Source organism: Citrobacter sp. wls615 (assembly GCF_005281355.1).
Classification (GTDB): domain Bacteria; phylum Pseudomonadota; class Gammaproteobacteria; order Enterobacterales; family Enterobacteriaceae; genus Citrobacter; species Citrobacter werkmanii.
Genome location: NZ_SZXM01000084.1, coordinates 57,672 through 115,342 on the forward strand (window position 1 = coordinate 57,672; position 57,671 = coordinate 115,342).

50 protein-coding genes and 1 tRNA gene (2 of these 51 cut by a window edge) are annotated in these 57,671 nt (G+C 52.4%); 29 read left to right on the plus strand and 22 right to left on the minus strand.

What is annotated here, in order from left to right:
- Together FDX04_RS20935 and FDX04_RS20940 are read right to left on the minus strand one after the other, a co-directional pair.
- Positions 1–1,067, minus strand: partial view of a LutB/LldF family L-lactate oxidation iron-sulfur protein gene (locus tag FDX04_RS20935; RefSeq protein WP_137371429.1) — the 5' portion only. It extends 361 nt beyond the left edge of the window; 1,067 of the gene's 1,428 nt are visible here — the first part of the coding sequence; the start codon lies at positions 1,065–1,067; its stop codon lies beyond the left edge, outside the window.
- A 10-nt stretch (positions 1,068–1,077) separates the two neighbouring features.
- Entirely contained in the window at positions 1,078–1,797 is a 720-nt protein-coding gene (locus FDX04_RS20940) for a (Fe-S)-binding protein (RefSeq protein ID WP_137350409.1), read from the minus strand.
- A gap of 580 nt (positions 1,798–2,377) precedes the next feature.
- Here FDX04_RS20940 and FDX04_RS20945 point away from each other — a divergent pair.
- The gene (locus FDX04_RS20945; protein ID WP_079225574.1) at positions 2,378–3,931 is read left to right on the plus strand and encodes an L-lactate permease; all 1,554 of its coding nucleotides are present in this window, start codon (positions 2,378–2,380) and stop codon (positions 3,929–3,931) included.
- Between the two features lie 442 nt (positions 3,932–4,373).
- Here the strand turns inward: FDX04_RS20945 and FDX04_RS20950 are convergent, their stop codons facing one another.
- Positions 4,374–5,639: an aromatic amino acid transporter gene (locus tag FDX04_RS20950; protein ID WP_137371430.1), complete on the minus strand. Its 1,266-nt coding sequence runs from the start codon at positions 5,637–5,639 to the stop codon at positions 4,374–4,376.
- A 189-nt stretch (positions 5,640–5,828) separates the two neighbouring features.
- Positions 5,829–7,199 (minus strand): tyrosine phenol-lyase, encoded by a 1,371-nt coding sequence (locus FDX04_RS20955; protein ID WP_038636869.1) that lies wholly within the window; start codon positions 7,197–7,199, stop codon positions 5,829–5,831.
- A gap of 670 nt (positions 7,200–7,869) precedes the next feature.
- Here FDX04_RS20955 and FDX04_RS20960 point away from each other — a divergent pair.
- On the plus strand, positions 7,870–8,742 hold the full coding sequence (locus FDX04_RS20960) for a phosphorothioated DNA-binding restriction endonuclease (protein WP_137371431.1): 873 nt from the start codon (positions 7,870–7,872) through the stop codon (positions 8,740–8,742).
- A 545-nt stretch (positions 8,743–9,287) separates the two neighbouring features.
- Here FDX04_RS20960 and FDX04_RS20965 read toward each other — a convergent pair.
- From FDX04_RS20965 to FDX04_RS20985, 5 genes are read right to left on the minus strand one after another with little or no spacing between them, the layout of a single operon-like run.
- The gene (locus FDX04_RS20965; RefSeq protein WP_137371432.1) at positions 9,288–11,621 is read right to left on the minus strand and encodes a primase-helicase zinc-binding domain-containing protein; all 2,334 of its coding nucleotides are present in this window, start codon (positions 11,619–11,621) and stop codon (positions 9,288–9,290) included.
- Positions 11,622–11,635: 14 nt separating this feature from the next.
- On the minus strand, positions 11,636–11,956 hold the full coding sequence (locus FDX04_RS20970) for a DUF5375 domain-containing protein (protein WP_000743146.1): 321 nt from the start codon (positions 11,954–11,956) through the stop codon (positions 11,636–11,638).
- Positions 11,953–12,180 (minus strand): hypothetical protein, encoded by a 228-nt coding sequence (locus FDX04_RS20975; protein ID WP_001216599.1) that lies wholly within the window; start codon positions 12,178–12,180, stop codon positions 11,953–11,955. Before FDX04_RS20975 ends, FDX04_RS20970 begins: the two co-directional genes overlap by 4 nt.
- On the minus strand, positions 12,177–12,728 hold the full coding sequence (locus FDX04_RS20980; RefSeq protein ID WP_088748011.1) for a host cell division inhibitor Icd-like protein: 552 nt from the start codon (positions 12,726–12,728) through the stop codon (positions 12,177–12,179). Before FDX04_RS20980 ends, FDX04_RS20975 begins: the two co-directional genes overlap by 4 nt.
- The gene (locus FDX04_RS20985; RefSeq protein WP_170975177.1) at positions 12,725–12,991 is read right to left on the minus strand and encodes an AlpA family transcriptional regulator; all 267 of its coding nucleotides are present in this window, start codon (positions 12,989–12,991) and stop codon (positions 12,725–12,727) included. The genes FDX04_RS20980 and FDX04_RS20985 overlap by 4 nt, the downstream gene beginning before the upstream one ends.
- A 540-nt stretch (positions 12,992–13,531) precedes the next feature.
- Between FDX04_RS20985 and FDX04_RS20995 the strand changes: the two genes are divergently transcribed.
- The 5 genes from FDX04_RS20995 to FDX04_RS21015 all read left to right on the plus strand — a co-directional run bounded on the left by FDX04_RS20995 (position 13,532) and on the right by FDX04_RS21015 (position 16,991).
- Positions 13,532–14,275 carry a capsid protein gene (locus FDX04_RS20995; RefSeq protein WP_170975178.1) on the plus strand — a complete coding sequence of 248 codons (744 nt, stop codon included), beginning with the start codon at positions 13,532–13,534 and terminating at the stop codon, positions 14,273–14,275.
- A gap of 3 nt (positions 14,276–14,278) precedes the next feature.
- On the plus strand, positions 14,279–14,518 hold the full coding sequence (locus FDX04_RS21000) for an ogr/Delta-like zinc finger family protein (RefSeq protein WP_137371435.1): 240 nt from the start codon (positions 14,279–14,281) through the stop codon (positions 14,516–14,518).
- Between the two features lie 15 nt (positions 14,519–14,533).
- A complete protein-coding gene (locus FDX04_RS21005; RefSeq protein ID WP_137371436.1) occupies positions 14,534–15,100 on the plus strand; it encodes a phage polarity suppression protein in 567 nt (188 codons plus the stop codon).
- Positions 15,101–15,519: 419 nt separating this feature from the next.
- Positions 15,520–15,921 (plus strand): protein gop, encoded by a 402-nt coding sequence (locus tag FDX04_RS21010; protein WP_115182046.1) that lies wholly within the window; start codon positions 15,520–15,522, stop codon positions 15,919–15,921.
- A 2-nt stretch (positions 15,922–15,923) separates the two neighbouring features.
- Complete coding sequence (locus FDX04_RS21015; protein ID WP_115182047.1) at positions 15,924–16,991, plus strand: beta family protein; 1,068 nt, start codon at positions 15,924–15,926, stop codon at positions 16,989–16,991.
- Positions 16,992–17,018: 27 nt separating this feature from the next.
- On the opposite strand, the gene FDX04_RS21020 is transcribed toward FDX04_RS21015, so the two are convergent.
- The 3 genes from FDX04_RS21020 to FDX04_RS21030 form a co-directional block, all read right to left on the minus strand.
- Positions 17,019–17,813, minus strand: coding sequence for a sce7726 family protein (locus FDX04_RS21020; protein WP_115182359.1), 795 nt, complete (start codon positions 17,811–17,813; stop codon positions 17,019–17,021).
- 106 nt (positions 17,814–17,919) lie between these two features.
- Positions 17,920–19,188 (minus strand): integrase arm-type DNA-binding domain-containing protein, encoded by a 1,269-nt coding sequence (locus FDX04_RS21025; protein WP_115182048.1) that lies wholly within the window; start codon positions 19,186–19,188, stop codon positions 17,920–17,922.
- Between the two features lie 163 nt (positions 19,189–19,351).
- A tRNA-Leu gene (locus FDX04_RS21030) sits at positions 19,352–19,436 on the minus strand.
- Positions 19,437–19,656: 220 nt separating this feature from the next.
- On the opposite strand from FDX04_RS21030, the gene FDX04_RS21035 reads away from it, so the two are divergent.
- Both FDX04_RS21035 and FDX04_RS21040 read left to right on the plus strand, forming a co-directional pair.
- Positions 19,657–20,676 (plus strand): NAD(P)-dependent alcohol dehydrogenase, encoded by a 1,020-nt coding sequence (locus FDX04_RS21035; protein WP_137371437.1) that lies wholly within the window; start codon positions 19,657–19,659, stop codon positions 20,674–20,676.
- Between the two features lie 136 nt (positions 20,677–20,812).
- Positions 20,813–22,315: a helicase HerA-like C-terminal domain-containing protein gene (locus FDX04_RS21040; protein WP_137371438.1), complete on the plus strand. Its 1,503-nt coding sequence runs from the start codon at positions 20,813–20,815 to the stop codon at positions 22,313–22,315.
- A gap of 39 nt (positions 22,316–22,354) precedes the next feature.
- Here the strand turns inward: FDX04_RS21040 and lptG are convergent, their stop codons facing one another.
- The 3 genes from lptG to FDX04_RS24345 all read right to left on the minus strand — a co-directional run bounded on the left by lptG (position 22,355) and on the right by FDX04_RS24345 (position 24,650).
- On the minus strand, positions 22,355–23,437 hold the full coding sequence (gene lptG, locus FDX04_RS21045; RefSeq protein ID WP_042312673.1) for an LPS export ABC transporter permease LptG: 1,083 nt from the start codon (positions 23,435–23,437) through the stop codon (positions 22,355–22,357).
- On the minus strand, positions 23,437–24,537 hold the full coding sequence (gene lptF, locus FDX04_RS21050; RefSeq protein ID WP_042312675.1) for an LPS export ABC transporter permease LptF: 1,101 nt from the start codon (positions 24,535–24,537) through the stop codon (positions 23,437–23,439). Before lptF ends, lptG begins: the two co-directional genes overlap by 1 nt.
- A 62-nt stretch (positions 24,538–24,599) precedes the next feature.
- Entirely contained in the window at positions 24,600–24,650 is a 51-nt protein-coding gene (locus FDX04_RS24345; RefSeq protein WP_212723231.1) for a hypothetical protein, read from the minus strand.
- Between the two features lie 153 nt (positions 24,651–24,803).
- On the opposite strand from FDX04_RS24345, the gene pepA reads away from it, so the two are divergent.
- The 4 genes from pepA to FDX04_RS21070 all read left to right on the plus strand — a co-directional run bounded on the left by pepA (position 24,804) and on the right by FDX04_RS21070 (position 30,423).
- On the plus strand, positions 24,804–26,315 hold the full coding sequence (pepA, locus tag FDX04_RS21055) for a leucyl aminopeptidase (protein WP_038636783.1): 1,512 nt from the start codon (positions 24,804–24,806) through the stop codon (positions 26,313–26,315).
- A gap of 136 nt (positions 26,316–26,451) precedes the next feature.
- The gene (gene holC / locus FDX04_RS21060) at positions 26,452–26,895 is read left to right on the plus strand and encodes a DNA polymerase III subunit chi (protein ID WP_170972899.1); all 444 of its coding nucleotides are present in this window, start codon (positions 26,452–26,454) and stop codon (positions 26,893–26,895) included.
- Positions 26,895–29,750 carry a valine--tRNA ligase gene (locus FDX04_RS21065; RefSeq protein WP_137360176.1) on the plus strand — a complete coding sequence of 952 codons (2,856 nt, stop codon included), beginning with the start codon at positions 26,895–26,897 and terminating at the stop codon, positions 29,748–29,750. Before holC ends, FDX04_RS21065 begins: the two co-directional genes overlap by 1 nt.
- Before the next feature lie 169 nt (positions 29,751–29,919).
- Positions 29,920–30,423 carry a GNAT family N-acetyltransferase gene (locus FDX04_RS21070; RefSeq protein ID WP_042312683.1) on the plus strand — a complete coding sequence of 168 codons (504 nt, stop codon included), beginning with the start codon at positions 29,920–29,922 and terminating at the stop codon, positions 30,421–30,423.
- Positions 30,424–30,449: 26 nt separating this feature from the next.
- Here FDX04_RS21070 and FDX04_RS21075 read toward each other — a convergent pair whose 3' ends face one another.
- The 3 genes from FDX04_RS21075 to rraB form a co-directional block, all read right to left on the minus strand.
- Complete coding sequence (locus FDX04_RS21075; RefSeq protein WP_042312685.1) at positions 30,450–31,280, minus strand: hypothetical protein; 831 nt, start codon at positions 31,278–31,280, stop codon at positions 30,450–30,452.
- A gap of 168 nt (positions 31,281–31,448) precedes the next feature.
- Positions 31,449–32,207, minus strand: a complete 759-nt coding sequence (gene miaE / locus FDX04_RS21080; RefSeq protein WP_042312687.1) for a tRNA isopentenyl-2-thiomethyl-A-37 hydroxylase MiaE — start codon at positions 32,205–32,207, stop codon at positions 31,449–31,451.
- Positions 32,208–32,258: 51 nt separating this feature from the next.
- The gene (gene rraB, locus FDX04_RS21085; protein ID WP_042312689.1) at positions 32,259–32,684 is read right to left on the minus strand and encodes a ribonuclease E inhibitor RraB; all 426 of its coding nucleotides are present in this window, start codon (positions 32,682–32,684) and stop codon (positions 32,259–32,261) included.
- A 98-nt stretch (positions 32,685–32,782) separates the two neighbouring features.
- On the opposite strand from rraB, the gene FDX04_RS24730 reads away from it, so the two are divergent.
- Together FDX04_RS24730 and argF (FDX04_RS21090) are read left to right on the plus strand one after the other, a co-directional pair.
- Entirely contained in the window at positions 32,783–32,878 is a 96-nt protein-coding gene (locus FDX04_RS24730; protein WP_371415456.1) for a hypothetical protein, read from the plus strand.
- Complete coding sequence (gene argF / locus FDX04_RS21090) at positions 32,848–33,855, plus strand: ornithine carbamoyltransferase (protein ID WP_137360177.1); 1,008 nt, start codon at positions 32,848–32,850, stop codon at positions 33,853–33,855. Before FDX04_RS24730 ends, argF (FDX04_RS21090) begins: the two co-directional genes overlap by 31 nt.
- Before the next feature lie 104 nt (positions 33,856–33,959).
- Here the strand turns inward: argF (FDX04_RS21090) and FDX04_RS21095 are convergent, their stop codons facing one another.
- Positions 33,960–34,412: a YhcH/YjgK/YiaL family protein gene (locus tag FDX04_RS21095; RefSeq protein WP_137360178.1), complete on the minus strand. Its 453-nt coding sequence runs from the start codon at positions 34,410–34,412 to the stop codon at positions 33,960–33,962.
- 672 nt (positions 34,413–35,084) lie between these two features.
- Between FDX04_RS21095 and arcA the strand changes: the two genes are divergently transcribed.
- The 5 genes from arcA (at position 35,085) to FDX04_RS21120 (ending at position 40,391) form a co-directional block, all read left to right on the plus strand.
- Complete coding sequence (arcA, locus tag FDX04_RS21100) at positions 35,085–36,305, plus strand: arginine deiminase (protein WP_038636756.1); 1,221 nt, start codon at positions 35,085–35,087, stop codon at positions 36,303–36,305.
- Between the two features lie 9 nt (positions 36,306–36,314).
- On the plus strand, positions 36,315–37,247 hold the full coding sequence (gene arcC / locus FDX04_RS21105; protein ID WP_038636753.1) for a carbamate kinase: 933 nt from the start codon (positions 36,315–36,317) through the stop codon (positions 37,245–37,247).
- Positions 37,248–37,303: 56 nt separating this feature from the next.
- Positions 37,304–38,308 carry an ornithine carbamoyltransferase gene (gene argF / locus FDX04_RS21110; RefSeq protein ID WP_137360179.1) on the plus strand — a complete coding sequence of 335 codons (1,005 nt, stop codon included), beginning with the start codon at positions 37,304–37,306 and terminating at the stop codon, positions 38,306–38,308.
- Between the two features lie 55 nt (positions 38,309–38,363).
- Positions 38,364–39,767, plus strand: a complete 1,404-nt coding sequence (locus FDX04_RS21115) for a YfcC family protein (RefSeq protein ID WP_137371439.1) — start codon at positions 38,364–38,366, stop codon at positions 39,765–39,767.
- A gap of 144 nt (positions 39,768–39,911) precedes the next feature.
- Entirely contained in the window at positions 39,912–40,391 is a 480-nt protein-coding gene (locus FDX04_RS21120; protein WP_042312701.1) for an arginine repressor, read from the plus strand.
- Here FDX04_RS21120 and FDX04_RS21125 read toward each other — a convergent pair.
- Entirely contained in the window at positions 40,388–40,510 is a 123-nt protein-coding gene (locus tag FDX04_RS21125) for a hypothetical protein (RefSeq protein ID WP_087857458.1), read from the minus strand. The genes FDX04_RS21120 and FDX04_RS21125 overlap by 4 nt on opposite strands.
- Here FDX04_RS21125 and pyrL point away from each other — a divergent pair.
- From pyrL to FDX04_RS21155, 5 genes are all read left to right on the plus strand, one after another.
- Positions 40,490–40,591, plus strand: a complete 102-nt coding sequence (pyrL, locus tag FDX04_RS21130; RefSeq protein WP_003025819.1) for a pyr operon leader peptide — start codon at positions 40,490–40,492, stop codon at positions 40,589–40,591. The genes FDX04_RS21125 and pyrL overlap by 21 nt on opposite strands.
- 36 nt (positions 40,592–40,627) lie before the next feature.
- Positions 40,628–41,563 (plus strand): aspartate carbamoyltransferase, encoded by a 936-nt coding sequence (gene pyrB, locus FDX04_RS21140; protein ID WP_038636743.1) that lies wholly within the window; start codon positions 40,628–40,630, stop codon positions 41,561–41,563.
- A 13-nt stretch (positions 41,564–41,576) separates the two neighbouring features.
- On the plus strand, positions 41,577–42,038 hold the full coding sequence (gene pyrI / locus FDX04_RS21145) for an aspartate carbamoyltransferase regulatory subunit (protein ID WP_003025816.1): 462 nt from the start codon (positions 41,577–41,579) through the stop codon (positions 42,036–42,038).
- 76 nt (positions 42,039–42,114) lie between these two features.
- Positions 42,115–42,501 (plus strand): 2-iminobutanoate/2-iminopropanoate deaminase, encoded by a 387-nt coding sequence (gene ridA / locus FDX04_RS21150; protein WP_000047544.1) that lies wholly within the window; start codon positions 42,115–42,117, stop codon positions 42,499–42,501.
- Positions 42,502–42,985: 484 nt separating this feature from the next.
- Positions 42,986–48,424, plus strand: a complete 5,439-nt coding sequence (locus FDX04_RS21155) for an Ig-like domain-containing protein (RefSeq protein ID WP_137371440.1) — start codon at positions 42,986–42,988, stop codon at positions 48,422–48,424.
- Positions 48,425–48,543: 119 nt separating this feature from the next.
- On the opposite strand, the gene mgtA is transcribed toward FDX04_RS21155, so the two are convergent.
- Positions 48,544–51,252: a magnesium-translocating P-type ATPase gene (mgtA, locus tag FDX04_RS21160; RefSeq protein ID WP_137350084.1), complete on the minus strand. Its 2,709-nt coding sequence runs from the start codon at positions 51,250–51,252 to the stop codon at positions 48,544–48,546.
- 144 nt (positions 51,253–51,396) lie between these two features.
- A complete protein-coding gene (gene mgtL, locus FDX04_RS24350; RefSeq protein ID WP_137350111.1) occupies positions 51,397–51,450 on the minus strand; it encodes a mgtA regulatory leader peptide MgtL in 54 nt (17 codons plus the stop codon).
- 190 nt (positions 51,451–51,640) lie between these two features.
- Here mgtL and treR point away from each other — a divergent pair, with 190 nt between their 5' ends.
- From treR to nrdD, 4 genes are all read left to right on the plus strand, one after another.
- On the plus strand, positions 51,641–52,588 hold the full coding sequence (gene treR / locus FDX04_RS21170; RefSeq protein ID WP_137371441.1) for a trehalose operon repressor TreR: 948 nt from the start codon (positions 51,641–51,643) through the stop codon (positions 52,586–52,588).
- Positions 52,589–52,698: 110 nt separating this feature from the next.
- The gene (gene treB / locus FDX04_RS21175; protein ID WP_137371442.1) at positions 52,699–54,117 is read left to right on the plus strand and encodes a PTS trehalose transporter subunit IIBC; all 1,419 of its coding nucleotides are present in this window, start codon (positions 52,699–52,701) and stop codon (positions 54,115–54,117) included.
- A 49-nt stretch (positions 54,118–54,166) separates the two neighbouring features.
- A complete protein-coding gene (treC, locus tag FDX04_RS21180; protein ID WP_137360183.1) occupies positions 54,167–55,819 on the plus strand; it encodes an alpha,alpha-phosphotrehalase in 1,653 nt (550 codons plus the stop codon).
- Positions 55,820–56,228: 409 nt separating this feature from the next.
- Positions 56,229–57,671 carry the 5' portion of an anaerobic ribonucleoside-triphosphate reductase gene (gene nrdD, locus FDX04_RS21185; RefSeq protein ID WP_038636715.1) on the plus strand. Its footprint extends 696 nt past the window's final position, so only the first 1,443 of its 2,139 coding nucleotides appear in the window; the start codon lies at positions 56,229–56,231; its stop codon lies off the right edge, out of view.

The window sequence follows — 57,671 nt, forward strand, 5'->3', positions numbered from 1 at the left end:
TTAAAATCTTTATAGCCGCCGAGCAGCGGAGAGATCACCGCGCCGATGGGGCCTGGATAGATAGAGCCATAGCCGTGCCCGCCGATATGACGATACGCCGGACAGGTGTTCATACAGGCCCCGCACCGGATACAGCGCAGCACATCACGAAACTCTGAACCCAGCACCTGCGAGCGCCCGTTATCGACAATCACCAGATGAAATTCTTCCGGTCCGTCAACGTTATCCGCCTCACGCGGGCCGGTCAGCCAGGTGTTGTAGCCCGTCAGGCGTGCGCCCACGGCGCTGCGCGCCAGCATCGTGATCAGCACATCCACATCGGCAAACGTCGGTGCGATACGCTCCATACCCATTACCGCAATGTGCGTTTTCGGCAGCGTGGTGCACATGCGCGCGTTACCTTCGTTGGTCACCAGACACACCGAGCCGGTTTCCGCCACGGCAAAGTTGCAACCGGTAATACCGATTTCGGCACTCAGGAAATCCTCGCGGATCTTCTGGCGAATGAATAAGGTCATCGCTTCCGGTGTTTCCGGGCCGTCGTAGCCCAGACGTTCGTTCAGCACACGGCGGATCTGATAGCGATCTTTATGAATAGCCGGGACCACGACGTGCGAAGGCGGATCCTGATCCAATTGCAGGATGTACTCGCCGAGATCGGTTTCGATCACCTGAATTCCGGCATCCTGCAGCACATGGTTAACGCCGATCTCTTCGGTCACCATCGACTTGGACTTCACCACTTTCTTCGCATTTTTATTCTGCGCGACCTGCAGAATGTAGCGGGTGGCCTCTTCTTTGGTTTTGGCGAAATAGACGTGCCCGCCGTTTTGCGTCACTTTCTCGGAGAGTTGATACAAGTAAGCATCGAGATTGCTCAGAACGTGATCGCGGATCTGACTGGCACGATCGCGCCAGTCTTCCCAGTGGCCTAACTCATCGACCATTTTCTGTCGATTCGCGCCGATACGCTCCTGCGCATTGGCTACGGCTTTGCGCATGATCGGGTCTTCAATTTGCTGACGAATGCGCAGTTTAAATTCTACATCGCTGGTTTTTATCGACATTTATTTTCCCTCAGCGGCTCATCAGCACTTCAGCAATATGCATCACTTTGACCGGCTGACCTTCCCGTTGCAGTCGACCGCCAATGTTCAGCAGGCAGCTGACGTCTGCGCCAATCAAATATTCCGGCTTCGCATCCATCAGGTGGAAAACTTTCTCTTTCACCATCTCGCCGGATATTTCAGCCATCTTGACCGAGAACGTCCCGCCAAAGCCGCAGCAGGTGTCCTGATCGGCAAACGTCAGCAGTTCCAGCCCGCGCACGTTTTTCAACAGTGTGAGCGGCTCTTCCTTCACCCCCAGCTTGCGGGTCAGGCTACAGGAGGGGTGATATACGGCGCGGCCCTGCAGACTGGCGCCGACATCCACCACGCCCAGTTTGTTGACGATAAAGGAGGTGAGATCCTGCATACGCGCGGCAACGTTCTCAGCACGGATCGCCCACTCAGGTTCATCGGCCAGATAGGTCGGGTAGCTTTTTACCGCATAGGTGCAGGAGCCTGCCGGAGAGATAATCGGATCGTCGTTATCTTCCAGCGCGGCGATCAGGTTTTTCATCCCGGGGATCGCTTCTTTGATGTAACCGCTGTTGATGGCTGGCTGACCGCAACACCCTTGCTTCTCGGGGAAATTCACGCGACAACCCAGTTTTTCCAGCAGCAATACGGAGTCTCGTGCCATCCGTGATTTCAGTGCGTCACCAATGCAGGTAACAAAGAAATTTACATTCACAATAACTACTCCATTGCTTCATTTCTGTTTATTGCGCTTGATATTGCTATATCAAGCAAAGGTTCAATCGTCTTTCACACCCAGTTTTTCGGTTTGCTCGTTTTACTAATGCCTGGGTTCATAATGATGCTCAGATCGTTTTCCTTTGATGGCGACTCTCCATTTCTTATATCAGGACAATCGCAAATGTCTGCATTTTCATTTGTATGACAAAACAAAATAATCCCCTAATCGACTCGGACATGCAATACCCAGGTTTATTTATTTCGGCATCGCTCACATTTTTATATTTAAAATCACAGCATTATTAACACCTTAACAATAGTTTCAGGGGATAACTATTCTCGTCACCACCATTATCAAAGAGGTTGTTAAATAACTACTTATGGGTATTCAGCTTGATCTTAAGTATATTTACACGGCGCTAATTATTAATTAAAAGATTACAATAGTTACAAAACCACAAATCATAATTACTTTATCCACTGAAGCGATTCAGTTTACAGCTTTTATTAATTCAGCAAGGTAGCCTCCCCGCCATAAATATAAATCAGGTTTAATGAACCAATCGGGAATAGCAATGAACGAATATTTTATGTTTGCCCTGGCACTCTCTCCGTTACTACTAATGGTATTTTTAATATTAAAATTGAAAATGCCCATCCATTATTCTGTGCTAATCTCTTTAGTATTCACCGCCGCGCTATCGGCACTATTCTGGGAAATGCCCGTACAGAATTTGAAAGCCGCGATAGGCTATGGCGCACTGAAGGGATTATGGCCGATCGTGATTGTGATCCTCGGCGCTATCTTCAGTTATAACGTCATGCAGGCGACCAAAGCGCTGGATATTCTGCGCGACATTCTCGCCAGCATTAGCGAAGATAAGCGTATTCAGGTGCTGCTGATTTCATGGTGCTTTGGCGGATTTCTTGAAGCCGCGGCAGGTTATGGCACGGCGGTCGCCATCCCGATCGGCATTCTTATTGCGCTCGGATTCAACCCGCTGAAGGCGGCGATCGCCTCTCTGGTGGCAAATACCGTTCCCACCGCATTCGGCGCGGTCGGGATCCCGGTTTCTATTCTGGCGGAACAGGTTAATCTGCCGGTTTATACCTTAGGCGGAACCATTATTTTGCAGCTGGCGCTGTTTAATATCCTGCTGCCGTTTGTCATTGTCTGCATAATTGGCGGTGGCCTGAAAGCCATTCGCGGCGTATTTCTGATCACGCTGATGTGTGGCATCACCACGCTGGTTCCGCAATATTTTGTCGCTATCCATCTTGGCGCGGAATTGCCCGCCTTTGCCGGGAGCCTGGTCAGCCTGCTTGCCGTGGCGATGGTCAGCCGCCTGCGCAAAGGGAAAACCGATCCCGAATGGCGCATTGAGGTCAGCCATACCCGCGAAACCACGCCGCGCTCCGCAAAAGTGTTGTTCCGCGTGGGCTCTATCTATCTGTTTATTTTTGTCTTTATCCTGCTGTGTTCGCCGCTGTTCCCGACGATAAAAGCTGCGGCGTCCCAACTGGCCTCGGTACTGCATTTCACGCTCGCCGACGGCAAAACGCTGGCGCTGAAAGTTGAATGGGTGACCACGCCGGGGATGCTGATCATCTTTGCGACCATTATCGGCGGTTTTATTCAGGGTGCATCGGCACGTGGGATGCTGGAAGTGTTTATCAAAACTATTTTCCAGCTTAAAAATTCCATTGTGGCGATTATGGCGATCGTCGCGCTGGCCACGGTGATGGATCTCAGTGGGATTATCTCCACGCTGGCCCAGTCGATTGTTGATTTGACCGGCAGCTCATACGTCTTCCTCGCCCCGGTGATTGGCGCGCTGGGCACATTTGTCACCGGCAGCGATACCAACTCGAACATTCTGTTCGGTAAACTGCAAACCATTGCCGCCAGTAAGCTGCATATCGATCCCAACTGGCTGGCGGCGGCCAACACCTCCGGCGCAACGGGCGGAAAAATGATTTCACCACAGAGCATCGCCATCGCAGTTTCGGCTACCAAAATGGACGGTCAGGCCAACCAGATAATGTCTGGCACCATGAAATACTGCTGCGCCTACATTGTGATCCTCGGCCTGAAAGTCGGTCTCTTTTATTACTGGTTTATGGCGTAACCCGTTGTCAACACCGCCAAATTCGCGGCAATCGTATTTGACGAAGCGGTGACCATAAAGGTTTACACCGCCCCGGGATCGGAACGAGGTGACAGGCTTTACGATTTGTCGGCGCTGACTAAAATAGCGCCGATGTTTCAAATCGAGGATTGTTGTTATGTTGTTCTGGAAAAAGATGGTGAAGAAGTTCGACGCCTTTTCTGCGTTGATCCCACCACGCTACTTCCGCGTGTAATGCCTGATGGCGATTCGCTTATCAGGCCTGCGTTTCACGCTCATTTGTCGGCCGGATAAGGCGCAAGCGCCGCATCCGGCAACTAGCCCCCTTTCACTTGCGCAGCCCGCAAGCCCTTAACACCCTGACCCACAGACGAAGCCACGCAAAACGGTAGACCAGCGGATGCTGAAATCGTAGCAATGTCAGAAACATAACGCCCCCGGGCTAACGAAACGTTGGCAGCAGACCAAATACGTCCAGAACGACCGTCAGATAAACAACCGCCCCACAGACAATCACCAGGTTGAGCACGGTGTTATTACACGGCGCGGTATAGCTGGCGGTCGGAAAACGTTTCCGCGCCGCTTTCACCAGGAACGGCGGCAGGATCACACTCCAGATGGTAAAGGCCAGACCGGCGTAACCAATCGCGTGCACAAAACCGTTCGGGAAGAAGAAGCAGACAGCGGCTGGCGGGAAGTAGGTCACCAGCGCGGTTTTCAGGCGGCCCATGCCGTCATCCGGGAAATGAAACAGATCGGCGATGTAATCAAACAGGCCAAGCGTGGCCGCCAGCAGGGAACTGGCTACCGCGAAGTTGCCGAAGAAGGTCAGGATCAGATCCATATAACGGCTGGTGAACAGCCCGCTGATGGCCTCGACAAACACGTCGATATTTCCACCTTTGGCGATAATTGGCGGGAATGCGGAACGGCTGATGTTGCCCATCGTCACCGCTAGCCAGAAGATATACAGCAGCAGGGCAAACAGCGTGCCGATGATAATAGAGCGCGTAATATTCGAAATCCCGCGCGTGCCATACAGCTTGACCAGGCTCGGCACGTTACCGTGAAAACCAAACGAGATAATGCAAAACGGCAGCGTCATCAGGATATACGGCAGATACTGCGAATTAGGCAGCGCCACCGCTACGCTGTCGACAAGTTTTGCCACTTCGATATGGCCTACAAGTCCGGAGAAGGTGGCAAAGAACGCTACAAACTTACCGATAATCAGCACGGTAGTGATGCGTCCAACCAGCAATGAGCTGTACCAGGCAATTGCCCCAACCAGCATACTGACGATAATCACCGAGATATTTGCCGGAAAACGTACACCACTGTATTTGAATACGGTTTGCGCCATCACTGCCGATGAACCGGAGATATAGGCATAGGTCAGAATATACAGCACAAAACCGAAAGCGATACCGACCACGATATTCCACTTACGGCCTAATAAATCCTGGGTAAAGGTATTAAAACTGGCACCAGCGCCATAATGCAGGTTAACTTCAACCAGCATCAGGCCGGTTAATAACATCATGATGGCAATAAAAAGAAGAATAACCGACGCACCGGGGAACCATACGCCGGCCATCGCAATCGGCAGGGAAAACATTCCGCCACCCACTACGGTCGCGATAACCAACATGGTTCCGCTAATCAGTCCGGGGGTACTACTCTGTCGCTCAATGGCATTAATATCCATGATAAATGTTCCTGTAGACTATTCGTTATAATTACAGCTGTCATTTGTACATCATGCGGATAATAAAAATGTCGGAGTCAGGGTTTACTTTTTATAGTTATGTCACGGTAACGGGCACCGCAAAGGCTTCCTGTTCATGGAAAAAGAAGACAAAAAAGCCCCATCGCCAGATGGGGCCATAATAATTATTTAGATATAATCAAAGCGTGCGGTAAAGAAACGCAACTGCTTCGGCTCGTAAATAAACTTCAGCCCGCGAATATCTTCTTTGTGCTGGTAAAGTTTAATAATACCGTCAGCCACCACATCCATATGCGCGTAGGTATAAACGCGGCGTGGAATCGTCAGACGCACGGTTTCCAGTTTCGGTCTGTGGTGTTCGCCGGTCACGTTATTACGGCCCGCAGAGATAATACCGCGCTCCATACTACGTACACCAGTTTCCACATAGATGCTGGCAGCCAGGCTTTGCGCCGGGAACTCGTCCTGCGTCAGGTGCTCGCAGAAGCGACGCGCATCGAGGAATACCGCGTGACCACCCACCGGTTCAACAATCGGTACGCCAGCAGCTTTCAGCTTGTCGCCCAGGTAGCGAACCTGCTTCACGCGGTGCTCAATGTACTCATACTGCATGGCTTCGCGCAGGCCAATCGCCATGGCTTCCATATCGCGTCCGGCCAGGCCGCCGTAGGATGGCATCCCTTCGTAGACCACGACTAACTCTTTGGCAGCAGAGAACATTTCGTCATCATTCATGCACAGGAAACCGCCGATATTCACCAGACAGTCTTTTTTACCACTCATGGTACAACCGTCGGCGTAGCTGAACATCTCATGCACGATCTCTGCAATGCTCTTGTTCTCAAAGCCCTGCTCTTGCTCTTTGATAAAGTAGGCGTTTTCTACGCAGCGGGTAGCGTCGTAGAATACTTTAATGCCGTGTGCTTTTGTCAGTTCACGTACCGCACGCATGTTTGCCATCGATACCGGCTGCCCGCCCGCGAGGTTAACCGTCACCGCCAGGCAGATATAGGCAATATTCTCGGCGCCTTTTTCGTCAATCAGCTTTTGTAATTTTTTAAGATCGATATCACCTTTAAACGCAATATTCAGACCGGCATCGTGCGCTTCGTCACGAACAATATCAACAAATACCGCACCATTTTTTTCCTGGTGATAACGGGTAGTGGTGAAATACATATTCCCGGCAACATATTGCCCTGGTTTAATTGCCAACTGCGATAACAGGTTTTCAGCACCGCGTCCCTGGTGAGTCGGAACAATATGTTTAAAGCCAAACAGTTCCTGAACCGTTCTTTCCAGATGATAGAAGTTTTCGCTGCCCGCGTACGCTTCATCACCCATCATCATTCCGGCCCACTGCTTGTCGCTCATTGCGTTGGTGCCACTGTCGGTCAGCAGGTCAATATAAATATCTTTCGAATTTAACAGGAAAGTATTGTAACCCGCTTCCTGCATTTTCTTAAGGCGTTCATCACGCGGGATCATAGATACAGTTTCAACGCTTTTAATACGGAAGGGTTCTGCCGGATAATTCATTTTGTTTCTCCAGTAACAGTGGTCATGTACGTATTAATGTGAAGTAAAGCATACCTGGTTCATCAATAAAGTCTGATGAAATATAACTATTCGCCTCCTGCGTCAGGGGGTGAAATAATGTGCAGGCACTATGCAAGATTTAATTGATTATGGAAATAGTCCGAGCAACATTAATCACTGGCAATAATTCAAAAAGCTGTAAATGTGAGTGATGCAAATCACACGTCATTTTTTTAACTATTCATATTCAACAAGTTTTTTTTGCATGTTGTTTTGTCGTTCGCTGTTGAGCGTTATCTGCGACCAGAAATACTGAAAACTTTACTTTCCAGGCTGTTCTCATTTTGTATTGGTGAATGAGTACACCCCATTTTGTGAGAGTCGGATCACTTCGCGGGTTACTATTTGTGATTCACATCACTAAAAGTGTAAAGCAAAGTGTACAAATTAGTGTTGTTTCAGAGTTTGCCATTTGCTTCAGTGAGTTAGATCGCATTTTTGGCCAGATACCTACAGGCATTGTTTTCTGGAGCATGGGGATATTCAGGCGTGTGAAAGATAATGAATAAATACGCTGAATAATACCGAAGATAGTGTATCGGTCTCACCCCCCTTGATCAGGTGATATTTTGCGAGCATCATCGCAATTATTTACCTGATAATGAAATCAATGAGTTCCAGTAAAACCCTGCAACAGGCAATTGCCGACATCACCATCTGGCGTAAAGGCGAGCAGCGTGCGCCGCACAAGCCCCTGCTGCTGCTTCATGTGCTAGCGGGTTATCAGCAGGGTCACGGTCGCCTGTTTGACTACGGTACGGAAGTTCGCGACCCGTTGCATAGCCTGCTGGAACGATTTGGACCACAACGCGCGCAGTACCGCCCGGATATGCCCTTCTGGCGCTTACAGGGAGATGGGTTCTGGGAGCTACAAAACGCCGAGCATTGTTCAACGTCCGGTTGCAGCAAACAGCCCCCTGCCGGAGAACTGGTGACGCATAACGTTGCCGGAGGCTTTGATGAACAACATTTTGCCTTGCTGAAAAAGAGCAAGAATCTCATTAATGCCCTGGCCCAGCAAATCCTCGAGGCGCACTTCACCGAAAGCATTCAGGAAGAGATCGCGGATGAACTGGGATTTGATATCCTGCAAATCCGCAAACAGCGGGACCCGTTGTTCCGCCAGCAGGTTCTGCGTGCCTATAATTATGAGTGCGCCATTTGTGGCTTTAATATGCGCCACGACAGCACCTCTGTCGCCCTGGAAGCTGCCCATATCAAATGGAAACAGCACGGCGGCCCGTGCGAGATTTCAAACGGACTGGCGCTGTGCGCAATCCACCATAAAGCCTTTGATAAAGGTTCGATTGGGCTGGATGAGAGTATGCGGGTACGGGTGTCACCCGCAGTGAATGGCAGCGGCATGGTGGGCAGACTGTTCTGGGATTTCGACGGTAAATCGATAGCGCTGCCGATGATGCGCGAGAATTATCCAAAAGATGGGTTTGTGGAGTGGCACAGGAAAGAGGTATTTAGAGGGTGAGTGCGAAGGCCGGACTCAAAACACAACCTAATAAATTGAAAACAAAGTAAATAAACAAGAACGCATGTTCATGTGCCCCCTTTTGTGCCCCCATGGCTTTTTAAGCCCCTTAAGTTCACAACTGATTGGTATTAAAAAGGAAATTGTTATTTCCCCCATCGGTTAGGTTCCGATATACGGATCCTAACCGGGGTAATATTGAACATCAGTAAAATTCTTTTTTTCCATATAACTGTTCACACTGTTCACCTCTTCACTTTTCTTTTTAATATCATGGTGATAAATGGTGATGAGTTGGTGAAGAGTGAACAGTCGACTCTTCACCTTTGTGATTTTTGCTCGTTCTGGATGCGCCCGGTCAGAGGATGCGCAGGGTGATAAAAAGTTTTTTCAGGTTTTATTGTTCACACTGTTCACCTCTGATTTTTTATCAGTATTTTCATAGTGATACAGGGTGAATATACGGTGAAGGGTGAACAGTGGATTATTCACCCTGTGATAATGACCAGAAAGAAAAAGACCGGCTGTTGCCGGTCTGAGTGAGGTTATGTCGCTTCGGGGTCGTCGCACTTCGGTAGCCAGTCGCCGTAGCTTTCCTCTTTCAGCGACAGATTGGTCTGTATCCCTTGCTTTGTATGCCGCTTCTCATAATTCAGGCCGTACTCTTTCAGCATCATGGGCAGCCCCAGCCCGAACATTTTCAGGCTGAGCACGTTCCTGTATCCGTTAGCCTCCATATAGGCCAGATACGCGTGATAGAGATATTTACGGTAATTACGCGGGATGATGCTGGCGTTACCCATAAACATCCCGTTGGTCTGCGGGAGCATTTCCAGATAGCCGCAAAAATCAAATGTCGGGTCAGCATCGCGCTTGATGCTGAGCGCCTCGTCGGAGTTCTGCTGCGACTGGAGCAGTGCGCGCGCTGCCATCGGGTCGCTGAACTTCTGCATAAGCTGGCGCACAATGACGGCCAGCTCGCGCGCAATTTTATCCCTGAGCTGCGGGTCGCGTTCCTCCGGGGTAATCTGTTCCGGGAAGTGAATAATCACCCGGCGACGTGACACACCGCCGCTGCGGTCGGTGAAGCGCATCGGGTTGTTGTTCACGGCCAGAATCACTGCCGGAATATGTGTTGAGTACGGGTTCTGGTATTTCGGGTCAACTGAGACCGCATCGCCGCCGGTGATGGCCTTAAGCCCTGCGCCGTCGCCGCTCCATTTTTCCTGGTCTGGCAGACGGATTAGCGAGAAGCCAATCAGGGATGCACGTTTGCGCGGGTCTTCCAGTGTGTCGATATCGGCTGACGTGGCATTATCTTCCCCGGCAAGCAGGGTCGCGATTTCAGCCAGAATACTTTTGCCACTCCCGCCGGGACCGGTGACTTCGAGAAAGAGCTGCCAGTCGTAACGGTTCGCCAGCACCATAAACAGCGCAGCCAGAATCACGTCGCGTTTTTGTGGACTTTTACCGGCCGCACGGTCGAGCCAGCGCCAGAAGTTCGGCGCGTGCGTCTCCAGCGTTTCCCCTTCCACCGGCGGGGTAAAATCCACGTCGCACAGCGTGCGCAGCCAGTGCGATTTGTGGTGCGGGCTGAATACGCCGCTTTGGGTATCGAGTACCCCGTTGCGAAAACCAATCAGACGGCGCGCCGGTGTATCCTGCTGCGGAATAATCAGTTTCAGGGTCTCCACCACCGAGGCAATTTTCCCGGATGAGAACGGGGCGCGTAAGCGCTGGAATAAATCAGCCACATTCCGTGAAAAAGTGGCGGCAGGGATATTTTTCCAGATGCCGTTTTCATAGCGGGACAGGAGCTGGCCGTTTGCATCCACCGCCAGCGCTTCGCCGTAATGTTCATGCACCCGCAAAGCCTTGTCGCTGGCGCTCATGGCGGTAAATTCCGCCTCACTCATGGTATCAAACGGACTTTGTGCCGGAGGCCGGATAGCGTCATAAATGGCTTTGCGCGTGGCTTCCTCGCCGTACTGTATAAACGCATCATTCCAGTCACCGAACACCGGCGGCAGGGCAACAACGCCCTCACAGGCGTCTGCGGCCTCAGCGGCTTTACTCTGGCCGTCGCCGTTAAGGTCACGGTCGGCGGCGAGGACAATCTGACAGGCTGGATATTTCTGACGGGCAAGGCTAGCCAGAGAAAGGAGGTTCACGGAGGACAGCGCCACCATGACGGTTTCCCCGGTCAGGTGATGCACGGTGAGCGCGGTCGCATAACCCTCTGCAATCCACAGGCGTTTTCCGGCCTGTTTTTTCCCTTCGATGATATGACATGCCCCTTTGACCTGACCGCCTTTCAGGGTGCGCTTGAGACCGTCAGCATTGATAAGCTGAAGGTTAACCAGTGTGCCGGTATCCTCATACAGCGGGACAACCACATCACCGGCGCGGAACGTCACGCCGCCGGTTTTATGCATGACGGTGAGCGTCAGACATTCCCGGTCGGGGAAACCCTTGCGGGTGAGGTAGGCATTGCCGGTGGCCGGTCGGGTTTTCTCCATGAGCCTGACGGCCAGCGCGGCCGCCGCTTTGCGGTCGGCCACAGTTTCGGCCTCTGCGGCCGCAATCACTTCCGGGGCAACCGGCGACAGATTGCCGGTCACGGCGTTCACCTTCCCGGCAGCTTCTGACGGGGTCACGCCAAACACTTTCTCTACCAGCTTAAGCCCGTCACCTGCGCCACACTGATTGCAGAACCACGTCCCGCGCCCTTCTTTATCGTCAAAGCGGAAACGGTCAGAGCCGCCACACACCGGACAGGCCTGATGGCGGTTTTTAATCACCCTCACACCCAGTGCTGGGAGAATGTTCGGCCAGTGGCCGCACGCCTGTTTTACGGTTTCTGTTACGTTCATTTTCATGGTTATTTTCTCCCTCAGTGCAGTACCGGCGACGTGATATGACGGGCGCAAAGCTCATCCATCACGGCCAGCCCGAGAAAGGACAGCGACGGGGCGGCTTTCAGTGGTCCGGCTTCCATTAAATCTTCCAGCAGTGCACAGGCAATCTGACGGCCTTTTTCCTCGCCGTGCTGGCGCAGGTAGAAGCCCTCCAGCTCGGCGGCAATGGCGCTTTCCAGCGCGTCGAGGGTGAGGTGCGGGTAGCGGTGCTGGCGTTCGCACAGGGTCAGCCATGCACAGGCCACTGCGCGACGATACAGCGCGGCGCGTAATACGGGCGGTAATGGCTTTTTCATACGTTACCCTCCCCGGTAAGCCACTGCTGATTGCAGCGTTCGACCACGCCGTCGAGCTGGGCGGTCATGAGGTAAATCACGGAGGTGAGCTGTAACTGCTGCGCCGGGTCACGACGAACGGTGGCGCAGTCCTGCACCTGCATCAGGTCGCCGACGAGCTGGCCGACGTTGCGCATATGCTCCAGACATTCGAGGTCACGGGCGGTAATGGTGGTGTGTCTCATGCGCGCACCTCCGCAACCGGCAGACGACCAGCGAACGAGAGGACGTAATCGCGCACGAGGGAAAGCCGTGCGGCGTGTTCATCACCGGCAACGGTACGGAGCATACAGATACGGGGTTTACGGTCTGCACGACGAACGGCGGCAAACACAAAGACAAACTGCGGGTGTGACGGGGTAAGGGTCGTAGCCATAGGGGCAACCTCCTTGAAGTAGCGGTTATTGCCACCACCGGAGTTCCTACGCTCATGGGTGGTGACCCGAACGGGGGTAGGAATACCGGCCTTCAAGGAAACCGGCCAGCCCGAAAGCTGCCCCGCCCGGACCACCATTATCTGACAGGGGCTAAGGTATAAGCACCACAGCCTGAAAAATGGGTGTGCCTGAGCAACGACATAAAAAAAGACGCATGGCGCGTCTGGTGTCGCCTTGAAGTAACTCGGGTTCCTACGCCCGGCTGCCGATTTTGCGACAGCGGGGAAACTATACCTGGAAACGGCGAAAAGAAGCAAGCCAGAAAAAGGGGCTGTTTGCTGAACGGTCATCATCATGCGTCATAGCCCCGGTTGCGTTCGGCCATGCGGTCAGTCATCCATGCGGTGATTTCAGACTGCGCCCACGCCACGTTTTTTCCGCCCAGGCTGATTTGTTTCGGGAAAGCCTCGCGGCTGATGAGGTCGTAAATGGTTGACCGGGACAGGCCGCACAGATGCATCACTTCAGGCAGGCGGATAAAGCGCTCCTGAACGGCATCAGAGACCGGCATCAGCGGCGCGGCAGGGGCAGAAGACGGGGAAGAAAAAGCAGTGTGCATCGGGCTACCTCACAAAGTCCATACAGTGCCGGTCGTGTCCGTCCGGCTTCGGGTAGCTCTCTATTTTGTGAATATTTTCCTTCAGAGCAACAAGTCATTTTGTAGTGCTTCACCACACAACAGAGCGATTTTTATACAGTGGCAAACGTTGGCCGTTTTTTGGCAAACGTTGGCAAACCGGTGGCCCATTTATGATTACTTTTGTTTATACATTTCTGTTTTTTAATCGCTAAAAAGTCTAAGAAGCTGGCTGGCTGAACAAACTGAAGGGTGAACAGTGGTGAACAGACGGTGAACAGTCAGTCCTTCAACTGTTCACCATTTATCTTACTGTATTACTTATCTTTTTATTTAAGGTGAACAGTGGTGAATAGTTATAAGTAAAAAAACAAACGGTGAGTAAGGTTTTCCTGCGACCTTTCTCTGGCCAGCCTGATTTTAAGGTCTGTTTGTGCCAGCACTCTGACAACGGCAATGAATCGTGTTGTTGTGCAGGAGGCGTCAGAATCATTTCAGGTTGAACACACGGAGAGCCTGAACATGAAACCCGAACTCATTATCAAAGCCATGCAGACTGTTATCAGTAAACAGGATGAAGGCGCGGAACAACGTATTGCCGGTACGCTGGCCGCACTTAATGAAGCAAAAGACGCACACACGGCCAGCATGGGGAAACTCAGCGACATTGAGGCTTCCATTCAGCGTTGTGAGCAGGAACGACAGACCGCCCTTGATGAAAGCGCACAGGCCGAACAGGACTGGCGCAGCCGCTTTCGTACCCTGCGCGGCAACCTCACTCCTGAACTGAAAGCTGAACACAGTAAACGTATCGCCAGCCGCGAACTGGCCGATGAGTTCACCGGTCTGATTACCGAGCTGGAGAAAGACAAAGGCCTCGCCATGCTCGGCGCATGCTCCTCCGGTATCGCTTATATCAGCGCCCATAAAAAAGCGTTCACCACTTACGCCAACAGTGAGTGGAAGAAGGTGCTGGCCGATATCAGCCCCGCACTGTTACGTGCCTTTCTGTTGCGTATACGGTCGCTGGAAATGAGCGGAGAAATCTCACCGCGCGCGACCGTGACCCGCGAGCTGGGTGATGCCCTGAATATGCAGTCAGCCCTGTATCATTTTGATATGGCGCAGGAGCCTGTCCTGTCCGTAACGGGTATGAATCGCCCGGTAATAACCGGGGTTGATATGGCGCTGTTCAGAAGTCCGGCCAGACGGATGAAGCTTGCCGCTGAACTGGCAGCAAAAGCCCACGAACAGGCAGAGGACTGAATCATGTTTCACTGCCCGTTCTGCAAATCAACGGCGAACACGCGTACCAGCCGGTATCTGTCGGAAAACGTCAAACAGCGTTATCACCAGTGTACCAACATCGAATGCTCGGCCACTTTCCGCACCATTGAGTCGATTGACGGTGTGATACGTGCCGCACCGGAGAAACCCGACGCCGCCCCGGTGACACCACCGCCGCCGCGTAAAGTACAGGGCTGCTACAGCTCGCCGCTCCGGCATTAATCAGGAGAGAGACACGTGACCACTGTGACAATACAGCAGGCCTTTGAGGCCTGTCAGGCGAACAAAAACACCTGGCTGAAACGTAAAGCCGAACTGGCCGACCTTGAACTTGAATACCGTGAACAGCTCCTTGCCGGTGACGAACAAATCCCGCGCAGAATGCAGGATTTACGCGACAATATCGACGTGAAAAAATGGGAGATTAATCAGGCCGCCGGTCGCTATATTCGCTCACATGAGGAGGTGCAGCACATCAGCATCCGCAACCGGCTCCATGACTTTATGCAGCAGCACGGCACGGAGCTGGTCGCCACGCTGGCGCCTGAACTTATGGGGTATAACGAACAGCTTCCCGCAGTAAAACAGAGCGCCATGCAGCACTCGGTTGATTATCTGCGTGAAGCCCTGTCGGTGTGGCTGGCCGCGGGTGAAAAAATTAATTATTCCGCGCAGGACCTCGATATTTTAACGGCCATCGGATTCAGGCCTGACGCGGCTTCACGGGATGATAATCGCGAGAAATTCACCCCGGCACAGAACCTGATTTACACCCGCCGACGTGCAGAACTGGCCGCACGGTAGCACGCGAAAAAATCCCCGAAAATTCCGCTATTTTTCCTGAAACAAGCCATGCATTCATAAGGTGCATGGTTTTGCATGCAAATCCCCGTATTTTATTTCCCCCACCGCGCCAGTACCGGCGCGGCCTGAGCCGGTTCATGCACCTGCATTAAAAGCGACCTCTTAAGCGGGCAGGCGTGGCGGGGAGAGCATTGCGCGCAAACCGACGAGTTAGTTAATTATTTGTTTAGTCAAAGTGCCTTCAGTACATACCTCGTTAATACATTGGAGCATAATGAAGAAAATCTATGACCTCTGGTCCAAAGCTGTCTTTTTTGATGGCACTATCCTGAAAAATATGCAAAAAATAGATTGATGTAAGGTGGTTCTTGTCAGTGTCGCAAGATCCTTAAGAATTCGTGGCATGAGAGAGTTAAAGGATGCTGAATCATGTATATGGATTAATTGGTGTTGTTGGGACCATAATCACTATTGCTACTAGCTTCATCCGCAACCAAGATATTTCACAATGGTTGCTCGTATGTTCTGGATGGTTAGCTGCTCTACTTATTGGATGGTTTACACACAGAACGATTAAAGCAATTAGCAACAACCACACGGAGGTTATAAAAAGTAATATGGAGGTAATCAAGAGTCATAATGAATCCAATCAAAACTTGATGGCAGAAAACAAAGGATTGATTAAAGAACTTGCAAGAACTTCAGAACAGAAAGAGAAGATGGAAGGTATAGCCGCTTATCTTGCCACTCAGAACCCCCAAATTAACGCTATGCCAAGAACAGCAAGCCGACCAGAAAATATCGATTCGGAGGCTAATTAAATATGAAAGTATATTTTGAAAATTACTCGTACTATCCAGCCCTAAGAACACGATCAGCGGAAATGACCGGGCTGAATAATTTATCATATGAAAACAAGCAAAAAATATTGCCTTTAATTTCTTTGGGGAAATGGCCTCGCTCGGAAGAAATTCAGGTATCGTTAGATAAAAGTTTAGAAGTGATGAGTAATCTCCCATTCATTTTGGATGTCACAAAGGAGAATTCTCATCATTGTGCTTCAAGCTTCGAACTACTCTCTCCTGAGAATGGTTTTAAAAACTGGATAGAGTTTTGCTCCAGAAATGATAATATTATTCCAGTAGTCCAGATGCCGGATTCAGCAAAACTTAGAGATATATCTATCCAAGCTAGAGTTTTAGAGGATGTTAAAGGCTCAATTGCATTTAGAATTAGAAATCTAAATACAGACATCAATAAAACCCTGACGTCACTAGTATCGATGGACTCTCCGGAAAACGCCATAGTTTTCATCGATTTGGGTTACATCAGGGGGAATATATCTGCTATAACAGCTGCAGCAATAAATTCGATCAATCAAATTAGAACTGAGATTCCTGAGGCCATAATTAGTGTGCTAGCAACAAGCTTCCCTAGTTCAGTTACAAATTTTTGCCGTGAAAATGGACAGTCCGGATATATTGATGTTATTGAGAGAGAATTGCATCAAAATATTGGTGGAAGTGATGTCGCTATTTATGGCGATCATGGTTCAATTCATTCAGTAGTGTATGACAATGTAATTGGGCGATATGTTCCTAGAATTGATATAGCGTTAGATGATTCATGGTATTTCGAGCGCCGTCCTGGGATGAATAAAGAAGGATTCATTGAAGCTGCGCAATCAATTTTGGCAGAGTATCCACATTATCAAAGGGAAGACTCTTGGGGGGCTGCAATGATAAGAAATGCTGCTATAGGGGATATAGCAGGTATGGGAAGTCCAGCTAAATGGATTGCTGTTCGAGTGAATCTACACTTAAACAAGCAAATTGAGCTATCTGAGGCTCTACAGTTTGGCTTTGATCATGATGAGGAAGATCTTATCTAATAAAAAACTAGGGAAGGTTAACCTTCCCTAGCTCACAACCCTTTTAAGTACTTTTTCCGGAATATAGGAAACATCATCGCCATATTTCCTAACTATAGAGTCAACATCAACCTTATGGTATTCATTTAAAGATTTCTCCGAACAAGCCTTAAACTCGAACTTAACCAAAGAATTATTCCTTCTTTTAGCTTTGCTCAATAATGCAAGATCGCCTATAGATATTTCTTGATTACCATGGAGTCTAGATAAAAACTCATTAGAAGTCGCATGATACCTATTTTTAATAGATGTAATGACAAATTCTCTAATCTTGTTTAAAGATAACTTAGATGCCAAAACCTCAAGACAATCCCTATGTAGTTCATTTGAAAATGTAATTCCATGCTGATTAAGCAGATCTTTAAGCTCAGACTTAAGCAAAAATCCCAAATAAATAAATTTATTTAAGCGAGAGCAAACCCTTCCTTTTTGAATTATTTTAAAACGTACACCACTATTATTAGATTGAAATTCTACAACGCCAACATCTGATGAAACCCGCTTAGAAACTTCACTGGTAAATTTTGGCGCACACACAATTGTAACTTTTTCGAAGCTAGATTTGAAAATTTTTAACTGACCATCCAAGCGCTTAAGAGAGTCAAAATCGCTTTTTATTTCAAAAGCTTGCAAGCTTCCGTTGGCAATGGCCAAATCAGCTCTTCTGCTCCAGTTAGCAACAACCATTTCATTAATGATAGTTGCATCACTAAGCATGCCTTTTTTATATAACCATTCAATTAGGGCTATTTTAACTTCCTGCTCTCGCAATAACTCAGCCATGTTAATCACACTCACTTCACATTGATTTTTATTATAGCAACAAACAATTAAAAACTCCAGATTATGTTACTTAACACACATTTTAAAAATCAACCAATAACTATTATTATTTAATTATATCTTTGTATTTTGAATAATCATAAGGCGTAATATATTTATTACGGTTTATATCCAAATAATCAGCCCACCACTGCACCATTAAACGCCGCTCATCCAAATGCTCGGAGGTATGGATATATGCCGCACGTACATTATTACGCTCTGAGTGGCTCAGTTGCCTCTCTATCGCGTCATCACTCCATAACCCCGACTCCCCCAACGCACCACGCGCCATAGTCCTAAACCCATGCCCACACACCTCAGTTTTCGTATCATAGCCCATCGCACGCAATGCGCTGTTTACCGTGTTTTCACTCATAACCTTAGTTGCGTCATGATCCCCCGGAAAAAGCAGCTCTTTATCACCACTAATCTGCTTTAACTGGTTTAATAAAATCATCGCCTGCCGACTAAGCGGAACGATATGTTCCTCTTTCATCTTCATACCTCGGTACGAATAACGCACGCCTTTAATTTCTTCTCGCTTTGCAGGTATACGCCAAAGAGATTTATCGAAGTCGAATTCATCCCAACGCGCGAAACGTAATTCACTGGAACGCACAAAAGTTAGCAAGGAAAGCTCGACCGCAATCCGAGTCATTACACGGCCACGATATGCAGCAAGACGTGCAAGAAACTCAGGGAACCGGCTAGAAGGTAAAGCAGGGTAATGTCGCGCTTTGGTTGTCGATAGCGCTCCGGCCATATCGCTGGCTGGATTTGAGTCGATGTAATCGTTCTGTACGGCATAACGCATAATGGCCGTGACGCGCTGTTGCAGGCGCTGAGCGACATCGTGTTTGCCACTGGCATCAACTTTTTTAATCGGGGCTAACAGGTGGCTGGTTTTAAGCTGCCGAATGTCGGACGAACCGATGTGAGGGAAGATATAAAGCTCAAGATAGCGAAGAACGCGCGATCGATGGTCTTCACTCCAGCGCTTGTTACTGGCATGCCATTCTCGGGCGATAGTTTCAAAAGTATATGCCCCCGAATTCTCGGCCTGAGCTTCTTTCTGTTCGACTTTTGGGTCTATGCCCTGTACTAAAAGCTTTTTAGCTTCATCACGCTTTGCTCTTGCCTGAGCAAGGGTCACAGTGGGCCAAACACCAAAAGCGAGGCGATCCTCTTTTTTGTCTGAGGGGCGTCTGTATTTCATACGCCAGTATTTAGAACCCTTGGCCGAAACCTCGAGATACAAACCGCCGCCATCGGCCATTTTGTAGGTTTTGTCTTTTGGCTTTGCGGTCTCGACCTGTCTGGCGTTGAGCTTCATTTGGGGGCACATTTCTAATCGAAGTTAAGATGCCCCCAATTATGCCCCCAATGACATCCGGATTTCAACGGACAACCTCGGACGACTCAGGACGTAAAAATCGCTGCAAGCATTGATTTTAAAGGGATAATTGGACTTTCTCGGATAGTCTTGGAAGTACTAATGGTGCCGAAGGCCGGACTCGAACCGGCACGTATTTCTACGGTTGATTTTGAATCAACTGCGTCTACCGATTTCGCCACTCCGGCACGGAAGGGATGCGGAAAACGTTGTGGATTATACCTGTCATGCGCCACCATGCAAGCACCAGCATGTGTCTGGCTCGCTAAGTGTTGAAAATTTCAGCATTACCTTTCTTAGCTGTAACCATCATCACAGTTTGCCACCTCCTTAATCCCCCCTTCTGCGAAGCGTCCGGTTTCCCCATGCTCTACACTTCCAGTTCAACACCACACTGAGGGAAACACGATGTCGATGATAAAAAGCTACGCCGTAAAAGCGGCGGGCAGCGAACTCGAACTCTATGAATATGATGCGGGCGAGCTTAAGCCGGAAGATGTCGAGGTACAGGTCGATTACTGCGGTATCTGCCATTCCGATTTGTCGATGATCGACAACGAATGGGGGTTCTCTCAGTATCCGCTGGTTGCCGGGCATGAGGTGATTGGTCGCGTGGCGGCGCTCGGCAGCGCGGCGCAGAATAAGGGTCTGAAAGTTGGTCAGCGCGTCGGCGTTGGCTGGACGGCACGCAGTTGCGGGCATTGCGACGCCTGTATCAGCGGTAATCAGATTAACTGCCTGCAAGGTTCCGTTCCCACGATTCTCAATCGCGGTGGCTTTGCCGAGAAGCTGCGGGCCGACTGGCAGTGGGTGATCCCGCTGCCGGAGAGCATCGATCTGGCGGCAGCTGGCCCATTGCTGTGCGGCGGCATCACGGTGTTCAAACCGCTACTGATGCACCACATCACTGCCATCAGCCGCGTCGGGGTGATCGGCATCGGCGGCCTGGGGCATATAGCCATTAAGCTGTTACACGCGATGGGCTGCGAGGTGACCGCGTTCAGCTCTAATCCGGCGAAAGAGCAGGAGGTGCTGGCGATGGGAGCGGATAAGGTGGTCAACAGCCGCGATCCGGATGCGCTAAAAGCGCTGGCAGGCCAGTTCGATCTCATCATTAACACGGTTAACGTCGACCTCGACTGGCAGCCCTATTTTGAAGCGCTGGCCTACGGCGGTAACTTCCATACCGTCGGCGCGGTGCTGAAGCCGCTGCCGGTGCCGGCGTTCACTTTGATAGCCGGCGATCGCAGCATCTCCGGTTCGGCGACCGGTACACCCTTCGAGCTGCGCAAACTGATGAAGTTCGCCGGGCGCAGCAAGGTATCGCCGACCACCGAACTGTACCCGATGTCGCAAATTAACGAAGCTATCCAGCACGTGCGCGACGGCAAGGCCCGCTACCGAGTGGTGCTGAAAGCCGACTTCTGATTATCTCTGCCGGGGGGAGTAAACCTCCCGGCTATTCCCGCCACTTTGGAATTCTCCTCGCAATCTCCGCAATTTAGCGGTGAAGAGTGCGTCACGGTTGCCTATACTCCAGGCAGGATAAATGGAGGAAATCTCAATGAGCGCACCCCTGCTAATCGCCCGCACGCCGGACACCGAACTGTTTTTACTCCCAGGCATGGCCAACCGTCACGGGCTGATTACCGGCGCGACCGGGACCGGTAAAACCGTCACGCTACAGAAACTGGCCGAATCGCTGTCTGAGATTGGCGTGCCGGTATTTATGGCTGACGTAAAAGGTGACTTAACCGGCGTAGCGCAGGAAGGACAAGCCTCTGAAAAGCTGCTCGCCCGCCTGAAAAACATCGGCATTACCGACTGGCAACCGCATGCTAATCCGGTCACGGTGTGGGATATCTTCGGCGAAAAAGGCCACCCGGTGCGGGCCACGGTCTCTGACCTCGGGCCGCTACTGCTGGCGCGTCTGCTGAATCTCAACGACGTGCAATCTGGCGTGCTGGATATTATCTTCCGCATTGCCGATGACCAGGGTCTGTTGCTGCTGGATTTCAAAGATCTGCGGGCCATTACGCACTACATCGGCGATAACGCTAAATCGTTCCAGAATCAGTACGGCAACATCAGCAGCGCCTCGGTGGGCGCTATCCAGCGCGGACTGTTGTCACTGGAACAACAGGGAGCGGCGCACTTCTTTGGCGAGCCGATGCTGGATATCAAAGACTGGATGCGAACCGATGCCAGCGGTAAAGGGATGATCAACATCCTCAGCGCCGAAAAGCTGTACCAGATGCCCAAACTGTACGCCGCCAGCCTGTTGTGGATGCTCTCCGAGCTGTATGAACAATTACCGGAAGCCGGCGATCTGGAGAAACCAAAACTGGTGTTCTTCTTCGATGAAGCCCACCTGCTGTTCAACGACGCTCCACAGGTGCTGCTGGATAAAATTGAACAGGTGATCCGCCTGATCCGCTCGAAAGGGGTCGGCGTGTGGTTCGTTTCGCAAAACCCGTCCGATATTCCGGACAACGTACTCGGCCAGTTGGGGAACCGCGTGCAACATGCCCTGCGCGCCTTCACGCCGAAAGATCAGAAAGCGGTGAAAACCGCAGCGCAAACTATGCGCGCCAACCCAGCCTTTGATACTGAAAAAGCCATTCAGGAGCTGGGCACCGGCGAAGCGCTAATTTCCTTCCTTGATGCCAAAGGTAGCCCGTCAGTGGTGGAACGGGCGATGGTGATTGCGCCGTGCTCGCGCATGGGACCGGTAACCGACGACGAGCGCAACGGGCTGATTAATCACTCCTCGTTGTACGGAAAATATGAGGAAGAGGTCGACCGTGAGTCCGCCTATGAGCGTTTACAGCAAGGCGTACAGGCCAGCACCGAGCAGCAAAATACGCCTCCCGCCAACGGTAAAGCGATCGACGTGGATGGCGGTATTCTCGGGGGGTTGAAAGATATTCTGTTTGGCAGCACCGGACCACGCGGCGGTAAGCGCGATGGCGTAGTACAGAGCGTGGCGAAAAGCGCGGCGCGACAGGTCACTAATCAGATAATTCGCGGCATGTTGGGAAGTTTGATGGGCGGCAGAAAACGCTAGCAGTGAAATGCCCCTCCCGCACTACGGGAGGGGCGGATATTATGACTTACGCAGCATCAGCCACAGGCTTATCAGGAAGAAGCTGGCGCTAGGCAGCAGCGCGCCGATAATCGGCGGAATGCCGTACACCAGCGTTAATGGGCCAAAGATTTGGTCCAGCACATAGAACACAAAACCGAAGCTAATCCCTGTCACCACGCGCACGCCCATCGGGACGCTACGCAGCGGGCCAAAGATAAACGACAGCGCCATCAGCATCATGACCGCCACTGACAGCGGCTGGAAGACTTTGCTCCACATATTGAGCTGGTAACGTCCGGCGTCCTGGCCGCTCGACTTCAGGTACTTCACGTAGTTATGCAGACCGCTAATCGAGAGCGCATCAGGGTCCAGCGCGACTACGCCGAGCTTGTCCGGCGTAAGGTTGGTTTTCCAGGTCCCGCTAACCATCTGCGAACCGGTGATTTGCTTTGGATTGGTCAGGTTAGATTCATCCACCTGCGACAGACGCCAGACCTTCTGCTCCGGGTCAAACGTCGCGCTCGCAGCATAGCGAACGGACTGCAAACGACGCTTATCGTTAAAGGAGTAGATGCTAATCCCGCCTAATTCGGCGTCGCCTTTCACCCGCTCGATGTAGACAAAGCTGTCACCATCTTTCGCCCACAGACCCTGCTGGGTAGAGAGCAGCGAGCCACCGTACATCTGCTGCGCACGGTAGTTACGCGCCATCTGTTCGCCCTGCGGCGCCACCCATTCACCGATGGCCATCGTCAACAGCACCAGCGGAATCGCGGTTTTCATCACCGACAGCGCCACCTGCATACGGGTAAAGCCGGAAGCCTGCATCACCACCAGTTCACTACGCTGAGCCAACATGCCCAGCCCCAACAACGCGCCGAGCAGCGCCGCCATCGGGAAGAAAATCTGGATATCTTTTGGTGCGCTGAGCAGGGTATACAGCCCGGCGCCCATCGCATCGTAGCTCCCCTGCCCGGCTTTTTTCAGCTGGTCGACAAACTTGATGATCCCGGAGAGCGACACCAGCATGAACAACGTCATCATGATGGTGGTGAAAATGGTTTTACCGATATAGCGGTCAAGTACACCAAAGGGCTGCATTATACCGCTCCTTTACGCATAAAACGGGCACGCAAGCGGCGCATCGGCACCGTATCCCAAAGGTTAAGTACAATCGCCAGCGCCAGATACGCCAGGTTAACCGCCCACATCCAGAACACCGGATCCAGCTTACCTTTGCCGCCATTCGACTTCAGCGATGTCTGGACCAGGAAGAACAGCAAATAGAGCAGCATTGCGGGCAGCATCGACAGTACGCGCCCCTGACGTGGGTTCACCACGCTCAGCGGTACGACCATCAGCGCCATCATAAATACAGTGAATACTAATGTGATACGCCAGGTCAGCTCCGCGCGGGCACGATCGTTGTCGGTCGTCCACAGCGTACGCATATCCATCTGGTCGGTATCGTTTGGATCCAGCGCCACGGCCTGATGGCCAATAATCGCCTGATAATCCTGGAAGTCAGTGATGCGGAAATCACGCAGCAGCGCGGTCCCTTCAAAGCGCGTACCCTGGTTCAGCGTCACGACCTGGGAGCCATCGCGCATCTGGGTAAGATGTCCGGAATCAGCCACCACCACCGAAGGACGGGCATTACCTTTCGGGCGGATTTGCGCGAGGAACACATCTTTGAAGTTGCTGCCATCAACGCTTTCGATAAACAGCACCGAACCGCCGTTAGTCGCCTGCTGGAATTGCCCCTGAGCAAGCGCAGCCATGCCGGGGTTAGCTTTCGCTTCCGCCAGCACTTCGTCCTGATGCCTGGAGGACCATGGTCCGGCCCACATCACGTTAACCGCCGCAATAATACTGGTAAACAACGCCAGCACCATCGCCGCTTTCACGAGCACAGCCTTGCTCAGCCCACAGGCGTGCATGACCGTAATTTCACTTTCGGTATACAGTTTGCCCAGCGTCATCAGCAGCCCGAGGAACAGGCTTAAGGGCAAGATAAGTTGCGCCATTTCTGGCACGCCCAGCCCCAGCAGCGAGAGCACCAGATTCGCCGGGATATCACCGTCAACCGCCGCACCAAGGATCCTGACTAACTTTTGACAAAAGAAGATCAAAAGCAGGATGAATAGGATCGCAAGTTGGCTTTTGAGCGTTTCCCGAACCAGATATCTTATGATTATCACTTTAAATACGCCCGTAAAAACCCGTCTTTTGCCGGAATTTAGCTTGTTTCATGGCTTAAACGTCATTTATTCTCTTGAGTCGTCGAAATCGTCGCTAAGATCATTATACTCAACGGATCCACCTCTCAGAAATTGTTCTGACGTGCCAATGCCGTAATAACGTTAAGATTAACACGAAGTCACCGCAACAGCGGGAATGAGTTACGAAAGCTTGCAATTCTATCCGTAGCCACCGCCGTTGTCTTTAAGATTCAGGAGCGTAGTGCATGGAGTTCAGTGTAAAAAGCGGTAGCCCGGAGAAACAGCGGAGTGCCTGCATCGTCGTGGGCGTCTTTGAACCACGCCGCCTCTCTCCGATTGCAGAGCAGCTCGACAAGATCAGCGATGGGTACATCAGCGCACTGCTGCGTCGTGGCGAACTGGAAGGCAAACCAGGTCAAACCCTGTTGCTGCACCATGTTCCTAACGTCCTGTCTGAGCGAATTCTCCTCATCGGTTGTGGTAAAGAGCGTGAGCTTGATGAACGTCAGTATAAGCAGGTCATTCAGAAAACTATAAATACCCTGAATGATACAGGCTCAATGGAAGCCGTCTGCTTCCTGACTGAGCTACACGTTAAAGGTCGCAATAACTACTGGAAAGTACGTCAAGCCGTTGAGACGGCACAGGAAACGCTGTACAGCTTTGATCAGTTGAAGACTAACAAAAGCGAACCACGTCGTCCGCTGCGTAAAATGGTCTTTAACGTACCGACCCGCCGCGAATTGACCAGCGGTGAACGTGCCATTCAGCACGGCCTGGCGATTGCCGCCGGGATCAAAGCGGCAAAAGATCTCGGCAACATGCCGCCGAATATCTGTAACGCCGCCTACCTGGCCTCTCAGGCGCGTCAGTTGGCTGATAGCTATAGCAAAAATGTTGTCACCCGCGTCATCGGTGAGCAGCAGATGAAAGAGCTGGGCATGCACTCCTATCTTGCGGTCGGCAATGGTTCGCAAAACGAGTCGCTGATGTCGGTGATTGAGTATAAAGGTGTCGAATCCGAAGACGTACGCCCGATCGTGTTGGTGGGTAAAGGGTTAACCTTTGACTCCGGCGGTATCTCCATCAAACCTGCCGAAGGCATGGATGAGATGAAATACGATATGTGCGGCGCGGCAGCTGTGTATGGCGTGATGCGCATGGTGGCAGAGCTACAGTTGCCAATCAACGTCGTCGGCGTACTGGCGGGCTGTGAAAACATGCCGGGTGGTCGCGCGTATCGCCCGGGCGATGTGCTGACGACCATGTCTGGTCAAACCGTTGAAGTGCTGAACACCGATGCTGAAGGCCGTCTGGTGCTGTGCGACGTGTTAACCTACGTCGAGCGTTTTGAACCGGAAGCGGTCATTGACGTGGCAACGCTGACCGGCGCGTGCGTGATTGCCCTGGGCCATCACATCACCGGCCTGATGTCGAACCACAATCCGCTGGCGCACGAGCTTATTGGCGCGTCTGAGCAGGCGGGCGACCGCGCGTGGCGTCTGCCGTTGGGTGATGAATTCCAGGAACAACTGGAGTCCAACTTTGCGGATATGGCTAACATCGGCGGCCGTCCTGGTGGTGCTATCACCGCGGGCTGCTTCCTGTCGCGCTTTACCCGTAAATATAACTGGGCGCACCTGGATATCGCGGGTACCGCATGGCGTTCCGGTAAAGCCAAAGGCGCCACCGGTCGTCCGGTAGCGCTGCTGTCGCAGTTCCTGCTTAATCGCGCCGGATTTAACGGCGACGAGTAAGTTTGAGATTACCCCGTAGGCCGGATAAGCGCCGCGCCATCCGGCAAAATGCCTGATGACGGCGCTAATGCGCCTTATCAGGCCTACGGGGTGCATCATGGCAACGCATTTAAATTCACCACAAGAAGCCCCATATATGAAGAATGCGACGTTCTATCTTCTGGATAATGACACTACCGTTGATGGCTTAAGCGCCGTCGAGCTACTGGTGTGTGAAATTGCCGCAGAACGTTGGCGTGCTGGCAAGCGCGTGCTGATCGCCTGCGAAAACGAAAAGCAGGCCTTTCGCCTTGATGAAGCCCTGTGGGCAAGACCGGCAGAAAGCTTCGTGCCGCATAATCTGGCGGGTGAAGGTCCCAGAGGCGGCGCACCGGTAGAGATTGCCTGGCCGGAAAAACGCAACAGCAGCCCGCGCGACCTGCTCATCAGTTTGCGCGTTGGCTTTGCAGATTTTGCCACCGCTTTCACAGAAGTGATAGACTTCGTCCCTTACGAAGATTCTTTGAAACAATCGGCACGCGATCGCTACAAAGCTTACCGCGTGGCTGGTTTTAACCTGAATACGGCAACCTGGAAATAATGGAAAAGACATATAACCCACAAGATATCGAACAGCCGCTTTACGAGCACTGGGAAAAGCAGGGCTATTTCAAACCTAACGGCGATGAAAGCAAAGAGTCCTTCTGCATCATGATCCCGCCGCCGAACGTCACCGGCAGTTTGCATATGGGTCATGCTTTCCAGCAAACCATCATGGACACCATGATTCGCTACCAGCGCATGCAGGGCAAAAACACCCTGTGGCAGGCTGGTACCGACCACGCGGGTATCGCTACCCAGATGGTGGTTGAGCGTAAGATTGCCGCTGAAGAAGGTAAAACTCGTCACGACTACGGTCGCGAAGCGTTTATCGACAAAATCTGGCAGTGGAAAGCGGAATCCGGCGGCACCATTACCCGTCAGATGCGCCGTCTCGGCAACTCCGTTGACTGGGAGCGCGAGCGTTTCACCATGGACGAAGGTCTTTCCAATGCCGTGAAAGAAGTCTTCGTTCGCCTGTACAAAGAAGACCTGATTTACCGTGGCAAGCGCCTGGTGAACTGGGACCCGAAACTGCGCACCGCCATCTCTGACCTGGAAGTGGAAAACCGCGAGTCCAAAGGCTCGATGTGGCACATCCGCTATCCGCTGGCCGACGGCGCGAAAACCGCAGATGGTAAAGATTATCTGGTCGTCGCCACTACCCGTCCGGAAACCATTCTCGGCGATACTGGCGTGGCCGTGAATCCGGAAGATCCACGTTATAAAGATCTGATCGGCAAATTCGTTATTCTGCCGCTGGTCGACCGCCGTATTCCGATTGTTGGTGATGAACACGCCGATATGGAAAAAGGCACCGGCTGCGTGAAAATCACCCCGGCACACGACTTTAACGACTACGAAGTCGGGAAACGTCACGGCCTGCCGATGATCAATATTCTGACCTTTGATGGCGACATCCGCGAAACCGCAGAAGTGTACGACACCAAAGGCGAAGAGTCTGACGTTTATTCCAATGAAATTCCGGCTGAATTCCAGAAGCTGGAACGTTTTGCTGCCCGTAAAGCGATCGTCGCAGCCGTTGACGCGCTGGGCCTGCTGGAAGAAATTAAACCGCACGATCTGACCGTCCCTTATGGCGACCGTGGCGGCGTAGTTATCGAACCGATGCTGACCGACCAGTGGTACGTGCGTGCCGACGTGCTGGCGAAACCGGCGGTGGAAGCGGTTGAAAACGGCAGCATTCAGTTCGTGCCGAAGCAGTACGAAAACATGTACTTCTCCTGGATGCGCGATATTCAGGACTGGTGTATCTCCCGTCAGCTGTGGTGGGGTCACCGTATCCCGGCATGGTACGACAACGACGGCAACGTCTACGTTGGCCGTACAGAAGACGAAGTGCGTCAGGAAAACAACCTCGGCGCCGACGTTGCGCTTCGTCAGGACGAAGACGTTCTCGATACCTGGTTCTCCTCCGCGCTGTGGACTTTCTCCACCCTCGGCTGGCCGGAAAACACCGACGCCCTGCGTCAGTTCCACCCGACCAGCGTGATGGTTTCCGGCTTCGACATCATCTTCTTCTGGATTGCCCGCATGATCATGATGACCATGCACTTCATCAAAGATGAAAACGGCAAGCCGCAGGTGCCGTTCCATACCGTCTACATGACCGGTCTGATTCGTGACGACGAAGGCCAGAAGATGTCCAAATCCAAGGGTAACGTTATTGACCCGCTGGATATGGTCGACGGCATCTCCCTGCCGGAGCTGCTGGAAAAACGTACCGGCAACATGATGCAGCCGCAGCTGGCTGAGAAGATTGCCAAGCGTACCGAGAAGCAGTTCCCGAACGGTATCGAGCCGCACGGCACCGACGCCCTGCGCTTTACCCTGGCGGCGCTGGCCTCGACCGGTCGCGACATCAACTGGGATATGAAGCGTCTGGAAGGTTACCGTAACTTCTGTAACAAGCTGTGGAACGCCAGCCGCTTTGTGCTGATGAACACTGAAGATCAGGATTGCGGCTTCAACGGTGGTGAAATGACGCTGTCGCTGGCGGACCGCTGGATCCTGGCGGAATTCAACCAGACCGTTAAAGCGTACCGCGAAGCGCTGGATAACTTCCGCTTCGATATCGCTGCGGGCATCCTGTACGAGTTCACCTGGAACCAGTTCTGCGACTGGTATCTGGAGCTGACCAAGCCGGTGATGACCGGCGGTTCCGAGTCTGAATTGCGCGGCACCCGCAATACGCTGGTCACCGTGCTGGAAGGTCTGTTGCGCCTGGCGCACCCGATCATCCCGTTCATCACCGAAACCATCTGGCAGCGCGTGAAGGTCATTTGCGGTATTACCGCCGATACCATCATGCTGCAGCCGTTCCCGGAATATAACGCCGCGCAGGTTGATGAAGCCGCGCTGGCTGATACCGAATGGCTGAAGCAGGCGATCGTTGCCGTGCGTAACATTCGTGCGGAAATGAACATCGCCCCGGGTAAACCGCTGGAGCTGCTGCTGCGTGGTTGCAGCAAAGATGCGGAGCGTCGTGTGAACGACAACCGCAGCTTCCTGCTGAACCTGGCGCGTCTGGAAAGCATCACCGTGCTGCCTGCCGATAACAAAGGTCCGGTTTCCGTGACCAAAATCATCGACGGCGCTGAACTGTTGATCCCAATGGCTGGCCTCATCAACAAAGAAGATGAGCTGGCGCGTCTGGCGAAAGAAGTGGCGAAAATCGAAGGTGAGATTGCCCGTATCGAAGGCAAACTCTCCAACGAAGGTTTCGTCGCTCGCGCACCGGAAGCGGTGATCGCCAAAGAGCGTGAGAAGTTAGACGGTTACGCAGAAGCCAAAGCGAAGCTGATTGAGCAGCAGGCGGTCATCGCCGCGCTGTAATCATCGAGCCCGTAGGTCGGATAAGCGTAGCGCATCCGACACTACTGACGATTAAAAAGCCTCTGGCGTCCTCGCTCAGAGGCTTTTTATTGAATTATCCTCGCTTGCGCTTCCCCTCACCGCAGTGGTATTAACTGCATATGTTCCACATTTATGTCATGAGTTCGCTATGAGTGTCACTACCCCTGCCTTTGCGACGCTGCGTCGTCTTACCGCCGACGATAACGCCGCCATCGCCCGCGTTATTCGCCAGGTTTCCGCCGAATACGGGCTTACCGCTGATAAAGGCTATACCGTCGCCGACCCTAATCTGGATGAGCTGTTCCAGGTTTACAGCCAGCCGGGCGCGGCCTATTGGGTCGTTGAGCAGAATGGTCAGGTGGTGGGCGGCGGCGGCGTCGCGCCGTTAGGCTGTAGCGAGCCGGACATTTGCGAGCTGCAGAAGATGTATTTCCTGTCGAGCGTACGCGGCCAGGGGCTGGCGAAAAAGCTGGCGCTGATGGCGCTGGATCACGCCCGTGAGCAGGGTTTTAAGCAGTGCTATCTGGAAACGACCGCGTTTCTGACCGAGGCTATTCGCCTGTATGAACATTTAGGCTTTGAGCATATCAGCGAAGCGCTGGGCTGCACCGGGCACGTGGATTGTGAAGTACGGATGTTAAAGCCCCTCTGACCTTACGCTGAGGGGCTATGGCAACCTTACTGCATCTCAGCTGAAAGCATCAGACGAATCACGCCGGCCGAACGCGCGGTCGGCAGCTTCAACACCTGTGACCAGAGATCCTGCACTATCTCACAGGCAATCTTCTCTTTGCCGACAGCTTTAGTCGGATCGGCCATGATTTGAATATCCGGTCCATAGCGCTGTACTAGTCCTGGACTTATTGCTTGCAGATCCTGCAACGCCAGCTGTTTCTCTTCTGCCGTGACCGTATGTTTGTTCGGACCATAGGCAGCACGCATCATACTCATATCACTCGCCATACGACGGTTCATGATCTCATGCGGAACCAGACGTGCCGGGTTAATCCCCCCTTTTACTGCCGGAAACAGGAAGCGGAAGCATTCGTCATCACCTATTTTGGCCACGGCGGCGATCTGCTCAAGATTAATTTTCATATATTCAATGACATTGGCATCAGGAGCTTGCTGCAATCGTGCCATCTGCAACTGAAGAATCTGCGGCTGTATCGCGTCGATAACCTGCTGTTCGCTGCTCCCCGCTTTCTTCATCTGCGCTGCCTGGCTGATAATTTTTTGTGTCAGCGCGGGCTCCTGTTCCTTAATCACCTGAAACGCCGGATTAGAGAGCATCGCCTTTTCAAACTGCTGCTCTTCGGTCAGACCATAATCCGGGTTTTCACGTGGGATCAGGTAGTGCACATCAAACAGATTCCACGCAATAATCGCCACCACAAAGACCACCGCGCCTGAGATCTTGCCCAGCCAGCCTTTTTTACGAAACATGCCAACGACGATGGCAATCACCACCCCGATATAGCCCGCTAACCATACGTGTGCCCAGTTCATTAACCATCCTTATGCAAAACAATCTCTGGTAAGGGGATATATTTCCCCCTTCGTGTGTTTTGATTATTACGGCAGCGGCGAGCGATTTCCAGCCACCAGATTTTGCTAGCGGAAATGGGGGAAGAGGTAATACGCGCGATGATTGAACACCGCACGTCACGGAAAGAATCAAGCCGGTACGCCGCTGTGAAAGCGGAACTCGTCGTCAGGAGAGGTAATCAGCGCGGCTTCGACTTCGCCAAAAAATCGCACCCGGTCGCTGATATCATCAGCAGAAACCTGCTGCGCCAGCGCCAGATAATCCTGATAGTGCCGCGCCTCGGATCGCAGCAGCGACAGATAAAACGCCTGCAAATCAGCCTCCAGATACGGTGCCAGCGCGGCAAAACGTTCACAGGAGCGGGCTTCGATATACGCCCCGCAAATCAGCTTGTCGATCAGCGTCAGCGGCTCGTGGGTGCGTACCTCTTTGAGCATGCCTTTGGCGTAACGGCTGGCGGTAATTTTGATGTAAGGAATATTGCGGCTCATCATCGCCTCGCGTACCTGCGAGAAGTGATGTAGCTCTTCTTTAATCAGCAACACCATGCTGTCAATAAGCTTTCGTCCCCACGGGTCGTCGGTCTGCGGCATGACGCTTTTGCTTATCTGTTTATTCAGCGCGATAAAATCCGGCTCATCCCCTTCTCTGAAAGCAAACGCTTCATAGGGTTTCAGCCAGTCCAACAGCGCCTGCGATCCCTGTTTATCCGCGACATACTTACGCACCAGCAGCATTGCCGTTTGCGCCGCTTTCAGTTCGCAGACGAGGTGATCGGTCAATAACAGCGGCAGATTCGCCGGGTCTCGCGCTTTATCAAGCCAGGCCTGGGGCGTTTTGCATTTCAGGAAGTTGTGGATCGGGGAGAGTATTTGCGGGTAATCCATACGTTGTCCTTGGCCTGCGGCAGCCTGTGCTACCGCAGGTCAGCAGATGACTTAGTGACGCACGCCGTCATCATCTTCGTCGACGAGGTCTTCATCGTCGCCGTCTTCACCTTCTTCGCCGTTCGGGTCTTCAAAATAAGTGCCCCAACCGTCGTATTCCACTTCAAATTTTTCAGCCAGGTTCATCAGTTGCTCAACCTGCGCGTCAATCAGCTCGGCATTCAGGGCGCATTCGCTGAGGATGTCACAGCAAATAACCGTGTCGCCTTCTTCCACTTCCAGCTCTTCCGGCTCGGTCACTTCATAACCCAGCTTGAAGGCTTCTACTGCCGCTTTTTCCAGGGTTTCAAAGTCGTCCGCGGAAAGGTGATGCTCAATGGTGTACAGCGCGTCTGGATCGCTGCCATCTTCGAGTAACTCTTCAATAATCAAGCGTGTTTCTTCACGCTGCTCTTCCAGTAGTTCCGGGTTTGCCATGGCTCGTTCCTCATAATGTCCTGCCGATACTCTTATTGTCACATACCGCTGTCATTGCCTCCACCTTTCCAGGAAAGATTTGTTAAACAAGGTTGCAAATGAATAAACATACATATAAATTGAATTTTAATTCAATAAATGGCTTAAGCCATGTGAGGAAACCATGTCTACGTTTTATCAGAAGCACTTTTTGAAATTGCTCGATTTCACCTCTGCTGAACTCACGTCACTGCTCAAGCTCGCCGCACAGCTCAAGGCAGATAAGAAAAACGGCACAGAGGTGGCTCAACTCACCGGTAAAAATATCGCGCTCATCTTCGAAAAAGACTCGACTCGTACTCGTTGCTCTTTCGAAGTTGCCGCATACGATCAGGGCGCTCGAGTGACATATCTCGGGCCAAGCGGCAGCCAGATTGGACATAAAGAGTCGATTAAAGATACTGCCCGCGTGCTTGGCCGTATGTACGACGGTATTCAGTATCGGGGTCACGGTCAGGAAGTGGTGGAAACGCTGGCGGAATATGCCGGTGTGCCGGTGTGGAATGGATTAACTAACGAGTTTCATCCCACCCAGTTACTGGCGGATCTGTTAACTATGCAGGAACACCTGCCGGGTAAAGCATTTAATGAGATGACGCTGGTCTATACCGGCGATGCCCGTAACAATATGGGCAATTCAATGCTGGAAGCCGCCGCGTTAACCGGGTTAGATCTGCGTCTGGTTGCACCGCAGGCCTGCTGGCCGGAAGAGAGTCTGGTGGCAGAATGCAAAGCGCTGGCACAGAAAAACGGTGGCAATATTACGCTGACCGAAGATATCGCCACGGGCGTAAAAGGTGCAGACTTCATCTACACCGACGTATGGGTGTCAATGGGCGAAGCGAAAGAGAAGTGGGCCGAGCGTATTGCACTGCTGCGCAAATATCAGGTAAACAGCACGATGATGGCGCTCACCGGCAATCCGCAGGTGAAATTTCTGCACTGCCTGCCCGCGTTCCATGACGATCAAACCACTCTTGGCAAACAAATGGAGCAACAGTACTGTTTGCACGGCGGGATGGAAGTGACCGACGACGTCTTTGAGTCCCCCGCCAGCATCGTATTTGATCAGGCGGAAAACCGGATGCACACCATTAAAGCGGTAATGGTGGCGACGCTTTCCAAAAAATAACGTTGCATGATTGATTTGCCGGATGGCGATGCTCAGCATCTTACCCGGCCTACAACCGCGCTCCCGTAGGCCGGGCAAGGCGAAGCCGCCCCCGGCAAACACGCTTATTCCACCCGCATTTTCACCACCGCTTTGCGTACCAGCGCCGGAGCACCGACTGCGCACAGCGGTTTGTGCACTTCCCCCGGATAGAACACCACAAAGTCACCCTCGTTCAGCACCACCGTTTTCTCCTGTGCCCCTTCCGACAGGAAGGCAATATCTTTATCCGCCAGCCAGTCAGTTTCCGGCGCGCCCGCAGGCTGCGTACTAAAGGTCATGCCTTCCTGCCCTTTGAGCAGGATCTGAATATCCAGATAGCGGGCATGATATTCGGCACGGCGCTGTGCAAACGGCTCCGTCATATCTTCGGCAATCAGATAAAACAGGCGATCGCCATCGATGTCATGCTTACCCTTTTCCGTCGCATCCGTAACATGCGTTTTAATGTGCTCAATCGCCTGACGCAGCTCTTCCGGCAGCCAGGCACCCAGGTTGTGAATATTGCCGACAATCATCTCAAACCCCTTGATTAAAACATCGTTTCATTTTTGTTGTTATACGAAAAAACGGCCTGTCATACCACTCCTAATTACCGATATTTTGCGGCAACGCATGTTTATCGCTGATGATGTTAGATAGTTGTTAACCTCACGCATCAGGTTATGCATAAACACTGCATAACTCTTACCCCCTCATTTTTCTCTTTGCTGGTAACTTACTGGTTTTGAAAGTGTTATGATAAAACCAAGCAGTCGATCACAATTCACACCTCCCCCACTCGCTTTGTTCGCCACCATATTTATTTGGCAATAAACTGTCCCGTACAAATAATAGAATCACAGAACCGCATAAACATTCACCTCATAATAAAAAATACATAAAAATCAATCAATTATTAAGTATATATATTTTTAAAAATGTACATAAAATTAACATAGATAAATAACAAGACATATTCATGCGTAGCAATTCAGTTATTGTATTTATTATTTTTTAAAATCTCAGAGCCATCTCATATATTAGGAAAGCAAATTCAAATATCGAACCGACTGTGAAACAAATCACGTTTCCGTATCAAATAAGATCTAAATATAGATTCTGAAATCAGCTGAAAAATCATGACTGCAATAAATTGCATTTGCAGCCATCTCCTCTTTATTTTTTAAAATCGTATTAAAGGAATAATGATGGAAAAGCATTATGTCGGTTCTGAAATCGGTCAATTACGTAGCGTGATGCTGCATCGCCCTAATCTCAGCTTAAAAAGGCTGACGCCATCCAACTGTCAGGAGCTGCTTTTTGATGATGTGCTTTCGGTAGAACGTGCAGGTGAAGAGCACGACATTTTCGCCAACACGCTGCGTCAGGAGGGAATTGAGGTTCTGTTACTCACTGATTTATTGACACAAACTCTGGATATTCCAGACGCTAAAAGCTGGCTGCTGGATACGCAAATTTCTGATTATCGCCTTGGCCCCACTTTCGCCGCCGATGTCCGCGCCTGGCTTGCGGACATGCAGCACCGGGAACTGGCACGGCATTTAAGCGGCGGGCTGACCTATGGCGAAATCCCAGCGTCAATCAAAAATATGGTGGTTGATACTCATGATATTAATGATTTTATTATGAAGCCATTGCCCAACCATTTATTTACCCGCGACACCTCCTGCTGGATATATAACGGCGTGTCGATTAATCCGATGGCTAAAACCGCCCGGCAACGAGAAACTAATAATCTGCGGGCGATTTACCGTTGGCACCCGCAATTCGCCGATGGTGAGTTTATTAAATACTTCGGTGATGAAAATATTAATTATGACCACGCCACATTAGAAGGTGGCGATGTGCTGGTCATTGGTCGCGGTGCGGTACTTATTGGCATGTCTGAGCGCACCACGCCACAGGGAATCGAGTTCCTTGCTCAGTCACTCTTCAAGCATCGCCAGGCAGAGCGCGTCATCGCGGTCGAACTGCCTAAGCATCGTTCCTGCATGCATCTCGACACCGTGATGACCCACATCGATATCGATACCTTCTCTGTCTACCCGGAAGTGGTGCGCCCGGACGTGCAGTGCTGGACTCTGACGCCGGACGGGCGCGGCGGCCTGAAACGGACGCAGGAAAGTACGCTGGTTCATGCCCTGGAAAAAGCGCTGGGGCTCGATCAAATTCGCCTGATTACCACCGGCGGTGACGCCTTCGAAGCCGAACGTGAACAGTGGAATGACGCCAACAACGTCCTGACGCTACGTCCCGGTGTGGTTGTGGGTTACGAGCGCAATATCTGGACCAACGAGAAATACGACAAAGCCGGTATCACCGTTTTACCCATTCCTGGCGACGAACTTGGACGCGGACGCGGCGGCGCGCGCTGCATGAGCTGCCCGCTGGAACGCGACGGTATTTAAGGAGACGTCATGGAAAATAAACCGACCCTGGTTGTGGCTCTGGGCGGCAACGCGCTGCTCAAACGCGGCGAGCCGCTGGAAGCAGACATCCAACGTAAGAATATTGAGCTGGCGGCAAAAACCATCGCCCGGCTTACGCAACAGTGGCGTGTGATTCTGGTACACGGCAATGGCCCACAGGTTGGACTGCTGGCGTTACAAAACAGCGCTTACGCCAGCGTCACCCCCTATCCGCTCGATATTCTCGGCGCGGAAAGTCAGGGAATGATTGGCTATATGTTGCAACAGGCGCTGAAAAACCAGCTTCCACAGCGAGAAATTAGCGTCCTGCTGACGCAGGTTGAAGTCGATGCCCACGATCCAGCCTTCAGCAATCCCACCAAATATATCGGGCCCATTTACGACCAAACCCAGGCCAGTGCATTACAGGTGGAAAAAGGCTGGGTTTTCAAAGCCGATGGTAAAGCGTTCCGTCGCGTTGTGCCCTCTCCGCAACCCAAACGTATTGTTGAAAGTGACGCGATCCAGGCGTTGATCGCCCGCGATCATCTGGTCATCTGCAATGGCGGCGGCGGTGTGCCGGTCGTGGAAAAAGCCGATGGCTACCACGGCATTGAAGCCGTGATCGACAAAGATCTCTCCGCTGCCCTGCTCGCCAGCCAGCTTCATGCTGATGCGTTGCTCATCCTGACCGATGCCGACGCGGTGTACCTCGACTGGGGCAAACCCACCCAGCGCCCTCTGGCTCAGGTCACCCCCGAAATACTCGGCGAGATGCAGTTCGACGCCGGTTCTATGGGGCCGAAAGTTACCGCCTGCGCGAATTTTGTCTCTCAATGCCAGGGGATAGCAGGCATCGGCTCCCTGGCCGACGGCCCGGCCATTCTCTCGGGAGAGAAAGGCACATTGATTCGGCCCGAAACCATTGCTTACGACGCGTGACCCATTTTTGCCGGATGGGCGACTGCGCCTTATCCGGCCTACATAAGGACATTCTGATGACTGTTAACTTAAAAAATCGCAATTTTCTTAAATTGCTCGACTACGCCCCGGCAGAGATCCAGTACCTGATCGATCTGGCTATCGAATTAAAAACGGCGAAAAAGGCCGGACGCGAAAGACAGACGCTGGTCGGTAAAAATATCGCGCTCATCTTCGAAAAAACCTCAACCCGCACCCGCTGCGCCTTTGAGGTTGGCGCTTTTGATCAGGGCGCGCAGGTGACCTATCTCGGCCCAAGCGGCTCACAGATTGGTCACAAAGAATCGATGAAAGATACCGCCCGCGTGTTAGGCCGCATGTACGACGGCATCGAATATCGCGGATATGGCCAGGAGATCGTCGAAGAACTGGGGCAGTTCGCCGGTGTTCCGGTATGGAACGGACTGACCAACGAATTTCACCCTACGCAGATCCTTGCGGATCTGATGACCATGCTGGAACACGCGCCGGGCAAAACCTTACCTGAACTGAGCTTCGCCTACCTCGGTGACGCCCGCAATAACATGGGTAATTCGCTGATGGTTGGCGCGGCGAAAATGGGGATGGACATCCGCCTCGTCGCCCCTAAATCCTTCTGGCCGGATGAGACGCTGGTTGCCGAATGCCGTGAAATCGCCAGCGTGACAGGCGCGCGCATTACGCTCACGGAGGACGTTGAGGAAGGCGTTTACGACGTGGATTTCCTCTATACCGATGTCTGGGTCTCCATGGGCGAACCCAAAGAGGCATGGGCAGAACGCGTAAGCCTGATGACGCCTTACCAGATTAACCAGCGAGTCATCAACGCAACCGGCAACCCCAATGTGAAATTTATGCACTGTCTGCCCGCCTTCCATAACGAACACACCAAAGTTGGGCGTGAAATCGAAGCGGCTTACGGCCTGAAAGGGCTTGAGGTCACGGAAGAGGTGTTCGAGTCAGCACACTCCATCGTCTTCGACGAAGCAGAAAACCGGATGCATACCATCAAAGCGGTCATGGTAGCGACACTCGGCGACTAACCCCTGCGGGCATATGTCGCCTGACGGCATATGCCCGAGCTATCCGGAGAACATCATGGGCAAATTCAAATTTCCCAGCGCGTATACCATCCTGTTTATTCTTATTGCACTCGTCGCTGTTATGACCTGGATTGTCCCGGCAGGGAAATACCAGATGGCGATGAATGCGACCCTGGGTAAAGAAGTGCCGGTTGCCGGGACTTATGCCCCCACAGAGGCGCATCCACAAGGCATTACCGCTGTACTGCTGGCGCCAATTGACGGTCTTTATAATCACGAGACCTACACCGCCGGCGCCATTGATGTGGCGCTGTTTGTCCTGATCATCGGCGGTTTTCTCGGCGTGGTAAATAAAACGGGCGCCATTGACGCCGGTATCGAACGCGTAACGGTCAGGCTTAACGGCAAAGAAGAGTGGATGATCCCCATCCTGATGGGACTTTTCGCCGCCGGCGGTACGATTTACGGGATGGCGGAAGAGTCGCTACCTTTTTACACGCTGCTCGTCCCGGTAATGATGGCGGCCCGCTTTGATCCACTGGTCGCTGCTGCGACCGTTTTGCTCGGCGCAGGTATCGGCACACTCGGTTCGACAATTAACCCGTTCGCAACGGTTATCGCTGCCAACGCGGCCGGGATCCCCTTCACCCAGGGAATGCTGATGCGCATTCTGCTGCTGGTCGTCGGCTATGTGATCTGCGTGGTGTGGGTCATGCGCTATGCCCGGAAAGTTCGCAGCCATCCTGAGCTGTCTATCGTGGCGGATAAAATGGAGGAAAACCGCGCCCATTTTCTCGGTAGTCGCGCCAATACCAATCTGGAATTCACGGCAACGCGGAAATGGATCCTGCTGATTTTCGCCGCCGCCTTTGCGGTAATGATCTATGGGGTGGCGGTACTCGGATGGTGGATGGCAGAAATATCCGGTGTTTTTCTGGCTGCTGCGATTATCGTCGGCGTAATCGCCCGCATGAGTGAAGAGGCATTTACCAGTACGTTCATTGACGGTGCGCGGGATCTGCTTGGCGTAGCGCTGATTATCGGTATTGCGCGCGGCATCGTCGTGGTGATGGATAACGGCATGATCACTCACACCATTCTGCACAGCGCTGAAAATTTAGTCTCCGGCCTTTCCACCACCATTTTCATCAATGTGACCTATTGGCTGGAAGTTTTGCTCTCCTTCCTGGTCCCATCGTCCTCTGGGCTGGCGGTCCTCACCATGCCCATTATGGCCCCGCTGGCCGACTTCGCGCATGTACAGAGGGATCTGGTCGTCACCGCGTATCAATCCGCTTCCGGCATTGTGAATCTGATTACGCCCACCTCTGCGGTTGTGATGGGTGGGCTGGCCATCGCGCACGTTCCCTATGTGCGTTACCTGAAATGGGTCGCTCCGTTACTGCTCATTTTGACGTTACTGAACATGGTCGTCCTGAGTATCGGCGCGATGCTGTAACCCTTTTAGCCGTCGGATACCGGCGGCTTTTTTGATCGTTCTCTCGTTTTTCTGCACAACCGCCCGTTTGAGCCGTTATTGATACTGCAAATGTGGTGAATTTCGCCATCGCATTGATACAGATAATAAATATAAGGTGATTTTATGAAGGAATTCGATGATTACTCTGCCAAAGAGCAAAAACAGCTGGCGATGTGTCAGCGCCTGATTAGCGAAAAAAGCTACCTGTCCCAGGAAGCGCTGCGCCGCGACCTGCAAAGCCACGGCTTTACCAGTATTAGTCAGTCGACGGTGTCTCGTTTGCTGAAGTTGCTTGGGGCCATAAAAATAAGAAATACAAAAGGGCAAAAAATTTATTCTGTCAATCCTCAGTCACGACCCGCTCCTGATGCGGCGCGATCGATCGCTGAAATGGTGGTCAGCATAGAACACAATAGCGAGTTTATCCTCATTCACACCGCAGCAGGATATGGTCGCGCGGTTGCCAGAATCCTCGATTATCACGCCTTGCCGGAAGTTCTCGGCGTCATTGCCGGCAGCAGTATCGTCTGGGTCGCGCCGCGCGTCGTGCAGCGAACGGGCCTGGTTCACAAGCAGATTAATTATCTCTTTAAAATGAATTAAAATTCAGAAGAACCGTTTGCGATGAATAAATCGTGCATTTTTCGCTTGATCCCATAACGTAGCTGAGTATAATCGCGGACAATTTGCCGGGAGGATGTATGGTTCAGTGTGTACGACATTTTGTCTTACCGCGTCTGAAAAAGGACGCTGGCCTGCCGTTTTTCTTTCCGTTGATCACCCATTCCGAGCCCCTCAATTGAGGGGCTTTTTTTTTGCCCAGGCGTCAGGAGATAAACATGGCTAACCCGCTCTATCAAAAACACATCATTTCCATAAACGACCTCAGCCGCGATGACCTCAATCTGGTCCTCGCAACGGCGGCGAAATTAAAAGCGAACCCACAACCGGAGCTGTTAAAGCATAAAGTCATCGCCAGTTGCTTCTTTGAGGCGTCCACCCGCACCCGTTTATCCTTTGAAACCTCAATGCACCGTCTGGGTGCCAGCGTGGTAGGTTTCTCTGACAGCAGCAACACGTCTCTGGGCAAAAAAGGCGAAACGCTGGCTGACACCATTTCCGTCATCAGCACCTATGTCGACGCCATCGTCATGCGCCATCCGCAGGAAGGCGCCGCGCGTCTGGCAACAGAATTCTCTGGTAACGTTCCGGTTCTTAACGCGGGCGACGGCTCTAACCAGCATCCAACCCAGACGCTGCTGGATCTGTTTACCATCCAGGAAACACAGGGCCGCCTGGACAATCTGCAAATCGCCATGGTGGGTGATCTGAAATATGGCCGCACTGTCCACTCCTTAACTCAGGCGCTGGCGAAATTTGAAGGCAACCGCTTCTACTTCATTGCCCCGGATGCGCTGGCCATGCCGCAATACATTCTGGATATGCTGACTGAAAAGGGCATCGCCTGGAGCCTGCATGGCACTATCGAAGAGGTAATGGCGGAGGTCGATATCCTCTATATGACCCGCGTACAAAAAGAGCGTCTGGACCCATCCGAATACGCCAACGTGAAAGCACAGTTTGTCCTGCGCGCCAGCGACCTGAACGGTGCCAGAGCCAACATGAAGGTACTACATCCGCTGCCGCGTATTGATGAAATCACCACCGACGTCGATAAGACGCCGCACGCCTGGTATTTCCAGCAGGCTGGCAACGGCATCTTCGCCCGCCAGGCGTTACTGGCACTGGTACTGAATAGCGAACTGGCACTGTAAGGGAGAAAAAGAGATGACACACGATAACAAACTGCAGGTTGAAGCCATCAAACGTGGCACCGTGATTGACCATATTCCCGCACAGGTTGGTTTTAAATTGCTGACGCTGTTCAAGCTGACAGAAACCGACCAGCGAATCACCATCGGTCTGAACCTGCCGTCCGGTGAGATGGGTCGTAAGGACTTGATTAAAATTGAAAATACCTTCCTGACCGACGAGCAGGTTAACCAACTCTCTCTGTATGCCCCGCAGGCAACGGTGAACCGCATTGACGATTACGATGTTGTGGGTAAATCACGTCCGAGTCTGCCAGAGCGCATCGACAACGTGCTGGTGTGCCCGAACAGCAACTGTATCAGTCATGCTGAGCCGGTTTCTTCCAGTTTTGCAGTGAAAAAGCGTGCTGATGACATCGCACTCAAATGCAAATACTGTGAAAAAGAGTTTTCGCATTATGTGGTGCTGGCCAACTAATTTGGGTTGGTTATGAGATCCCGGCTCCCTATAATGAGCGGGAACATTCTATTACCGCTGTAATTCAGGAGAAATCATGAGCAAGACTATCGCGACGGAAAATGCACCAGCAGCAATCGGCCCATACGTACAGGGTGTTGACCTGGGTAGCATGGTAATCACTTCCGGTCAGATCCCGGTCGATCCGAAAACCGGCGCCGTAGCGGAAGACGTGTCCGCTCAGGCGCGTCAGTCGCTGGAAAACGTAAAAGCTATCGTTGAAGCAGCAGGTCTGAAAGTGGGCGACATCGTAAAAACGACCGTCTTCGTGAAAGACCTGAACGATTTCGCTACCGTCAACGCCACCTACGAAGCGTTCTTCACTGAGCACAACGCGACCTTCCCGGCGCGTTCTTGCGTGGAAGTTGCCCGTCTGCCGAAAGACGTGAAAATCGAGATTGAAGCGATCGCCGTTCGTCGCTAATATAACCCAGATAAATATTTCAGTTTGATGGCTAATGCTGGTCGCTTAATGTGACCAGTATCTTTATTCAGGAGGTATCCTCCTGTTAAAACTGATAATATTCTTCTGGTGTGAATAAAGATAATGCCACATAAAAACCATTTTAATAATTTAATTAAAAATCCATATCCAACTCACAGGCATTATTTCATTAGCCATCCATTCAACTAACATTATCACCTAATAAGCCCCTCCCCAATTTCATACACAACAGAAATCTATTCGTTGTTTCAACTGCTATATTACATTATTTTCCACATAATTCATTTTTAAAATGAATAATTTCAGAAAAAATTAAAATGCAATTAAGCTAATATTGAGTTAGCTGCGCGTTATTTTCAATTATCATCAGTTTTATTTATATAAAATTACTATTCTTAGTTATTAGGATTAACCAGCTTGTGATGGTTAAGCATAGCTTTCTCTATATAAAAGGGTTTTAATTATGAATCTCCGCACACGGAAGGTGTTAGCTGTTATTCAGATATTATTGCAACTATGTCCGCCTTCCCTACTATTCTGGCTCGCGCCAAGCGCCCATGCCAGCAATCAGAATATCAGCCAGCCAGCTCAGCCTGCAGCCGGTACATCCTCCGCGCAAAGCCAGCAAGATGAGACCGAAAATAACGTTGCGCAGGCAGCCATACAGGCTGGGACTATGTTAGGCTCAGGCAATGCAGGTAACGCACTGGTTTCCCAGGCGACAGGCGCTGCATCAAGCGAAGTGCAGAAATGGTTAAATCAATTCGGTACCGCTCGTGTAAGCATCAGCACCGATGAGCATTTCACCCTGAATGATTCCGACCTCGACCTCCTCATTCCTCTTTACGATCAAAAAGAAAATCTGCTGTTTACCCAATTAGGCGGTCGCCGCCATGATGACCGGAATATTATCAATACCGGTCTGGGTTACCGCCATTTCTCAGATAAATGGATGTGGGGAACCAACATTTTTTACGATCGCCAAATTTCCGATAATCATCATGAACGCCTTGGCGTGGGAACGGAATTAGGCTGGGATTATCTCAAGCTTTCCGCTAACGGCTATTTTCGTCTGAGTGACTGGATGTCCTCCTCTCGCTATGCCGATTACGATGAACGCGCGGCTAACGGCTTTGATATTCGCGCGACAGGCTATCTGCCTGCGTATCCGCAACTGGGCGCGACCATGGTGTATGAGCAGTACTTCGGTAACAGCGTGGGGCTGTTTGGCGACGATGAAAGCGACCGCCAGAAAAACCCACATGCTATTACGCTGGGTCTGAACTATACGCCAGTGCCATTCATAACCCTTGGCGCTAACCAGAAAATGGGCAAAGGGGGGGAAAATGACACCCAGATTAATCTGGCGCTGAACTGGACGCCAGGGGTACCGTTAAGCGATCAATTCGACCCTTCCTCCGTGGCCGCACGTCGTTCACTGCTAGGAAGTCGTCAGGATCTGGTTGACCGTAATAACAATATCGTACTGGAATACCGCAAACAGGATCTGATTTCACTTTCACTTCCGGAACAGGTGGAAGGTGAAGAGCTGTCAACACAGAGCGTGACCGCGAAAGTGAAAGCGAAATACGGCCTCGACCATATTGAATGGCAGGCGGCTTCCTTCCTGAATAACGGCGGGAAAATCACGGCTGGCTCCAGCCCTGAACAGTTTGTACTGACACTACCTTCCTGGCAGAGCAGTGATGTGAACAGCTATACCCTGACGGCAACGGCCTGGGACAAAAATGGCAATGCCTCTAACGCCAGTAGCATGAAGGTGAATGTCACCGGTATTGATGTGAATACTCTGCAATCAACCACCACGGTTTCCCCAACTAAAATTTCAGCAGATGGGGCCAGTACAGCCACCGTCACCGTAACGCTTAGAACGGCTAATGCCGAAAGCGCAACGGGTCTGGCCTCCAGAATGAGCACAACGCTAATCTCATCGGCTACGGGGTCAAGTAACGCCGCCGTAGATGGCACGGTGAAAAAACCATCTATCACCAGTTTCAGCGAAACATCCGCCGGGGTGTATACCGCGACAATCACCTCCGGGACTACGTCGGATACGCTGACTATCCAGCCCTATATTGATGGGAAGGTAAAACTCGCCAGTGCGAAATTAATTGAAGAAGCCATGGTAACGGTGCCGCATCTAACCTCACTGGATACCTCAGCCACCAGCGCAATTGCCGGGGGCAGTACACCAATTACGCTGACGGCGCATGTCACCGACCAGTACGGCGCCATTCTGAAAGATGCTGTGATCGACTGGACGGCAGATAATACGAAAGCACAGCTGTCGACGGTAAAATCCACCACCGATGACAAAGGCACTGCGCAAATACAAGTCTCCAGCACAGAGGTGATTAACACCGTTGTCACCGCACAACTGGAAGGTGGGAATTCACTGAGTACGCCGACACTCAGCTTTACGGCTGACGCCGCTACGGCAAAAGTGACTTCTATCAGCAATGAAAAAGATACGATTGTCGCTAACAATACCGATACCAGTACGGTGACAGCAATGGTTGCCGATGATAATGGTAATGCGCTAAGCGACGTGACGGTCAACTGGACGGTGACAAAGAGCGATGGCACAAAAGTCAGCCAAAAAACCACGGCGACCAACAATCAGGGTGCGGCAACGCTAACACTGAAATCAACAAAAACTGGCATAGTCACGGTAACGGCGGATGTTAACGGTAATTCACCAAAATCAACGGGAGAGATTACTTTTGTTGCCGACAGCAGCAGCCAGAATGTCACCTCAATCACACTGAGTAAAAGTACGGCGCTGGCCAACGGCAGCGACGGTATTTCCTACGAAGCGACCGTAACGGATGCGTTTGGCAATGCTATCGCCAACGCAACGGTGTTGTGGGCATCTGATAATGCCGATATGACACTAAGCCAGCCGCAAACAACCAGCGATGCGAACGGTAAAACATCCATACAAGTCACGTCACTGAAAGCGGGCGATGTGGTGATCAGCGCACAGACCAGTACTGGTACGGCTTATCAGGCAAGTAAAGCGACCTTCTCGGCCGACAGCAGCAGCGCCTTCGTTAGTAGCCTGGACAGTGACCGCGATTCCGCACTGGCTAACGGCACGGACAGCATTGAGCCAAAAGCCACCGTGACTGATACACACGGCAACCCAGTAGCAGGGGTGGATGTCAGTTGGTCGGTATCCCCGTCTACGGGAATATTGTCGGCAACCACCAGCAAAACCGACAGCAACGGTGTGGCAACGGTAACATTAACGTCAACGTCAGTGGAGAACTATAAAGTCACCGCCACAACCACCAATGGCCCAGCGAAGGAACTCTCCCCTCTGTCCTTTACTGTCGATAGCGCCACCACGCACCTGGACAGCGTTAGTGCATCGTCTACCAGCGCGCTGGCAGATAGCACAACGGCTATCACCCTCACTGCGACAGTTATCGACCAGAGCGGTCATCCGGTGCCAAATGAGGCCATAAACTGGAGTGCGGATAACGCGAAAGCGATACTTTCCGCAACCCAGTCGACAACGGATGCCCAGGGTCAGGCGCAGATCACGGTAAAAAGCGCGGATGTCATCACCACCATCGTCACCGCGCAGCACGGTTCAGCCGAATCGAAGAAAAGCGAACCGCTGAGCTTTACGGCAGATGAATCCTCCGCCAGCGTTGTCGCTATCGGTGCAGATAAATATGAGGTAGTGGCAAACAATATCGACAGCAGCACATCCACGGCGAAGGTTGAAGACAGCAGCGGTCATCCACTCAGTGGGATAACGGTAAACTGGAACGTGAAGAAAACAGACGGCACTTCAGCAGGGAGCAAAACCTCAATAACCGACAGCGAGGGGAACGCCATCCTGACGCTAAAATCAGCCAAAACGGGCACGGCAACAGCCTCGGCCAGCGTCAGCGGCACGGCGGCGAAAGAAGACAAAGTGACCACGTTTATTGCGGATGCAAGCACACAGAACGTCACGCAGGTAGAGCCAAGCAAAACAACCGCAGTGGCTAACGGCAGCGATAGCATCACTTATGTGGCGACCGTCCTTGACGGACAGAACAACCCAGTCAGCGGCGCCCTCGTCAATTGGTCGACAGACAATGCGGACATGCAGCTCAGCGCGACCTCAACCACCAGTGATACCAACGGTAAGTCACAGATAACCGTGACCTCGTTAAAATCGGGTGATGTTGTGATTAGCGCACAGACCGATGCAGGCGTGGCGTATAAAGCCGTTAAAACGACCTTCAGTGCAGACATCAATCAGGCGAAAATGACGCTGGTAAGTGATAAAGACAAGACGGTTGCCGACGGCACCAGCGAAATTGTGCTGAGCGCCACGCTGGTCGATGCAAACAATAACCCGATAACCGATACCGAGGTGAACTGGAGCGTTGCGCCAACCACTGGTACATTGTCAGCCGCGAAGACCACCACCGACAGCAGCGGTGTGGCCAAAGTGACGCTCACTTCTGCTGAAATTGCTGAATACCAGGTTGATGCAACGATGAGCGGCGGTAACAAGGCATCAGCATCCAAAACCGGTCTGATCTTTACCGCAGACAGTACGACAGCAAACGTCTCCTCGCTGACAGCAGATAAAGACGTCGATATCGTTGCGGGTAAAGATACCGTCACACTAACGGCGTTGGTATTAGATGGCAGTAACCATCCAGTACCTGGTATGACCGTCAACTGGAGCAGCACAGAAACCAACAGTACCTTTAGCGCTAACTCTTCGGTGACGGACTCCGATGGTAAGGCGACTGTGACTTTCTCCAGCCTGAAAGCAGGAAGTATCGACGTGACCGGTACGCTGTCCTTAAGCACCAGCAAAGCGTCAAAAACATTGCTGGTGATTGGCGATGTCAGCACCGCAACGTTTAGCAGCGTCGTGCCAGATGTGACGGAAGCGGTAGCGGATGGTACAGCGGCAATAACCTGGACGGCCACGGTATGGGATGCAAATAAAAACCTGCTGAAAGATGTGGCGGTTAACTGGACGAGCGATAACACGAATGTTGTGCTGTCAGCAACGAACGGGACAACGCTGGAAGATGGTACGGTCACGGTAAGCGGGACGTCGATAAAATCGGGTAGCGTGAAAGCCACAGCAACAATAACCTCACCGTCAGCAACGAAAACGTCCAGCGTAGCGAACTTTATTGGCGATGTGAAAACCGCAAAAATAGACTCACTGAAGGCAAATGTCGATCACGTATCGGCAGGGACCACTCCGGTGACCTATACCGCAACGGTATCTGATATCAATAACAACCCTGTTTCAGGCGGTTCGGTTGCCTGGACCACGGATCTGAATACGTTGTCCGCACAAACCAGTACAACGAATGCCAGCGGTATAGCCACTGTTAAGTTGTCAGGTATTGAATTCGGTGTCGCCACCGTCACGGCCACGATCAACGAAAGTACAAAAACGGATAGTACAGTCAAGTTCCTTGGCAACATTGAGTTCGACTGGAACATCACCAATGGCGCAGCGAACGCGGAAATTGATGGGCCAACGGTAACCCAATTTACAGATCTAGGCTTTATCGTCACCGGTGATACCACGGGGCCTACGAGCCTGGTTTGGTCCCAGGGTGGGTATAGCGTCATTACTGCACCGTTTACGGATGATAAGGGGAATACCCGAACCGTCACATTCAGAGGACAGAGGGCGAATATGTGTGGCGCCACTGCATTTAACTCTGCCGCAGGGTGCCAGGTGAGTTCAAATTACCCACACTTTGTCTACAAAGCAACAGATGGGGACAATGCGAACCTTCCTGCGGGTACCTGGCATGGTGTGGTAACCTTTGACGGCAAGGATTGGCACAGCTCGTGGGCGCTTAGCTACACCATGAATGTTACGCTGACGGTAAATTAACCCACCGCGGTTTAACTCAGAGAGCTGGTTTATCAGGGAGCAGATCGTCTGCTCCCTGATTGTTTCTTTGTGGTGGGTGGGTTTTTTCCGGGTCGCTGCGCCGCCAGAATAATCGCCCCTTACTGCCAACCGTAGCGACGGCTATAAAAACCTTTCACTAATTGGGTCAATGTCATGTAGCCCGCCAGAATCGCAATCAGCCACGGGAAGTAGCTCAGCGGCAGCGCCTGCAATTGCAGATAGCTGGCCAGCGGCGAGAACGGTAATGCAATGCCCACCACCATCACGACCAGCGTCATTAGCATCAGCGGCCATGCGGCGCGACTTTGGATGAACGGCACGCGACGGGTACGGATCATATGCACAATCAGCGTTTGCGACAGCAGGCCCACCACGAACCAGCCCGACTGGAACAACGTCTGATGCTCTGGCGTATTGGCATGGAAGACAAACCACATCAGGCAAAAGGTCAGAATGTCAAAGATCGAGCTGATCGGCCCAAAGAAGATCATAAAGCGGCCCAGTTCAGCAGGATTCCAGCGCTGTGGTTTTTTGATCTGCTCTTCGTCGACGTTATCAAACGGAATCGCCACCTGAGATACATCGTACAGCAGGTTCTGGATCAGTAAGTGCAACGGCAACATCGGCAGGAACGGCAAAAAGGCGCTCGCCACCAGCACGCTAAACACGTTACCGAAGTTAGAACTGGCCGTCATTTTGATGTACTTCAACATGTTAGAAAAAGTACGGCGTCCTTCGATCACCCCTTCTTCCAGCACCATCAGGCTCTTTTCCAGCAGGATAATATCCGCCGCTTCACGCGCAATATCGACCGCGCCATCAACGGAGATACCGATGTCCGCCGCGCGCAGCGCCGGAGCGTCGTTGATGCCATCGCCCATAAAGCCAACTACATGGCCTTCACGCTTGAGCAGCGTAACAATGCGCTCTTTGTGCATCGGCGTCAGGCGGGCAAATAGCGTGGTGCGCTGGGCCAGTTTTGCCAGTTCGTCATCGCTTAGCCCTTCAATGCTGCTGCCAATGACCACATCGCCCGCATCCAGCCCCACTTCATGGCACACTTTTGCCGCCACCAGCTCACTATCGCCGGTGAGGATTTTCACCGTAATACCGCTGGCTTTCAGCGCTTTCAGCGCCGGCGCGGTGGTCTCTTTCGGCGGATCGAGGAACGCGATATAGCCTTCGAGGATCAGATCCGACTCATCAATACGCTGGTAATCACCTTCACGCGCGGGCAGGTACTTGGTGGCCACCGCCACGACACGCAGCCCCTGACGGTTCAGCGTATCGGTAACGCGTTTCACCCGACGCAGCATGCCCTCATCCAGGGGGACAATCTCGCCGTTGTGGCGCACCTGGGTGCAGACGCTGAGGATCTCCTGCAGCGCGCCTTTGCACACCAGCTGATGTACATCAGTTTCTTCAGCAACCACCACCGACATGCGGCGACGTTCGAAATCAAACGGGATCTCATCGATTTTTTGCCAGCGGGTAGAGAGCTGGCGGGCAGATTCTTCATCCACGCCTTCCAGCACCGCCGTATCCAGCAGATTCTTCAGCCCGGTCTGGTAATGGCTGTTCAGCCACGCGGAATGCAGAACGTGCTCGCTGGGTTTGCCGGAAATATCAGTATGATTCTCCAGCACAATTTTATCCTGGGTCAGGGTCCCGGTTTTATCGGTGCACAGGATATCCATCGCGCCAAAGTTCTGGATGGCATCAAGGTGCTTGACGATGACCTTTTGTTTAGACAGCTTCACCGCCCCGCGCGCCAGCGTCGAGGTGACGATCATCGGCAGCATTTCCGGGGTCAGCCCCACCGCAACAGACAGCGCAAACAACGCCGCCTCCCACCAGTCGCCTTTGGTATAGCCGTTAATGATGAGCACAATGGGCGCCATCACCAGCATAAAGCGGATCAGCAACATGCTGACGCGGCTGATCCCTTTCTGGAAGGCATTCTGCTCGCTTTCCTGCTCGCTGACGCGGCCCGCCAGTTGCCCGAACCAGGTGTTGGCTCCGGTCGCAATCACGATAGCCTGCGCCGTACCGCTCACCACGTTGGTGCCCATAAAGCACAGGGTATCGCACTCCAGCGGGTTGCTTTGCTGCGGGTCGCGGCTGGTTGCGACCTTCTCCACGGGCAGCGATTCACCGGTCAGCGAAGCCTGCGCCACAAACAGATCGCGCGCCTGGACGATACGTAAATCCGCCGGGATCATATCCCCTGCCGCGAGCTTAATAACATCACCGGGTACCAACTGGTCGATCGGCAGTTCAACCCAACCGTTCTCCCCTTTTTCGTTGATCACACGCAGCACCGTAGCGGTGTTGCTGACCATCGCTTTCAGCGCGTCTGCTGCTTTGGTGGAACGCGCCTCCTGCACAAAATTCAGCAGCGTCGAGATGGCGACCATCAGCGCGATGACGCCAGCAGCAAACAGATCCTCAGTGGCATAGGAAATGGCGCCAAGAATGGTCAGCAGAATATTAAACGGATTGCGGTAGCAGACCCACAGATGCACCCACCACGGCGACGGCTTCTGCGCCGGCAACTGGTTTTCGCCATGGATTTCACGAGCGTTCTCGACCTCTGTGGCGTTTAATCCTTCCGGGTGCGCGCCAAACGTTTTCCACAGCGCGGCTTCGTCCATCAACGCCATTTTCAGGCAATGTTCGCTCAGCGAGGGCGGGATCGGCGTGCTGGCAACGGTTTGCGCATTGGGCAACGGATCGCGATGCACCAGACGATGCGGTAAATGGCGGTTAAGCCGGGCAAACAGCTGGCGAGTCATATTTTTGAACATAGGCAGTCCCCCTGCGCCAGTCTTAACGGGCGCAGTAAATCCTTCAGGCGTGGCAAAGCCTTGCCTGATGGCAATTTTCAAATCACAACAGGGACGTCAGAACGTCACTGTCTTACGCATCCGGTAAGACAGTGATAGGCAGGCTTACCGGAAAGTTTTGTTTCTCCGTCTCGGGAGAGGGGTGGGATCGGGATCCATATAGCCTCCGGTAAGTGAAAGATAAGCGCTGCGGATTATACGCAGAAAACCATAAGGTTTGTGGCAATTATGGCGGTATGATAAATCATAGAAACTAAACCAAACGTATACCAGACTTTGCCCATTGCGCTGTGCTTGAGTAAAGTTATTCTCTTTTGGCATAACTTCACACGCGACACGGGAAAACAGGATGCAAAATCGGCTGACCATTAAAGACATCGCCCGCTTAAGCGGTGTGGGGAAATCCACGGTTTCCCGCGTTCTCAACAACGAAAGCGGCGTCAGCGAACGTACCCGTGAACGCGTCGAAGCGGTGATGAATCAGCACGGTTTTTCCCCTTCCCGCTCCGCACGCGCCATGCGTGGGCAAAGCGACAAGGTGGTGGCGATTATCGTCACGCGCCTGGATTCTCTTTCAGAAAATCTCGCCGTACAGACCATGCTGCCCGCTTTTTATGAGCAGGGTTACGATCCGATCATGATGGAAAGCCAGTTCTCGCCTGAACTGGTCGAAGAACATCTGGGCATGCTCAGACGCCGCAATATTGACGGTGTGGTGCTGTTTGGTTTTACCGGCATTACCGAAACGATGCTCACTTCCTGGCAGGATTCTCTGGTACTGCTGGCCAGAGATGCCAAAGGCTTTGCCTCCGTCTGCTATGACGATGAGGGTGCTATTCATAACCTGATGCAGCGTTTATACGATCGCGACCACCGCCATATTAGCTTTCTTGGTGTTCCCCATAGCGACGTGACCACTGGTAAGCGCCGTCATGAAGCCTACCTGGCATTCTGTAAGAAACACAAACTGCATCCGGTTGCCGCACTGCCGGGTCTGGCCATGAAGCAGGGTTATGAGCAGGCCGCCAGTGTCATCACCCCGGAAACCACCGCCTTAGTCTGTGCGACGGATACCCTTGCCCTTGGGGTCAGCAAATATCTGCAGGAGCAGCGGATTGAAAATCTGCAGTTGGCGAGTGTGGGCAGCACACCGCTGATGAAATTCCTCCATCCGGAAATTATCACCGTCGATCCAGGCTACGCTGAGGCCGGACGACAAGCGGCCTCACAGCTGATCGAGCAAATCAACGGCCGTAGCGAACTGCGACAAATCGTTATTCCCTCCACCCTCTCCTGATCGCTTTCTGAGCGCTAATTTGTGATCTTCGCTGCGCTTCGGGAACGTTCCCATTTTTAAATATTCATCGAAGAGATACTCTGGCGGCAGGTCAACAACAGGGCTTAATAATGAGCAAAGTAAAACAAGCAGACATCGACCGGCTGATTGAGCTGGTAGGCGGGCGCGATAATATCGCTACGGTGAGTCACTGCATCACTCGCCTGCGTTTTGTACTGAATCAGCCCGCGAATGCCAGGCCGAAAGAGATAGAGCAGTTGCCGATGGTCAAAGGCTGCTTCACCAACGCCGGGCAGTTTCAGGTGGTGATTGGCACCGAGGTGGGCGATTACTACAAAGCGCTGCTGGCGACCACCGGCCAGGCCAGTGCCGACAAAGAGCAGGCGAAAAAAGCCGCGCGGCAGAACATGAAGTGGCATGAACAGCTGATTTCCCATTTTGCAGAGATCTTCTTCCCTCTGCTGCCAGCGCTGATTAGCGGCGGCTTGATCTTAGGTTTTCGCAATGTGATCGGCGATCTGCCAATGAGTAACGGGCAGACGCTGGCGCAGATGCATCCGTCGCTGAAAACCCTCTACGACTTCCTGTGGCTAATTGGCGAAGCGATCTTCTTCTATCTGCCTGTCGGGATCTGCTGGTCAGCGGTGAAGAAAATGGGCGGGACGCCGATCCTCGGTATCGTGCTGGGCGTTACGCTGGTTTCGCCACAGCTGATGAATGCCTATCTGCTCGGTCAGCAGGTACCGGAAGTGTGGAACTTCGGCCTGTTCAGCATTGAGAAAGTGGGCTATCAGGCTCAGGTTATTCCGGCCCTGCTGGCCGGTCTGGCGCTCGGATTTATTGAAACGCGCCTGAAACGGATTATCCCGGATTACCTGTACCTGGTGATCGTCCCGGTGTGCTCGCTGATCCTCGCTGTGTTCCTTGCGCACGCCTTTATCGGCCCGTTTGGCCGCATGATCGGCGACGGCGTGGCGTTCGCGGTTCGTCATCTGATGACCGGCAGCTTTGCGCCGATTGGCGCGGCACTGTTCGGCTTCCTGTACGCCCCGCTGGTGATCACCGGCGTACACCAGACCACGCTGGCTATCGACATGCAGATGATCCAGAGCATGGGCGGTACGCCGGTATGGCCGCTGATTGCGCTGTCAAACATCGCTCAGGCTTCTGCGGTGGTCGGCATCATTATCTCCAGCCGCAAACACAATGAACGCGAAATATCAGTACCTGCGGCGATCTCGGCTTATCTCGGGGTAACGGAACCGGCAATGTACGGCATCAACCTGAAATACCGCTTCCCGATGCTGTGCGCGATGATCGGCTCCGGTCTCGCCGGTCTGCTGTGCGGCCTGAACGGCGTGATGGCGAACGGCATTGGCGTAGGTGGTATACCTGGCATCCTCTCCATCCAACCCACTTACTGGCAGGGATTTGGCATGGCGATGGTCATCGCGATTGTTATCCCGATGGTACTGACCTCATTCGTCTACCAGCGTAAATACCGTCAGGGCACATTACAGATTGTTTAACTTTTCTTCGGGGCGCAGTTGCGCCCCATCGTATCTCCAGGAAACAGCAATGAATATTCCACACTGGTGGCAAAACGGCGTTATCTATCAGGTGTACCCCAAGAGCTTTCAGGACACCACCGGCAGCGGCACGGGTGATTTGCGCGGCGTAACGCAGCGCCTCGACTATCTGCAAAAACTGGGCGTTGATGCCATCTGGTTGACCCCCTTCTACATTTCGCCGCAGGTTGATAACGGCTATGACGTCGCCGACTACATGTCTGTCGATCCGGCTTACGGCACGCTTGCAGACTTTGACGAACTGGTAGCAGCGGCGAAAGCGCGCGGCATACGCATTATTCTGGATATGGTGTTTAACCACACCTCAACCCAGCATTCCTGGTTTCGTGAGGCGCTGGATAAAGACAGCCCGTATCGTCAGTTTTATCTCTGGCGCGACGGCGAACCGACCACCCCGCCGAACAACTGGCAGTCAAAATTTGGCGGCAGCGCCTGGGGCTGGCACGCCGAAAGCGAGCAGTATTATCTGCATCTCTTTGCCCCAGAGCAGGCCGACCTGAACTGGGAAAACCCGGCGGTACGCGCCGAGCTGAAAAAAGTCTGCGAGTTCTGGGCCGATCGCGGCGTGGACGGCCTGCGCCTCGACGTAGTCAATCTTATCTCCAAAGATCAGGACTTCCCGAACGATCCCGACGGCGATGGCCGCCGTTTTTATACCGACGGCCCGCGCGCGCATGAGTTTTTACGCGAGATGAACCGCGACGTCTTCACCCCACGTAGCCTGATGACGGTCGGCGAAATGTCTTCCACCACGCTGGAAAATTGTCAGCAATACGCCGCGCTGGACGGCAGCGAACTGTCGATGACCTTTAACTTCCACCACCTGAAAGTGGATTATCCCAACGGTGAAAAATGGACGTTAGCCAAACCGGACTACGTGGCGCTCAAAACTCTGTTCCGCCACTGGCAGCAAGGGATGCACAATCAGGCATGGAACGCGCTTTTCTGGTGTAACCACGACCAGCCGCGCATCGTGTCGCGTTTTGGCGAGGAAGGGAAATACCGTGTGCCAGCCGCCAAAATGCTGGCGATGGTGCTGCACGGCATGCAGGGCACGCCCTATATCTACCAGGGGGAAGAGATTGGCATGACCAACCCGCACTTCCGCCAGATTACCGATTACCGCGACGTAGAAAGCCTTAACATGTTCGCCGAATTGAACGGCCAGGGGCGCGACGCCGAAGAGCTGCTGGCGATCCTCGCCAGTAAATCCCGCGATAACAGCCGTACGCCGATGCAATGGGACGGCAGCAAACATGCCGGATTTACCCAGGCCGAGCCGTGGATCGCGCTGTGCGACAACGCGACGGATATTAACGTGGCGGCCGCGCTTGATGACGCCGATTCCGTGTTTTACACCTATCAGAAGCTGATCGCCTTGCGCAAAACGGAGCCGGTTATTACCTGGGGCGACTACCAGGATCTGTTACCAGACAGCCCACACGTATGGTGTTATCAGCGCGAATGGCAAGGACAGCGGCTGCTGGTCATTGCCAACCTGAGCGATACCTTCCAGAACTGGCAACCGACTCATACCAACGGAAACTGGCAGGTGCTTATGCACAACTATGCCGAGGTCGCCAGCCAACCTGGTGACATGACGCTGCGTCCTTTTGAAGCCGTCTGGTGGGTGCAAAAATAGCTTGCAATCTCTTGTTAGCCCGGTGCGTATAGCGCTGCCGGGCGTTGTTGCCTACGTCCAGCTTACCTTCCTGTTTTTGCTGAATAAATAATCAGAATTTTCCAAGGGTAATTTACAATCGGCTGTAGCGCCCGTCATCTGTACGCTCCGATTTTTACTTTGCGCTACATCAAAAAAATCGTAAACATCCTTGATGCAAATCACTACATATAGAACTTAAAATGCACGCCGACCCAATATGTTGTATTAATCGCCTATAATTGCTACAACTACAATGCACCGCTTCACGGTGGGATTGTGGATAACGTGGGTCAGGATTGCGGGAAGTCATTGGCAATAGACATGAATAAAGCCGTGGACGCTTCCCCAACCTCTGTGGATAACCTGTTCTTATAAATATGGAGTGATCATGACACCGCATGTGATGAAACGAGATGGCTGTAAAGTGCCGTTTAAATCAGAGCGCATCAAAGAAGCCATTCTGCGTGCAGCTAAAGCAGCGGGAGTCGATGACGCAGATTACTGTGCCACCGTCGCAGAAGTCGTTAGTAGTCTGATGAATGAGCGCAGCCAGGTCGATATCAACGAGATCCAGACAGCGGTAGAAAACCAGCTGATGTCTGGCCCGTACAAACAACTCGCCCGTGCGTACATCGAATATCGCCACGACCGTGATATCCAGCGTGAAAAACGTGGCCGTCTGAACCAGGAAATTCGTGGTCTGGTTGAGCAAACCAATTCTGCTCTGCTGAACGAAAACGCCAACAAAGACAGTAAAGTGATCCCGACCCAGCGCGACCTGCTGGCCGGTATCGTCGCCAAACACTATGCGCGCCAACACCTGCTGCCGCGTGATGTAGTCCAGGCGCACGAGCGTGGTGATATTCACTATCACGATCTCGACTACTCGCCGTTCTTCCCGATGTTCAACTGCATGCTGATCGACCTGAAAGGCATGCTGACGCAGGGCTTTAAGATGGGTAACGCGGAGATTGAACCGCCAAAATCCATCTCTACCGCGACCGCCGTGACCGCGCAAATTATCGCGCAGGTTGCCAGCCATATTTATGGCGGTACCACCATTAACCGTATTGACGAGGTTCTCGCGCCGTTCGTGACCGAGAGCTTTAATAAACATCGTAAAACCGCTGAAGAATGGCAGATCCCGGACGCCGACGGTTATGCCCATTCTCGTACCGAGAAAGAGTGCTACGACGCATTCCAGTCCCTCGAATATGAAGTGAACACCCTGCATACCGCCAACGGTCAGACGCCGTTCGTCACCTTTGGTTTTGGCCTGGGAACCAGTTGGGAATCGCGTTTGATTCAGCAGTCTATTCTACGTAACCGCATTGCTGGCCTGGGTAAAAACCGTAAAACCGCGGTGTTCCCGAAACTGGTGTTCGCGATTCGCGATGGTCTGAACCACAAGTTTGGCGATCCAAACTACGATATCAAGCAGCTGGCGCTGGAGTGCGCGAGCAAGCGTATGTATCCGGACATCCTGAACTACGATCAGGTGGTCAAAGTCACCGGTTCGTTCAAAACACCAATGGGCTGCCGCAGCTTCCTCGGCGTGTGGGAAAACGAGAACGGTGAACAGGTTCACGATGGTCGCAACAACCTCGGCGTTATCAGCCTCAACCTGCCGCGTATCGCGCTGGAAGCCCATGGCGATGAAGCCACCTTCTGGAAACTGCTCGACGACCGTCTGGTGCTGGCGCGTAAAGCACTGATGACCCGTATCGCGCGTCTGGAAGGCGTAAAAGCCCGCGTTGCACCCATTCTGTATATGGAAGGTGCCTGCGGCGTGCGTCTGAAAGCGGACGATGACGTGTCTGAAATCTTTAAA

Bases quoted from the DNA above. Each gene is read 5' to 3' on its own strand.
- FDX04_RS20945 (WP_079225574.1), top strand. From the start codon at position 2,378: ATGAACGAATATTTTATGTTTGCCCTGGCACTCTCTCCGTTACTACTA.
- FDX04_RS20950 (WP_137371430.1), bottom strand. From the start codon at position 5,639: ATGGATATTAATGCCATTGAGCGACAGAGTAGTACCCCCGGACTGATT.
- FDX04_RS20955 (WP_038636869.1), bottom strand. From the start codon at position 7,199: ATGAATTATCCGGCAGAACCCTTCCGTATTAAAAGCGTTGAAACTGTA.
- FDX04_RS20960 (WP_137371431.1), top strand. From the start codon at position 7,870: ATGAGTTCCAGTAAAACCCTGCAACAGGCAATTGCCGACATCACCATC.
- FDX04_RS20965 (WP_137371432.1), bottom strand. From the start codon at position 11,621: ATGAAAATGAACGTAACAGAAACCGTAAAACAGGCGTGCGGCCACTGG.
- FDX04_RS20970 (WP_000743146.1), bottom strand. From the start codon at position 11,956: ATGAAAAAGCCATTACCGCCCGTATTACGCGCCGCGCTGTATCGTCGC.
- FDX04_RS20975 (WP_001216599.1), bottom strand. From the start codon at position 12,180: ATGAGACACACCACCATTACCGCCCGTGACCTCGAATGTCTGGAGCAT.
- FDX04_RS20980 (WP_088748011.1), bottom strand. From the start codon at position 12,728: ATGATGATGACCGTTCAGCAAACAGCCCCTTTTTCTGGCTTGCTTCTT.
- FDX04_RS20985 (WP_170975177.1), bottom strand. From the start codon at position 12,991: ATGCACACTGCTTTTTCTTCCCCGTCTTCTGCCCCTGCCGCGCCGCTG.
- FDX04_RS20995 (WP_170975178.1), top strand. From the start codon at position 13,532: ATGAAACCCGAACTCATTATCAAAGCCATGCAGACTGTTATCAGTAAA.
- FDX04_RS21000 (WP_137371435.1), top strand. From the start codon at position 14,279: ATGTTTCACTGCCCGTTCTGCAAATCAACGGCGAACACGCGTACCAGC.
- FDX04_RS21010 (WP_115182046.1), top strand. From the start codon at position 15,520: ATGCTGAATCATGTATATGGATTAATTGGTGTTGTTGGGACCATAATC.
- FDX04_RS21015 (WP_115182047.1), top strand. From the start codon at position 15,924: ATGAAAGTATATTTTGAAAATTACTCGTACTATCCAGCCCTAAGAACA.
- FDX04_RS21020 (WP_115182359.1), bottom strand. From the start codon at position 17,813: ATGGCTGAGTTATTGCGAGAGCAGGAAGTTAAAATAGCCCTAATTGAA.
- FDX04_RS21025 (WP_115182048.1), bottom strand. From the start codon at position 19,188: ATGAAGCTCAACGCCAGACAGGTCGAGACCGCAAAGCCAAAAGACAAA.
- FDX04_RS21035 (WP_137371437.1), top strand. From the start codon at position 19,657: ATGTCGATGATAAAAAGCTACGCCGTAAAAGCGGCGGGCAGCGAACTC.
- FDX04_RS21040 (WP_137371438.1), top strand. From the start codon at position 20,813: ATGAGCGCACCCCTGCTAATCGCCCGCACGCCGGACACCGAACTGTTT.
- lptG (WP_042312673.1), bottom strand. From the start codon at position 23,437: ATGCAGCCCTTTGGTGTACTTGACCGCTATATCGGTAAAACCATTTTC.
- pepA (WP_038636783.1), top strand. From the start codon at position 24,804: ATGGAGTTCAGTGTAAAAAGCGGTAGCCCGGAGAAACAGCGGAGTGCC.
- holC (WP_170972899.1), top strand. From the start codon at position 26,452: ATGAAGAATGCGACGTTCTATCTTCTGGATAATGACACTACCGTTGAT.
- FDX04_RS21065 (WP_137360176.1), top strand. From the start codon at position 26,895: ATGGAAAAGACATATAACCCACAAGATATCGAACAGCCGCTTTACGAG.
- FDX04_RS21070 (WP_042312683.1), top strand. From the start codon at position 29,920: ATGAGTGTCACTACCCCTGCCTTTGCGACGCTGCGTCGTCTTACCGCC.
- FDX04_RS21075 (WP_042312685.1), bottom strand. From the start codon at position 31,280: ATGAACTGGGCACACGTATGGTTAGCGGGCTATATCGGGGTGGTGATT.
- miaE (WP_042312687.1), bottom strand. From the start codon at position 32,207: ATGGATTACCCGCAAATACTCTCCCCGATCCACAACTTCCTGAAATGC.
- rraB (WP_042312689.1), bottom strand. From the start codon at position 32,684: ATGGCAAACCCGGAACTACTGGAAGAGCAGCGTGAAGAAACACGCTTG.
- FDX04_RS24730 (WP_371415456.1), top strand. From the start codon at position 32,783: ATGAATAAACATACATATAAATTGAATTTTAATTCAATAAATGGCTTA.
- argF (WP_137360177.1), top strand. From the start codon at position 32,848: ATGTCTACGTTTTATCAGAAGCACTTTTTGAAATTGCTCGATTTCACC.
- FDX04_RS21095 (WP_137360178.1), bottom strand. From the start codon at position 34,412: ATGATTGTCGGCAATATTCACAACCTGGGTGCCTGGCTGCCGGAAGAG.
- arcA (WP_038636756.1), top strand. From the start codon at position 35,085: ATGGAAAAGCATTATGTCGGTTCTGAAATCGGTCAATTACGTAGCGTG.
- arcC (WP_038636753.1), top strand. From the start codon at position 36,315: ATGGAAAATAAACCGACCCTGGTTGTGGCTCTGGGCGGCAACGCGCTG.
- argF (WP_137360179.1), top strand. From the start codon at position 37,304: ATGACTGTTAACTTAAAAAATCGCAATTTTCTTAAATTGCTCGACTAC.
- FDX04_RS21115 (WP_137371439.1), top strand. From the start codon at position 38,364: ATGGGCAAATTCAAATTTCCCAGCGCGTATACCATCCTGTTTATTCTT.
- FDX04_RS21120 (WP_042312701.1), top strand. From the start codon at position 39,912: ATGAAGGAATTCGATGATTACTCTGCCAAAGAGCAAAAACAGCTGGCG.
- pyrL (WP_003025819.1), top strand. From the start codon at position 40,490: ATGGTTCAGTGTGTACGACATTTTGTCTTACCGCGTCTGAAAAAGGAC.
- FDX04_RS21125 (WP_087857458.1), bottom strand. From the start codon at position 40,510: ATGTCGTACACACTGAACCATACATCCTCCCGGCAAATTGTCCGCGAT.
- pyrB (WP_038636743.1), top strand. From the start codon at position 40,628: ATGGCTAACCCGCTCTATCAAAAACACATCATTTCCATAAACGACCTC.
- pyrI (WP_003025816.1), top strand. From the start codon at position 41,577: ATGACACACGATAACAAACTGCAGGTTGAAGCCATCAAACGTGGCACC.
- ridA (WP_000047544.1), top strand. From the start codon at position 42,115: ATGAGCAAGACTATCGCGACGGAAAATGCACCAGCAGCAATCGGCCCA.
- FDX04_RS21155 (WP_137371440.1), top strand. From the start codon at position 42,986: ATGAATCTCCGCACACGGAAGGTGTTAGCTGTTATTCAGATATTATTG.
- mgtA (WP_137350084.1), bottom strand. From the start codon at position 51,252: ATGTTCAAAAATATGACTCGCCAGCTGTTTGCCCGGCTTAACCGCCAT.
- treR (WP_137371441.1), top strand. From the start codon at position 51,641: ATGCAAAATCGGCTGACCATTAAAGACATCGCCCGCTTAAGCGGTGTG.
- treB (WP_137371442.1), top strand. From the start codon at position 52,699: ATGAGCAAAGTAAAACAAGCAGACATCGACCGGCTGATTGAGCTGGTA.
- treC (WP_137360183.1), top strand. From the start codon at position 54,167: ATGAATATTCCACACTGGTGGCAAAACGGCGTTATCTATCAGGTGTAC.